The organism is Pseudonocardia sp. 73-21 (genome assembly GCF_001899645.1).
Taxonomy (GTDB): Bacteria; Actinomycetota; Actinomycetes; order Mycobacteriales; family Pseudonocardiaceae; genus Pseudonocardia.
On sequence record NZ_MKVV01000014.1, the window covers coordinates 57672 to 113716 of the forward strand.

Below are 56045 nucleotides of genomic sequence, written 5' to 3' on the forward strand. Positions count from 1 at the left end.
GTCGAGCCCGCGCCGTACGCGTGCGCGGCGGGCGTCACCAACGCGGCACTGGCCAACCTCGTGCGCCAGCTCGCCATCGCCTACGGGCCGCGCGGGATCACCACGCACCTGGTGGCCCCCGGGCCGGCCGACACCCCGCGGCTGCGCGGGCTGTCGGAGAAGACCGCCTTCGCCCGCGGGATCCCCGTGGAGCAGGTGCTGGCCGAGCGGGCCGCCGAGTCCCCGCTGGGCCGGCTCGTCACGCCCGAGGAGGTGGCGTGGGCCGTGGCGACGCTGCTGGCCCCGGAGGCCGACGCGCTGCTCGGCTCCACGCTCTCGCTCGACGTGGGCGCCCGGAAAGGGATCTTCTAGGCTCGGGCCGCGATCTCGGACCGGCGCGCCACGCTGGCCGGCGCGCCGCCGATGGCCCAGTCGTCGGGGTCCACCTGGATGATCCGGCCGCGCACGAGCCGCCGGTCGACGCCGAGCACGTCGACCAGGATGTCGGTGAACGCGCCGAGCAGCCGCCTGCGCTGCTCGGCGGGCCGGCCCTGCAGCACGATCGCGGTGAAGTACGGGGCGGGTGCACCCTGCTCCCCGCCGGTGGCCCAGTGCTCGGGGCGGTGCAGCGTGACGTACGCGCGGATCCGGTCCAGCGGCGACTCCAGCACCTCCGCGTAGCGGGCGCTCAGCGACGTGAGCAGCTCGCTGTGCTGCGCGGGGGTGTGCACCCCGTCGACGAGATGGACCTCCAGGATCGGCATGTCGTCACGGTAATGATCGAGTGCGCTCCCAGTCCAGGAAACGTTCGGTCTCGACGAGGAACGCCCCGCCCAGCCACAGCGCCACGACGGCGTCGTCGCCGAGACCGAGCACCCCCAGCACCAGTTCGGGGACCAGGTCCACGGGCGAGACGAGGTAGGCGACCGCCAGCACGACGAGCGCGAGCCGGCCGCGGCCGAGCTCCGGGTAGCGCCCCGACACGGCACCGGCGGCCATGCGGGGCAGCGCCCGGAGCCGGTCGCCGAGGGCGGGCGCGCCGGCGCGCCGGCTCCGGGTGACGGCGCGCCACACCGCGCGGAGCGCCGCCAGCCGCTGGGGTCCGAAGGTGGCCATACCGGGCACAACGCCCGTCCCGACCCGGCGGTTCCGATCCGGACACCACCCACGCTCCCCACACGCCGCCGCCGCTAGTCTGTCGATCTCCACCTGCTGATCCCGGGGAGTTCTCGATGGGGCCCGTGCCCGGCGTTCTGCGGTCGCTCGGCGCGGCCCCGGTCGTCGCGCTGGCCGTTGCGCTGCTCGGGGGGTGCGGCGGCTCGGTGGCCGACGCCGACACGGCCCGGCCCGCGCCCACCACGCGGCCCGTCTCCCCCCAGGCGGCGCCGTTCTGCGCGGCCGTGCAGGCCAACGCCGACGCGATCCGCCCGCTCAACGGGCTCTCCCTGAGCGGCTCGCTCAACGCGGCGGGCGACGGGCTCACCGCGGCCGTCACCAGGGCGCGGCTCTCCGGCGTCGCGCTGGTCAACGCCGCCCCCGACCAGCTCCGCGACGACGTGCAGCGCGTCGTCAACGCCCTGGACGTCGAGCGCAACGCGCTGGTCGCCGCCGGCGGGGACGCCGCCAGGGCGGCCCGCGACCCCGCGGTGACCGCGGCGAACAGCACGCCCGAGGTGATCGGCGCGGGCCAGCGCGTGAGCACCTACGTGCAGCAGAACTGTCAGGCCGGGTCGAGGTAGCCCTCCCAGGCCTCGATCGTGACGCCCAGGTCCGGGGCCGCGGCGTCGCCCCACAGCTCCCGGCCGGTGAACCGGACGGTGTAGAGCCACTGCGGCCGCTCGTCCGGGCCGTGGGCGCGGGCGTCGGGCAGGACGTGCGCGCCGTGCACGCGTTCGACGACACCGGCCTTCCCGCGGGCGTAGCGGGGCAGGCGGGTGTGGCCGGTGGGGTGCAGCACGCGGGTGCGCACGGCGTCGCCGGCGGCGAAGCGGGCCGGTGTGTCCACGGGCCGGTCGTACGGGACCACCGCCGCCATCGCGGCGGCGGCGTCGTCGGCGGTCCAGGCCCGCACCGGCTCACCGGGGCGCAGGACCCGGCGCTGCTCGAGCTCGTCGGCGCCGACCAGTCCCGCGGCCACCAGCAGGCGCTCGAGACCTTTGACCCAGATCGCGTAGTAGCTGGAGCCCAGGTACTCGGCCGGGGGCAGGCTCTCGCGGGCGTGGCGGCTCATGTCGATGTTCCAGCGGCCCGCGGCGGCGATCGCGAGGGTGAGCGCCAGCGCCCGGCGTTCCCAGTCGGCGTGGAAGTACTCGCCCTCCGGTTCCGGGACGACGCGGCCGAAGCCCATCATCCCGCCGAGATCGGCGGCCCCGTTCACAGCAGGGCCGTGCCGATCATGGCGTCGCGGGTGACGAGGGCGGCGAGCGCCTCCTCGTCGAGGTCCTCGGTGCCGGCCGGGCGCATCGGCACCACCAGGTAGCGGACCTCGGCGGTGGAGTCGTGCACCGTGATCCGGGTGCCCTCGGGGAGGGTGACGCCGAAGTCGGCGAGCACCGAACGCGGGTCGAGCACCACGCGCGAGCGGTAGGCCGGCGACTTGTACCAGGTGGGCGGCAGTCCCAGTACCGGCCACGGGTAACAGGAGCACAGCGTGCAGACCACGACGTGGTGCTCGTCGGGGGTGTTCTCCAACGCCACCATGTGCTCGCCCTGCCGCCCGCCGTAACCCAGCTCGGCGATGGCCGCGGTGGCGTCGGAGAGCAGCCGGTCGCGGTAGGCCGGGTCGGTCCAGGACCGGGCGACGACGCGGGCGCCGTTGCGCGGGCCGACGTCCTGCTCGTAGGTGGCGATGATCTCCTCGAGGGCGTCGGGCCGCACGTAGCCCTTCTCCACCAGGATCGACTCGAGCGCCTCGACCCGTTCCGCCATGTCCTCGGCCATACGGCGAGCCTAGGCAGCCGACGCCCCTGTGGATACGGCCGCCGCCGGAACCGCGGGGGCGGCTCCGGCGGGCAGGACCGTAGCAGCGACCGGACGGCACGTCACCATGTCGCTCCCTCTCCTCGGTCACCACGACCGTAGGAGCCCGGGCCGGGTCGTCGCGCCACGGTGCGCCCCACGGAATCCGTGGCTAGACCGGCATGCGGTCCGCGGACCGTTCGAGCGCCTCGAGCGTGTACCGGTAGGCGGGTTCGACCAGGCTCGGGCCCGCCGCGAAGTCGAGCAGACCCGATCGTCCGACGGGCGGGGTCAGCAGCTCGACCGAGTGGCTGCCGAGCCGGTCGCGCTGCAGCCGGGCGGTGGACAGCGACATGCTGCGCACCAGCACGTCGGCCAGCCGTGGCACCCGCATCCTCGGCGTGAACGGGTTGAGCCGCGAGGCCAGCACCCGCCAGCCCGACAGCGCGGGCTCGAACGCCTCGGGCGGTCGCCGTCTGCCTCCCGGGCCCTGCAGGTTGACCGCCACGATCGGCCCGTCACCGACCACCCCGGCCATGACGTCGATGGGCAGGTTGTTCATCACCCCGCCGTCGACGAGCAGCTGGGTGCCGTCGTGCACCGGTGGGTACACGCCGGGGATCGCGATGCTGGCGCGGATGGCCCGCCAGGTCGGTCCGGTCTCGTGAACCACCTCCTGGGCCCGGCTCAACGACGCCGACACGCAGAAGTACGGGAGCCAGAGATCCTCGATCGTGCCGGCGAACGACGGCTCCTCGCGCAGCAGCCGGGTCACCTTGCGACCCGAGGACACCGCCACCAGCGGCAGGGTGAACCCGACCATCGACCCCTGGTCCACCATCGCCCGGCGGGCCCGGTGCACCCGCTGCTCGTGCTCCAGGCCCGCCGCGTAGAAGCCGGCCATGATCGACCCGATGCTGGCGCCACCGACCGCGTCGATCGGGATGCCCACCTCGTCGAGGGCCTGCATCACGCCCAGGTGGGCGAACCCGCGCATCCCGCCGCCGGCGAGCACCAGGCCGCGCGCGGTACCGGAGAGGAACCGTGCCACCCGCGCCAGGTCCGCGGGGCTGCGGTCCCGGACGTGGTGGTGCCGGGTGACGGCGCGGCCGGCGAGCCACGCCGCCGTGCCCGTGGGCGCCGCGGTGCCCGCGGGATGCACCAGCACGAGATCGCAGCGCCGCTCACCGGGGACCTCGGCCAGCGCGCGCTCGGCCGGACCCTGGTCCGGGTCGTCCCCGGCCGTCGCGACGAGCACCACCCGGTCGGCCTGGCGCAGGCAGCGGCGGGTCCACGCGGTGTCGCCCTCGTCGGCGCGGTAGACGACGAACCGGTGGTCGGCCTCGACGCGCTGCAGCCAGGCCAGCAGCCGGCCGTTGCGCGGGTCGGCCCGCTCGGTGCCCGACGCGCCCGCACCGAGCGCCGCGTCCGTCGACACCGAACTCACCTCGACGGCCCCACCCAGCGCCGCGACCAGACCGGCGACCACCTCGTGGGGCACGTGGCCCGACCCCGCCGGGAGCAACGCGATCGTCGTGCACGCGGAGGCGGGCCCGGACGCCACTGTCGTCCCGCCGGCCTCGGCCCGGACCAGCGCCCGGCACAGCCCCAGCATCTGGGCGGGCTGCGCGCGGACGACCCGCTCGAACCCGGCCACGCCCAGTCGCAGCACCAGTGAGTCGCGCACCGCGCGCACCTCGGACCCGACGAGCGCATCGCCGAGCAGCGCCCCGGCTCCGACGACCTGCCCCGGGCCGATCTCCCGCGTCCCCGCCGCCGACGTCACGACGAGGCGGCCGTAGGCGAGCAGGTGCAGCGCGTCGGGGGTCCGGCCGGTGTCCTCGACCACCTCCCCGGCCGCCACGTGGACCGGGTCGAAGGCGACGAACAGCTCCCGCAGCGCCGCCCGGTCCAGCCCGCCGAACACCTCGGTGCCGGCGAGGAAATCCAGCACCTCGCTACCGGGCTCGGTGCCCGACCAGCTCTCCGTCAGCAGCAGCAGCGGCCGTCGTCGCCGGGTCGAGCCCTGCCCGGCCGCGATCCGCTCGCGGTCGAAGAACTCCGGGGCGTCGGCGGTCACGCCCGGACCGCCGAGCCCAGCAGCTGGTCGGCCAGCTGCCCGTAGAGCGCCGCCACCGGGTGGTCGGGGTGGTGCAGCACGAAGATCCCGCCGCTGGAGAGCACCATCAGCTCCTCGGAGTGCGGCACCACCGCGGCCACGGGCGTGTCGTACGCCGCGGCCACCCGCGCGGCCACCTCGGCGGGGTCGAACGACTCCGGGGTCTTGTTCACCACGAGCACCGTCCGCGGCACCGCGAGCTTGCGCGCCACGCTCACCGTGACGTGGGTGCCCTCGTAGTCCTGGTGGTCGGGGCGCAGCACGATCGCCAGCGCGTCGGACATGGCGATCGACAGCAGCGTCTCCTCGTTCAGCCCGGGATGGGTGTCGAGCAGCAGCACGTCGAGCTCCAGCTCGGCCGCCAGCGCCCGGACCCCGTCGCCGAGCAGCCCGACGTCGTAGCCCTCGGCCATGACCCGGGCGATGTCGTGCGGCGCGACGCTGGAGGGGACCAGCCAGATCCGGCCCGCGACGCCCGGCGGGGTCACCTCGCGCACCGCGTCGCGCAGCGGGTACCGGCCCCAGAGGAAGCCGTCCAGGTGGCGGTCCAGGCCGTCCTGGTCGACGCCGAACAGCACGTGGATGCCCGGGGAGAGGATGTCGAGATCGACCACCCCCACCCGCAGCCCGCGGCCGGCGAACACCGCCGCGACGTTCGCGGTGGTGTTGGACTTGCCGGTGCCCCCACGGAAGGAGTGCACGGACACGATGGCGGTCATCTGTTCTCCTGGTCCTGCCGGCCCGGTCCCGAGCGCAGTTCCGCGGCTCGGCGTTGCAGGTCGGCGAAGTAGTCGGTCTCGGTGATGGCGGCGACGGTGCGCGCCGCGCGGGCCTCGTCGATCTCGATACGCAGGGCCCCGACCTGCGCGCGCAGCCGCTGCTCGCGCACGGCGACCTCGCGGGTCATCCGCGCGAAGACCCGCGCGAGCACGCCCAGCGCGTCGGGCCGCTCGGCCACGGCGTCGAGGGAGCCGGGCTCGAACTCACCGCGCTCCACGGCCGCCGCCGCGTCGACGACGTACCCGACCTGCTCGCGGTACTCCCGTTCGAGATCGGCGAGGCGCTTGCGGGCCAGCCCGGAGGTGAGCCTGGCCCGCAGCAGGGCCGGGTCGAACGGCTTGGGCAGCACGTCGTCGGCGCCCAGGCCGATGGCGCGCACCACGTCCGCGGAGGAGTCGGAGCCGGAGATCACCACCACCGGCAGTGCGGCCGTCGCGGGATCGGCGCGCATCCGGGCGAGCACCTCGAACCCGTCCAGCACCGGCATGACGATGTCGAGCAGCACGATGTCGAAGCCGGCGCCACGGGCGAGCGCGACCAGCGCCTCCCCGCCGTCCACGGCCACCTCGACGGTGAGCCCCTCCCGCTCCAGGGCCCGCCGCAGCAGCAGCCGGTTCACCGGATCGTCGTCGACCACGAGCACGTGCCCGTGGAGCCGGTCGCTCATCGGCTCACCGCGTCGGGTGAGCGCGGTTCCAGCAGCCGCAACAGGTCCATCCATCCGGAGAAGCTGACGACCTCCCCGGTGCCGGGCCGGGCCACCGTGCCGACCACCCGGCCGTTCCTGGTCGGTCTGATCGCGACCACGAACTGCTCGTGGTGCCCGTTGTCGATCTCCACTGCGTCGATCTCCATGGTCATCCCTTCACCCCACCGACTCACCGGCCGTGAGCTCCCGCAGCACCGCCGTGGCGGCCGCCTCGACCGCACCGACCTCCTCGAGGTGTCCCACCTCCACCGCGCGGCACAGCTCTGCGAGGTCAGCCGCGCCGAGCATCGCGGCGTTGGACTTGAGGGTGTGGGCCGCGGTGCGCACGTCCGCGAGGTCCGGACCACGCATCCGCACGACGAGCCGGGGGATCTCCTGCGCGGCAGCGGCCACCAGTTCGGCCACGACGGCGTCGCCGTCTGATCCGAGCGACCGGGCCAGCTCGGCCAGGACCGACGGGTCCAGCGCCGACGGTCCCAGCACTGCCGGGGCGGGCCGCGGGACCCGCGACAGGACCTCGGCGAGGCCGTCGAGCCGGATCGGCTTGGCGAGGTAGTCGTCCATGCCCGCGGCCAGGCACATCTCCCGGTCGCCGGCCATCGCGTTGGCGGTGACGGCGACGAGCCACGGGTCCCGCCCGTGCTGCGCGCGGATTCGTCTCGCCGCCTCCAGGCCGTCCAGCACCGGCATCTGGACGTCCATCAGCACGGCGTCGTAGGGGCGGGCGGCGACGGCGTCGAGCACCGCCGGGCCGTCGACGGCCACGTCGGCGGTGTGCCCGAGCCGCTCCAGGAGGGCCAGCGCGAGCGTGCGGTTGACGGGGTTGTCCTCGGCGAGCAGCAGCCGCAGCGGCCGCGCCGGGACCGGGACCGGGACCGGGACCGGGACCACCGGGGTCACGGGGGTGGCGTCGGGAGCCGCGGTGGGCTCCGCGCCGAGCAGGCCGGCCAGTTCGGCGGCGAGCCGGGCCCGCTTGACGGGCTTGGCCAGCCAGGCCGCCACGGCGTCACCCTGCCGCGCGGAGCCCAGCGACGACAGGCAGAGCACGGGCGGCCCGCCGAGGTCGCGCAACCGCCCGGCCAGGGTGACCCCGTCCATCTCCGGCATGTCCAGATCGAGCACCGCGACGTCGAAGACCTCGCCCCCGTCGACCCAGCCGATCGCCTCGGCAGGTGAGCCGGTGTCGCGGGTGACCATGTCCCAGTGCCCGCACTGCGCGGTGAGGATCCGCCGGTTGGTCGCGTTGTCGTCGACGATCAGCACGCGACGCCCGACCAGCGCGACCGGAGGGGCTGGAACCGGGGCCGCGGTGGCCGGCGCGGCCACCGCGAAGCCGAACGTCGTGCCCCGACCGACCTCGCTGCGCACCCACACCCGGCCGCCCATGAGCTCGGCGAGACGCCTGCTGATCGCGAGACCCAGCCCGGTGCCGCCGTGGCGGCGCGTGGTGGACACGTCGAGCTGGCTGAAGGAGTGGAAGAGCCGGTCGAGCCGGTCGGGCGGGATCCCGGGACCGGTGTCGGTGACCTCGGCGGACAGCCCGTCGGGGGTGGCCTCCACCGCCACCACCACCTCGCCGTGCGCGGTGAACTTGACCGCGTTGCCCACGAGGTTGAGCAGGATCTGCCGCAGCCGGGTCGGATCGCCGAGCACGGCCACGGGCACGTCCGGCGCCACGGTGTACGCGAGCTCGACGCCGTTGCCGGCCGCGCGGGGCGCGAGCACGTCCAGGGCGCCCTCGACGAGGTCCCGCACGTCCACCGGCACGCTCTCCAGCTCCAGCCGGCCGGCCTCGATCTTGGAGAAGTCCAGGATGTCGTCGATGATCGTGAGCAGGCCGTCGCCGCTCTGCTCGACGACGGTCGCGAACTCCCGCTGTTCCGCGGTGAGCTCGGTGGTGAGCAGCAGCTCGGTCATCCCGATCACGGCGTTCATCGGGGTCCGGATCTCGTGGCTCATGTTCGCCAGGAACGCGCTCTTGGCCTCGTTCGCCGCGTCGGCGGCGGCCCGGGCCTCCTGCGCCTGCTCGTGCAGCCGGACGCTCTCGATGGCCCCCGCGAGCTGCCCGGCCACCGTCTCGGCCAGCGCCAGCTCCGCCGGGGAGAACACCCGGCGGCGGTCCGTGCCCTCCGCCAGTACCAGCCCGATGATGCGCCCGCTCGCCTCCAGCGGCGCGGCCACGACACCGGGCCCGCCGCGGGCGGCGAACACCGCGCGCCGCAGCTGCACCGCCCTCTCCGCGGGCCCGCCCGCGGTCACCGGCACCTCCGTGCCCACCTCCGCCGGATGGGCGTGGGAGGCCCTCACCACCAGCCGGTCCTCGTCGTCGAACAGGGCGATGGTGGTCGTCGCCACCCGGAACAGCGTCGCGAGCCGGTGCGTCGCACCGTCCAGGACGTCCTGCAGCGACGCCGCCGTCGCCACGGTGCGGGTGATCGCGCTGAGCGCAGCGAGCTGCTCCCGGTCGCGTGTGAGGCTCTGCGTGATCACGCCGGCGACCACAGCGATGATCAGCCCGATCCCCATCCGGAAGGTGACGGACACGACCAGGAACGGGTTGCCGTACACGAGGGCCCCGAACACCTCGCGCACGGTGTAGCCGACGGTGAGCAGACCGATCGACAGCAGCGCTCCGCGCAGCTGGAACCGGATCGCCGCCTCCATCGGCAGCACGTAGAGCACCGCCCAGATCGCCGTCTCGACGTCGAAGGTGAAGACGAACACGAGGCCCAGGAACACGACGCCGTTGAGCACGAGCGCGGCGACGGCGAGGCTGCGGGCGCTGCCGACCGTGGTGATCCTCGGGATCAGCGGCCAGATCACGAGGTTACCGGCGGCCAGCAGACCCAGCAGGCCGAGCGCCAGCTCGAACATCCCGGGCGGATAGGGCAGGTAGTAGGTCAGCACCTGGGCCAGCCCGAACACGACCCCGCCCCAGCGCACCCGCAGCATCACGCGCTCCGCGCGCACCAGTCTGGCGAGCTCGGCGGTGGCGAGCGTCTCGAACTCGACGGCGGTGTCCACCGGGTGGCCGGCGGCCGGTGGACCCGACAGGCCCCAGCTCATCGCCACGTCCCCGCCCTCCCCGCCCACCGGTGCCCGGCCGAGGCGAAAGTAGGGCGCGGCCAGGGCCGGGGGCACCACCGCCGCCCCGTGGGATCGGGAGGGCCCGCCCCACGGAGCGGCCCACGGCCTACTGGTCGCTGTCCGCCAGGTGGGGCGCGAGCTCGGCCCGGGAGTGGATGCCGAGCTTCGCGTAGACGTTGCGCAGGTGGAACTCGACGGTGTTGACGCTGACGACCAGCTCCGCCGCCACCTCGGGGTTGCTGATCCCGGAGGCGGCGAGCCGGGCCACGGCCAGCTCGCGTGGGGTGAGCCCACCGGGGAGGGTGCGCCGGACCGGGGACAAGCCGCACGCGGCGAGCTCGCCGTCGCACCGGGCGAGCGCCGGACGCGCCCCGAGCCGGACCAGCACGGCACGGGCGGCGCCCAGCTGGGTCGCGGCATCCCGGCGCCGACCCGCCCGCCGCGCGACGGCACCGTGGGCCAGCGCCACGAGCGCCCCGTCGATCTCCGAGCCGCCGGCGCGGGCGTAGCAGGCCGCCTCGGAGAAGGCCCGGTCCGCGGCGTCGAGATCACCCCGCGCCGCTTCCAGCCATCCCCGGACGCGGCCCGCGGCCGCCCGCGCGAGGTTGCGGCCGAGCTCCGTCGCGCGTCGCTCGTAGGGGGCGAGCACCTCGTCGGCGTCGCTGATCCGGCCGAGGCGGATCAGCGCGTCGGCGAGCAGGCAGGGCCAGTTCGAGACGCCCGGCTCCCCCGCCACCCCGGACCGGGCCTGCGCGGCCATCGGCCCAAGCAGCTCGACGACCACGGCGTGCCGGCCGCGCGCGTCGGCGACGTTCGCCGCCGCGACGGTGGACCCGACGCGGTCCAGGGACAGTCCGGTGGCCGCGGCCGCCGCGGCCGCCGCGGCGACATGCGCCTCGGCCAGCTCCCACTCCCCCTGCGCCGCGAGGGGCATCGCGGCGTAGGAGTGCAGCCGCGCGAGCGTCCAGTCCTGCTCCGTGTCCTCCGCGAGCGCGACCGCCTCATCGGTGTGGGCCACGGCGTCCTCCCATGCGCCCATGCGGTGCTCGGCCAGCGCCAGGTAGCCCTGGGCGTGCAGGCTCGCCATGAACATCCCGGAGCGGCGCAGGGCCGTCACCGCGGTCGTGAGCTCGGCCCGCGCACCGGCGAGGTCCTCGGTCCACAACAGCTGCGCTCCCCGGGCGACGGCCGCGGCCGGGTCGTCGGATCCCGCCCCCCGGAGCGGCCTCGTGTCCGGCCGGCCGGCCAGCGCGAGGCTCGTGACGAGCAGGCCGGAGCTCCACGGCGCGGCGAGAGCGGCCCGGTTCCCCCACTCGACGGCGTCGTCGGGACGCAGCTGCAGGTAGTAGAGGTGGCACAGCCGCTCGCAGATCTTCGTGCGCAGTGCCGTCTCGGTGTCGGCGGCCGACGCCCAGGCCTCGAGCAGGAGGTGCTCGGCCTCCGCCATCCGGCCGGCCGCGAACGCCAGCTGCCCGCGCACGTGGCTCTCCCCCGCCGCCACGGCGCCCGGCGCGGGCGGCAGCCCGGCGAGCAGCTCCTCGGCACGCGCCCGCTCCCCGGTCCGGACGAGCAGCTCGACGGCATCGAGCACGCACCGCCTGCGGTCGGCCGGGTCGGGGTGCAGGCCGGCGGCCGAGACGAGGCTCGACGCCGCACGGGCCAGCTCACCCCGGGCGACCTGGCCGGCCGCCAACCGGTCGAGCTCGACGGCGAGGAGCGGATCGCTGCCCGTGCTCGCGGCCAGCCGGTGGCGCAGCGCCTCCTCCGTGGTCGCGACGATCCCGGCCGCCCGGATGTGCAGGGCGCTGCGGGTGGCCAGGTCCAGATCGTGGTAGACCGCGGCGCGGATCAACGCGTGCGGGAACCGGAGCCGCGCACCGTCCGGACCCGGACCCGTCGTCAGGAGCCGGGCCGCGACAGCGGGCGCCACCTCGTCGACGCCGGACACCCCGGCCAGGTCGAGCGCGTCCTGCAGCCGACACGGCTCGCCCAGCACCGCGGCGGCCGCCACCACCTCCCGGGTGGCCGGTGGGCACTGCGAGAGCCGGCCCATCACCAGCACGGCGTAGGACATCGGCGACGGCAGCGGCACCTGCACCGATCGCAGGACCGCGGTATCGACCTCGTCGAACAGGGCACGCGCGTGCAGCGGGACGCCGCCGGTGTGGTCCCGCAGCCGCTGGGCGGCCGGAACGGGGAGCGCGCCCTTGCCCAGCGCCCGGCCGAGCGCCACCAGCTCGTCGACGTCGAGCCCGCCGAGCCGCAGCCGCGCTCCCCGCTCGCCCGTCGCCAGAACGCGCAGCCGCTCGATGCGTCCCCCGTCGCGCGGGCGGGAGGCGACCATGGTCAGGACGGGCGCGGTGCCGAGCCTGCGCAGGGCGAACACCAGGGCCTGCACGGATCGGACGTCCGCCCAGTGGGCGTCGTCGACCGCCAGCACGACCGGGCCGCCTCGCGATCGCAACCGGCCCAGCAGCGCGACGAGCGCGGCGCCGACGGTCGGCGGCTCGTCCGCGGCGCGCGCCACGACCGCATCGCCCGGCTCCCCCGCCCCCAGGGCGATCTGCTCGACGACGCCGTACGGGACCAGCTCCTCGATCTCCTCGCCGCCGGCCTGCAGCACCGTGACGTCGGCGTCCAGGCCCGCGAGGAAGGTCTGGACGAGTGCCGTCTTCCCGGTGCCCGGCTCGCCCTCGACCACCACCACCTGTGGGCGGCCGGCCCGGGCGCACCCGAGATGCGCGGCGAGGGCGGTGAGCTCGCGCGTACGGCCGACGAACTCCCCCATGGAGCGATCATGGCACCACATCGGACACTCGGCCAGACGCCTGACCGGCCACGACCGAACGGGCTACTGCCTGATCGCCATCACCACGGCCTTCGGTTCGGTGAAGAACTCGCGGCTGAAGGTGCCGCCCTCGCGCCCCCAGCCGGAGTCGGCGAAGCCGCCGAAGGGGGCACGGAGGTCGCGGATGAAGAAGCAGTTGGTCCAGATCGTGCCCGCGCGCAGCCGCGCCGCGACCCGATGGGCCCGCGACAGGTTCTCCGTGAAGATCATCGCGTTGAGGCCGTAGGGCGAGTCGTTGGCCTCCCGGACCGCCTCGGCCTCGGTGTCGAACGGGGTGACCGTGACGACCGGGCCGAAGATCTCTTCGCACTGGATCGGCGAGTCCTTCGGGGCGTCGACCACGACGGTCGGCCTCACCACCCAGCCCTCGCCCGGGCCGCCGGTGAGCACCTTGCCCGCCGGGTTGTCGAGGTAGCCCGTGACCTTCCTCCAGTGCTCCTCCGACGCCAGCGGGCCGAGCTGCGTGCCCGGGTCCTTCGGGTCACCGATCACGAGCCTCTCCGCCGCCGCGACGAACCGCGACAGGAACTCGTCCAGGACCGGCCGCTCGACGTAGAGCCGCGAGCCGGCGAGGCAGACCTGCCCGGCGTTGGTGAAGATCGCCTTGATCGACCAGTCGACGGCGTCGTCCAGGTTCGCGTCGGCGAACACCAGGTTGGCACCCTTACCGCCCAGCTCCAGACTGACGGGCGTGAGATTCCGGGCGGCCGCGGCCGTGATCACGCGACCGGTGCCCGACTCGCCGGTGAACGTGATCCGGTCGACGCGGGGGTCCTCGGTGAGCGCGGAGCCCGCCGAGTCCGGCCCGTATCCGTGCAGGACGTTGAGCACGCCCGGCGGGATGCCGGCCTCCAGCGCGAGCCGGGCCATGATCGTCGCGGAGGCGGGCGTGTCCTCGGCGGGCTTGAGGACGACGGTGTTGCCCCACGCCAGGGCCGGGGCGACCTTCCAGCTCTCCAGCATCAGCGGGAAGTTCCACGGCGCGACGGCCGCGACGACACCCGCGGGCTCGTAACGGGTGTAGGCGTGGTGGCCGGTGTCCATGGGCAGCGTCTCGGCCATGGCGAGGCGGGCGTGGTCGGCGAAGAAGCGGAAGTTCTGCGCTGCGCGCGGCACGTCCTTGCCGCGGGCGTCGCTGATCGGCTTGCCCATGTCGCGGGTGTCGGCCATCGCGAGCTCGTCGATGTGGGATTCCAGCAGGTCGGCGAACCGGAGGATCAGCGCGCCGCGCTCGGCGAAGCCCATCCGCGGCCACGGGCCCTCGTCGAACGCCCTGCGCGCCGCGGTGACGGCGAGGTCGGCCTCGGCCGCGCCGCCCAGCGCGACCGTCGCCCAGGTCTCCTGCGTGTAGGGGTCGACGGAGTCGAACGTCGCGCCCGACTCCCGCTCCTCGCCGTCGATCACGTGCCCGAACGTCTCCATGCGGGCAGCCTCCCCCGGACCCGACCCGGGGGACACCCTCCCGTTCGCGTCCGGGAAACGCCTAGCGTTCCCCCTCGGCGGCCAGCTGCAGCGCCACGTCGATGATCATGTCCTCCTGGCCGCCGACCAGGCCGATCTCGCCGCAGCGGCGCAGGATCGCGTGCGCGGGCACCTTGTAGCGCTCGGCCGCGGCCTCCGCGTGCAGCAGGAAGCTCGAGTACACCCCGGCCCAGCCCTGCACGATCGCGTTGCGGTCCATCTTCGGCCAGCGGTTGAGGTAGGGGCGCACGACGTCCTCGGCCGCGTCGAGCAGCGCCATGACGTCCACGCCGGTGTCGACGCCGAGCCGGTCGAACACCGCCGCGAGCACCTCGGTGGGCGAGTTGCCCGAACCCGCGCCGAGCGCGCACAGCGAGCCGTCGATGTACCGGACGCCCACCTCCTGCGCGATCACGGAGTTGGCCACGCCGAAGCTCAGGTTCTGGTGGCCGTGGTAGCCGACCCACGCCTCGTCGCCGACCTCGGCGACCAGCGCCTCGAACCGCGCCTTCGCCTCGTGCATGAGCAGCGCGCCCGCGGAGTCGGTGCAGTACGGCGCCTGACAGCCGGCGTCGACCATGATCCGGGCCTGCTTCGCGAGGTCCTCGGGCGGCGTGCGGTGGGCCATCATGAGGAACCCGGCGGTCTCCATGCCGAGGTCGCGCGCGGCCTGGAAGTGCTGCGGCGAGACGTCGGCCTCGGTGCAGTGGGTGGCCACGCGCACCATGTCGGCGCCGGCGTCGCGGGCCCGTTTGAGGTCGTCGACCGTGCCGATGCCGGGCACCAGCAGCACGGCGATCCTGGCCTGGCGGGCCTCTTCGCGGGCGGCGGCGATGAGCGTCATCTCGTCGGTGTGGGAGAAGCCGTAGTTGAAGCTCGACCCGCCGAGCCCGTCGCCGTGGGTCACCTCGATGACCTCGACGCCGGCCCGGTCCAGCGCGCGCACGGTGTCGCGCACCTGCTGCTCGGTGAACTGGTGCGCCATGGCGTGGGAGCCGTCACGCAGGGTGGTGTCGATCAGGCGGATGTCGTGCTTCAGCTCGGGCCTCATCGGGCTGCCTCCAGCTTCTCCGCCGCCATCAGCTCGCCCACCCGGGCGGCCGCGGCGGTCATGATGTCGAGGTTCCCGGCGTACTCCGGGAGGTAGTCGCCGTTGCCCTTGACCTCGAGGAACACCGCGACGCGGCCGTTGCCCTGCCAGCTGTCGCGCGGGTCGTCGAACTGCGGTTCGGCGCGCAGCGTGTACCCGGGCACGTACTGCTGCACCTCGAGCGCCATCTCGTGGATGGACGCGCTGATCGCGTCGTGGTCGGCGTCGGGGCCGATCATGCAGAAGACGGTGTCCCGCATGATCATCGGCGGCTCGACGGGGTTGAGGATGATGATCGCCTTGCCGCGCTCCGCTCCCCCGACCTCCGACACCGCGCCGGACGTGGTGTGGGTGAACTCGTCGATGTTCGCGCGGGTGCCGGGACCGGCCCCGCGCGAGGCCACCGACGCGACGATCTCGGCGTACGGCACGCGCGTGACGCGCGAGACCGCGTGCACCATCGGGATCGTGGCCTGGCCGCCGCAGGTGATCATCGAGACGTTGGGGGCGTCGATGTGGTCGCGCAGGTTCACCGGCGGGCACACCATCGGGCCGAGGTGCGCCGGGGTGAGGTCGACGGCCTGGATGCCGGCCTCGGCGTAGCGCGGCGCGTTGGCCTGGTGCGCCTTGGCCGACGTGGCCTCGAAGACGATCTGCGGGAGCGGGTCCTGGCGCAGCAGCCAGTCCACCCCCTCCGCGGACGCGGCGATGCCCTTGTCGCGGGCGCGTTTCAGGCCGTCGGACTCGACCACGCCCACCATGTAGGCGACCTCGATGGCCGGACTGCGCTGCAGCTTCGCCAGCAGGTCGGTGCCGATGTTCCCCGGCCCGACGATCGCGGCCGGCACTCTGTCGGTGCTCATGGGCACGAGGATGTCCGCTCCGACGTGCGGAGGGAACGCCATCGTTCCGGTGAACGAAACGTCTGTCGCAAACCTCGGTGGCGATGAGGGGCAGGAGCCCGCCATGACCGAGGCCGACCTGACCACCACCGCTGCGCTCGCCGGGCACGGCTACAACCTCAGCGTCGACGGCGTGGCCCGCACGGCCGGGGTCCACAGGACCACCGGCTACCGCCGCCGGGAGACCGAGGCCGTGCTACACGCGGCGCACGCCGGATGACGCCCTCCGCAGCCCGACGAGCGGCACTGTCGTCGGATAGGTTCCGACGAGTGCCGTTCGTCGGAAGGGGGACGTGCGTGGAACCACCCAACTCCGTGCTCGGGCGCGCGCTCACCCTCCTCACGGCGTTCCGGCCGGGTGACACCGAGCTCACCCTCGCCGAGCTGACCCGCCGTACCGGCATCCCGAAACCCACCGCGCACCGGCTGCTCGCGGAACTGGCCGGGTGGAACATCGTCGAGCGCACCCCGGACGGCATCCGGCTGGGCATGGCACTGTTCGAGCTGGGCCAGCTCGCCCCGCTCCAACGCGGACTGCGCGAGGCGGCCGCCCCCTTCCTCGCCGACCTGTTCGAGGCCACCCACGAGACCGTCCACCTCGCCGTCCCCGACGGTGTCGACGTGGTCTACGTCCACAAGATGGCGGGACGGCGCGGACCCCCGGTCCGGTCCCGGGTCGGAGGACGGATGCCGGCCTACTGCACGGGCGTCGGCAAGGCCCTGCTCGCGTTCGCCCCGCCGGAGCGCCTCGCGGCGGTGGTCGAGGCCGGGCTGACCCGCCGCACGCCCCGCACCGTGATCGCCCCCGGGCTGCTGGACGCCGATCTCGCCCGCATCCGCGAGCGCGGGGTGGCCGAGGAGCACGAGGAGTCGACGGTGGGCATCGCCTGCGTCGCCGCCCCGGTCCTCGACGGCACCGGTCAGGCGGTGGCCGCCATCTCGATCACGGGCTGGGCCAACCGCCTCGACACCGCGCGCCTCGCCCCCGCGGTACGCACCGCGGCGCTGGGCCTCTCCCGCGTCCTGCGCGGAACCTAGGACCGGCGACGTACGGCACCCTCGTCGCCCAGGTTCCGACGAAAGTGCCGTTCGTCGGCCGGGGGCGGGGATTAGGGTCGGGGCGTGGCAGAAGTCAGTGTGGCTCGGTCGGTTCTGGATGCCGTGGCGGTGCACGGGGCCTCCACCGTGTTCGGGCTGCCGGGGGTGCACAACCTGGCGTTCTGGAAGGGCGCCGGGAAGACCCCGCTCGTCGTGCGCCACGAGCAGGCCGCCGTCTACGCCGCCGACGGGTGGGCGCGCACCACCGGCCGTCTCGGCGCCGCCGTCGTCACCACCGGACCCGGTGCCGCCAACGCGCTGGCCGCGTTCGGGGAGGCCGCCTCGGTGGGGTCGCCCGTGCTGCTCGTGGCGTCCGAGATCCCGCAGCGGCTGCGCCGCGAGGGGCGGGTGCGCGGGGTGCTGCACGAGTCGCGCGACCAGGCCGCGCTGTTCGCCCCGCTGGCCAAGGCGGTGTTCAGCCCGCGGACGGCCGCCGAGGTCGCCGAGGTGCTCGACCTGGCGCTGGCCACGGCGATGACCCACCCGCGTGGGCCGGTGTACATGGACATCCCGGCCGACGTGCTCGGGGAGCCCGCCGTCACGGGGACCGCCGCGCACTGGCACGAGATCGAGCCCGCCGACGCGGACGTCGACGCCGCCGCCGCCGTGCTCGACGGGGCCCGCGTCGTGATCTGGGCCGGTGGCGGTGCGGTCGACGTCGAGCCGTCGCTCGCGGTGCTGGCCGAGCACCTGGGTGCGCCGGTGGTGGCCGGCTACCAGGGCCGCGGCTGCCCGCCCACCGACCACCCGGCGTCCGTGGGGCTGCCGCCGCACGAGCCCGAGGTGGCCGCGCTGATCGGCGCGGCCGACGTGCTGCTGGCCGTCGGTGGCGACCTCGACGGCATGAACACCCGCAACTGGACGATGCCGCGCCCGCCGAAGCTCGTCACGCTCGACCCGGCCCTGCCCCGCGACGCCCCGGAGTGGCCGGCCGACGCCGCCGTCACCGGCCGGCTCGGCGACGCGCTGCGCGGGCTGCGCGACCGGCTGTCCCCCCACCCCGCCTGGGCCCCGGACGGCCTGCGCAAGGAGGTCCTCGCGCGGCTGGCCGCCGACCCGCGGACGAGCGAGGCGGTCACGTTGGTGGAGGCGGTCGAGTCCGCGCGCACCGCGGAGACGGTGCTGGTCTGCGACATGGCGGTCGCCGGGTACTGGGTGGGCGGTTACGCGTCGGCCCCCGGTCCGCGGCGCCTCGCCTATCCCGTCGGCTGGGGCACGCTCGGGTTCGGGCTGCCCGCCGCGATCGGCGCCGCGGCCGCCGGCCGTCCGGTGATCGCGGTCTGCGGCGACGGCGGGCTGATGATGGGGGTCGGCGAGCTCGCCACCCTCGTCCAGGAACAGCTGCCCGTCACCGTCCTCGTCGTGGACGACGGCGGGTACGGGATGCTGCGCTACGACCAGATCCACGCCGGCGACGACGAGGTGGGCGTCGACCTCGTCACGCCCGACTTCCCCGCGCTCGCCGCGGCGTTCGGGATCCCGGCGCGGCAGGTGACGATCAGGGACCTGGCCGGAGCGCTCGCCCCGGCCGAGGGCCCGCGCCTGGTGCACCTGCGGGCCCGGCTCACCCCACCCCGGACCACGTCGCCGCGCTGGCACGAGGACTGACACCTGATGTGACCCACGTCATATCGCTATCCACGCTATCGCGATATATCGTGATGGCACACGAGCTACTCAGTGCTATCGGAGCAGGAGGCTCGCAACGTCTGAGGAGACATCAACCATGAACGCCATGCACCCCCATCAGGGACCGTTCCGCCGCCGGCACGGCCGGCCGGACATGACCGCCACCCCGCCCTTCGCCGGGCCGGTGGAGGACGAGAACGAAGGACCCCGCGGTCGCCGCGGTGGTCCGGGACGGGCCGCCCGACGCGGCCCGTTCGGTCCGGGCTTCGGCCCGGGCCCCGGAATGCCGCCCGGCCGGGGCTTCCCCGGCCCACGTGGCCGCGGCCGCGGCCGCCGCACGGCCCGCGGTGACATCCGCGCCGCCGTCCTGGCGCTGGTCGCGGAGCAGCCACGGCACGGCTACGAGATTATCCAGGAGATCGCCGAGCGCTCCGGTGGCGCCTGGCGCCCCAGCCCCGGCTCGGTCTACCCGACGCTGTCGCAACTGGAGGACGAGGGCCTGGTCCGCGTCGAGCAGACCGACGGCCGCAAGGTCGTCCAGCTCACCGAGGCCGGCACCACCTACGTGGCCGAGCACCGCGAGGAGCTCGACGCCGTCTGGGCGTCGGTCGGCCGCGACGCCGACGACGAGGCCTCCGGCCTGTGGGAGCAGCTGGGCCAGCTGCACGCCGCGGCCCAGCAGGTGATGGGCGCCGGCACGCCGGAGCAGATCACCGCGGCCACGGCGGCCCTCACCGAGGCCCGCAAGACGATCTACCGCCTGCTCGCCGAGTAGGCGGCTACGCCACCCGTGCGCGGATATCAGGGCTGGAGCACTGTTTTCCGCGCACGGGGCACGACGTGCTCGTCCGACCTGCGCGGCGAGGTACCGCGCGACCACCGCCGCCGACGTCGTGAGCCGTGGGGTCAGCGGCGGCGGCGCGCCAGCACCTCGCGCAGGGGCGGCACCACGACGCCCGCGGCGGCGAGGCCGCGGCGCGCCCGGCGCCGCGCGATCAGCACGCCGGTCAGGGCCACGGCCCAGATCACGTACTGGACGGTCCACGCCAGGCGGAAGCCCGCGGGCGTGTAGCCGGTGGGGCCCAGCAGCACCCCGACCCCGAGCGCCACGAGCAGCGACGCGAGGAACCCGCCCACGTTGACGATCCCGATCGCCGTGCCCTGGCGGTGGCCCGGGTTGAACGTGCGGGCGTAGTCGAACCCGATCATCGAGCCGGGCCCGCCCGTCGCCAGCACGACGACCAGCAGCACGAGCAGCCAGGTGGGAGCGGGCGGCGGGACCAGCAGCACGATCGTCCACATCGCGGCGGTCGTGCCGATCACCGCGAGCACCAGCCACGAGCGGCGCAGCGGGTGGCGGGCGGTGAACTCGCCGAACAGCGGGCCGGCCAGGATCCCGACACCGACGAACAGCGTGAGCAGCGCGCTCGCCCCGCCCGTGGTGAAACCCTGCCCGGCCACGAGGTACGGCACGCCCCACAGCAGCGCGAACACGGTGCCGGAGAACTGGGTGCCCATGTGGGTCCACAGGCCCAGCCGGGTGCCCGGTTCGCGCCAGGAGCGCTTGAGGCCGTCGACGATCTCCCGCGGGCTCTGGGCCGGCGGAGGCGGCGGCGCGCCGGGCGGCCGGTTGCGCAGCACCGCCGCCACTGCGATCGCGACGGCGACGCCGAGCGCCGCAGCGGAGACGAACGCCGTGGTCCAGCCCGGACCGTTCAGCAAGGCGGCGAGCGGGATCGCCGAGAGCACCTGGCCGAGCTGCCCGAGCAGGCCGGTCAGCTGCGTCATGAGCGGGACGCGCCGCGCCGGGAACCAGGCCGACACCACCGACAGGACCGAGATGAACGTCAGCGCGTCGCCGGTGCCGACGAGCACGCGCGCCGCGATGGCCAGCGGCACCCCGTCGGCCACGGCCAGCACGAGCTGCCCGGCCGCCATCGTCAACGCCCCGACGACGACCAGCCGCTTGGCCCCGAACCGGTCGAGCAGCACCCCCGCCGGCACCTGCAGCACGGCGTAGACCAGCAGCTGCAGGACCACGAACCCCGACAGGACGGCCGGTGCGGCGTCGAAGCGTGCGGCCGCGTCGAGGCCCGCGACCCCGAACGACGTGCGCTGCATGACGCCCACGAGGTAGGCGGAGAGTCCGACGGCCCACACGGCCCACACACGACGTTGCTTGTTCATCTCGACCCCAATGGTGCGGTATACCCGCCCGGAAAGGGATGCTGTGCGGGGAGTTTCACGTTGCAGTGGGTACGCGATCTTCAGGAGGAACACGGTGCTGGACCCAGCGGAGCTGTACGAGGTGGCGCCGGACGCCCCGGATCTCGAGGAGCCGGTGCTGCTGGTGGCGCTCGACGGCTTCGTCGACGCCGGGAACGCCGCGCGTCTCGCGGTGGCGGCGCTGCTGGCCGACCGGGAGCCCGTGCCGGTGGCGACGTTCGACATCGACCAGCTCATCGACTACCGGTCGCGGCGTCCCCCGCTGCGGTTCGAGAGCGACCGCTGGGCCGCCTACAACCCGCCGAAGCTGGAGCTGGTCACGCTCACCGACACCGGCGACACCTCCTACCTGCTGCTCTCGGGCCCCGAACCGGACACGCAGTGGGAGCGCTTCTCCGCCGCCGTCGCGCAGCTCGTGGAGCAGCTGGGGGTGCGGTTGGTGATCAACCTGACGGCCATCCCCATGGCGGTGCCGCACACCCGTCCGATCGGCGTGACGGCGCACGGCACGCGGCCCGAGCTCACCGAGGGCCACGAGGCGTGGTTCGCCACCGCCGAGGTGCCCGGCAGCGCCGTCGCACTGATGGAGTTCCGCCTCGGCGAGGCCGGGCACGACGCGATGGGCTTCGCCGTGCACGTGCCCCACTACCTGGCCCGCGCCGAGTACCCGCAGGCCGCGCGCGTGCTGCTCGACCACGTCGGACTCTCGGCGGGTCTCTACCTGCCCACCGAGGCCCTCTCCAAGGCCGCCGAGCGGGCGGAGGAGGAGATCGGCGAGCAGGTGGCCGCGTCCGACGAGGTCAAGCAGGTCGTCGAGGCACTGGAGCAGCAGTACGACACCGTGACCTCGGGCCGGGGCGAACGGTCGTCGCTCGGCCTGGCCGGTGAGCTCCCGAGCGCCGACGAGCTGGGCGCCGAGGTGGAGAAGTTCCTCGCCGCCCAGGGGGACGACGAGGACGACGGCCCGGGCGGTCCTAGCTGAACCGCTCCCGCAGGGCTGCGATCCCGCCCCCGTAGACGCCGCCGGCGAACAGCTCGTCGAGCTTCGCCTCGTCGGCGGCCTCGGCGTCGTACTCCGACCACCACTCCACGAACGCGTGCCCGGTGTCGGTGACGGGGGCGATCCGCACCGTCGAGACGTAGCGGCGCACGCCGAACGGGTTGGAGTCGGGGCCGTCGAAGGCGTAGGTGTAGCTGCGGTCGACGTCGTCGAGCGTGAGCAGGCGTTCGACGACCACCCCGCCGTCGCCCAGCGTCAGGCGGCGCACGGCACCGACCTGGCCCTCCGCGCCGCTGACCACCTCGCTCGTGGCGATGGCGGGGTGCCAGGACGGCAGCCCGTCGAACGCGCGGACCACCTCCCAGACGGCGTCGGCGGAGGCGGGGACCACACCGCTGGCGTAGGGACGGGGCATCACGTGCTCCTTCTCGTGAGGGTGTTCTTGAACGCGCGGGTCTGTTCGGTCAACGCGGTCTCGACAGGCAGCCGTTCCATGGACGACGCGCCGTAGAAACCGTGGCAGTGCTGCGTGGCTGCCACCACGTGCGCGGCGTCGTCGGGCATCGCGATCGGGCCGCCGTGGCAGAGCACGAGCACATCGTCGCGCACCTCCAGCGCGGCCGCCGACCACTCGTCCACGAGCGCCACGCAGTCGTCGAGGGTCTTCGCCGTCTCCGCGCCGATGGAGCCCCCGGTGGTCAGGCCCATGTGGCAGACGATGATGTCCGCCCCGGCCTCGGTCATCGCGCGGGCGTCGGCGGCGGAGAAGACGTACGGCGTGGTCAGCAGGTCGTGCTCACGGGCGGCCCGCACCAGGTCGACCTCCAGGCCGAACCCCATCCCCGTCTCCTCGAGGTTGGCGCGGAACGTGCCGTCGATGAGGCCGACGGTGGGGAAGTTCTGGATCCCCGCGAACCCGAGATCGGCCAGCTCGCGCAGGAAACGGTCGGTGATCATGAACGGGTCCGTGCCGTTGACGCCGGCCAGCACGGGCGTGTGGTCGACCACGGGCAGCACCTCGGCGGCCATCTCGACCACGATGTCGTTGGCGTTGCCGTAGGCCAGCAGGCCGGCGAGCGACCCACGGCCGGCCATCCGGTAGCGGCCCGAGTTGTAGATGACGATGAGGTCGATGCCGCCGGCCTCCTCGCACTTGGCCGACAGGCCGGTGCCGGCCCCGCCCCCGACGATCGGCTCGCCGCGCCGGGCCATGTCCTGGAACCGCTCGACGAGCTCGGCCCGCTGGAACCTCATGTGAGCACCTCCCGCCACGCGGCCACGACCGCGTCGGCGAACTCGGGATCGTTGACGTGGTGCGGAACCCGGACGACCACGCCCGGGCGGGTGTCCTGCTCCAGCGCGGCGAACAGCGCCTCGTCGGCGTCGGGGTCGTGGAACGGCTGACCGGGCGCGTCCAGCGCGGAGACGCCGCCGACGGGCAGCAGGAACCGCACCGACCCGGTGCAGGCGTTGAGCTTGGCCGCGAGGAACCGGCCGGCGGCCGCGTTCTCCTCCACCGTCGTGCGCATGAGCGTGACCTGCGCGTTGTGCTCGTAGAACAGCCGGCCGGCGAACGCGGCCGGCACGGTGTCGCGGGCCCCGAAGTTGACCATGTCCAGCGCCCCGCAGGAGCCGACGTAGGGCACGCCGGTGCGGGCGATCGCGCCGAGCCGGTCCTGCCCCGCCGCCATCACGCCGCCGACGAGCAGGTCCGCGACCTCGGTGGTGGTCAGGTCGAGCACCGAGCCGATCAGGCCGTCGTCCACCAGCTTCTCCATGGACCGCCCGCCCGTACCGGTGGCGTGGAAGACGAGCGGGTCGACACCGTCGCCGAGCCGCTCCAGCACCGCCGTGACGCACGCCGTGGTGACGCCGAACATCGTCACCCCGACCGCCGGGCGGTCGTCGGCGGCCGGCACCGCGTGCGTGAGCGCACCGGCCAGCATGTGGGCGGCGTTGCCCAGCACCTGCCGCGAGATCCGGTTGAGCCCGGCGACGTCGGTGACCGAGTGCAGCATCGCGATGTCGGACGCTCCGACGTACGGGGCGACATCGCCCGACGCCACCGTCGAGACCATGATCTTCACGAGCCCGACGGGCAGGGCACGCATCGCGGGCGTGACGATGGCGGTGCCACCGGAGCCGCCCAGCCCGAGCACGCCGCGGACGTCGGGCCGCGTGAGCAGGAAACGTTCCAGGGCTACGGCCATCGCCCCCACCGCGGAGCCCCGGTCGCCGGTGAACACGGCGCCGGCGCCCCCGGGATGGTGCGCGGCGACCTCGGCGGCCCCGACATCGGCGCCCCTCTCGTCGGGCCCCGACGTCGACACGTCGACCGTCACGACGTCCGCGCCGGCCGAGCGGGCCAGGTCCGCGACGTGGCGCACCTCGGCGCCCTTCGTGTCGAACGTCCCCACCACGTACCCCGTGCGCGCTACAACTCCGTCGTTGCCCACGACGGAGTTGTAGCGCACCGCACCGGTTCGCACCGGACGGAAGGTGGGTCAGCTGCGGGTGACGTTCTCGCAGTTGCGCAGGACGTCGGTGCGGTCGGCGACCACGGTGTCGACGCCGGCGCCGCAGTCGACCGTGTCGACCTCGCCGTCCGCGACGTTCACGGTGTCGTTGCCGGCGCCCGCAGTGAGCACGTCCCTGCCGGCACCGCCGGTGGTGATGTCATCGCCCGCGCCGCCGTCGATCACGTCGTTGCCCGCGCCGCCCGAGATCTCGTCGGCCCCGGTCCCGCCGCGCAGCACGTCGTTGCCGTCGCCGCCGAGGATGCAGTCGTCGCCGCCGGCGCCGTCCACCACGTCGTCGCCGCCGAGCGTGGAGATCCGCTCGGTCACGGCCGTGCCCGGCACGACGTCGCCGCCGGCGGTACCGACGCGCCCCGGCGTGGGCAGCACGCGGCACGGGGTCGGCGGCAGCGGCTCGAAGTCGTAGGTCGTCGTGCCGGTGGCGCCGGTGACCGCGACGGTGTCGAACGCGCCCTTGATGCCGGCGTCGTTCGCGGAGGTGTCACCGGCGTTGAGGGCCACGAGGAAGACCGTGCCGCCGGTCAGGCCGCCGAACGTGGTGCCGCAGGTGGCCCCGTTGCGGGAGGTGACCGTGGTGGGCGCCGTGGAGCCCGTGGCCGAGACGGTGTGCCACCCGTCACCGGTCGCCGTGCCCGCGAAGTCGTAGCGGCAGTCGTAGAACGACGCCGTGGAGCCGGCCGTCCGCGTGTAGACGTTCGCGTAGTACTGCTGCGGGTTCTTGTTCGTGGCGTCCGGGGCGATGTAGTAGTCGAAGGAGAGGCCGAAGGACGCCGTCGGGATGGTCTCCGCGCGCTGCACGATCATCTTCTGGTTCGGGTTCGCCGCACCGATCGGCCCGAACCGCAGGCTCCCGACGCCGGAGGTGTGCGGGCCCGCCGCGAAGGCGTAGGCCGGGGCCGGGGTGGTCGGGTCGGGGTCCACGACCCAGCCGTTCAGCGCCTCGGGCGTGACCGTGACGGCCGTTCCCGCGGTCATGGCGAAGGCGGAGGGGGCGGCGAGGGCGGTCAACGCCACCGCGGCGGCGGCCGCGATTCCGGTGCGGATCAGCTTCACGGTGGACGGGCTCCAGTGTGTCGAGGGCGTCGGACGCATCGGCGAGTCCGGCGAGAGCCGTGCACTGGTTGTGCGCAACCGACCTCGCAGGGTCACGCCCGGCTCTTCGCCGCGGACACGTCCGCCATGACGACTCTCGGCACTGGTTCGCCCGGATCAGTAGAAATAGACCATTTGCCGTAGTGAGCGGAGCTGCTCGACCGGGAGCTCGGAGGCGGTGCGGCCGGGCGTCGCCACGATCAGTCTGCGAGCAGGCCGTCCCGCACGGCGCGCGCCATACCCGGGGCCAGCGGGAGCCGGGGCACCAGGGTGGCCTGCACCGCGTGGTAGAGGTCGGGCTTGCCCGGCCACACCGACGTCGCGTGCCGGTTGTGCCGGTCGAGCTGGTGGACCCAGGAGCCCTCGACGCGGTCGATGTGGTGGGACTCGACGAACGCCCAGAACCGGTCCTGGTCGGCGACGTAGCGGGCCTCGCCGGTGACGGTGTGCAGCGCCGCCGCCGCCGCGACGGCCTCGGCCACCACCCACCACATGCGGTCGTGCGTGACGGGGGCGCCGGACCAGTCGGTGGTGTAGACGAACCCGTCCTCGCCGTCGGCGGCCCAGCCGTCGGCCACGGCGCGGTCGTAGAGGGCGGCGGAGGCGTCGACGAGCGGCGGGTCCAGGTGCAGCAGCAGGCGCGACCACTCCAGCCCGTGCCCGACGGTGGCCCCGTAGGGCTGGAACGGGTGGTCGGGCTGGTCGCGGTGGTAGGACGGCATCGGCTCCCACGCGGGCGTGAAGTGCTCGGGCAGCCGCCAGCCGAACTCCCGGCCGCGGGCGACCGCGAAGGTGGCGATCCGCCGGGCCCGCTGCCGCCACCGCGGGTCGCCCGTGGCGTCGGACGCGGCGAGCAGGGCCTCGACGGTGTGCATGTTGGCGTTGAGGCCGCGATAGGTGTCACGGCGGGCCCAGGTGCGGTCGAACAGGTCGCACACCATGCCGTGCTCGGGCTCCCAGAACCGCTCGTGCGTCGCCAGCGCCTCGGCCATCAGGTCGGACGCGCCGGGGCGACCGGCCACCGTCGCCGTCGACGCGGCGAGCAGGACGAACGCGTGGTCGTAGGCGTTCTTGTCGCTGGACTCCGCCGAGGTCGGCCAGCCGCCGTGCTCGTCGTCGTGCAGCGGGCCGGCCAGCGCGGCGAGCATCGCGTCGGCGACGGGGCCGGAGCTCTCGATCCCCGCCAGCACCGCGAGGCCGTGCACGTGCGCCATCCGGGCGGTGGAGTAGGGCTGCACGGGTCGGTCGAGCCAGGGCTCCCCCCGGTCCCCCAGCCAGGCGGCGCCCCCGCAGGGATGCACGACCCCGGCTCCCCCGAACCCCACGAGCCGCCGGAACTCCGCATCGAGATCGACCACGGTGCCACCCTAGGTGCACCTCGCAGCCCGTGAGGCACGTCGCAGCGCGCCGGCGGGCTGCGACGTGACCAGCGGGCTGCGACGTGACCAGCGGGCTGCGACGTGACCGGCGGGCTGCGACGTCGGGGTCAGTCGGTCAGGTCCAGGGCCGCCCGCACCAGGCTGTCGGCGTCGAGGCCGTGGTGGCGGTAGACCGCGTCCAGGTCGCCGGACTGACCGAACGCGCTCACACCCAGGTGGGCGGCGCGCACCTGGTTGATCCCGGCCAGGAACGCCAGGGTGTGCGGGTGCCCGTCCAGCACCGTCACCATCGGCGCGGCCCGGCGGGCGGGGAAGGCCGCGTCGAGCACCCACGTCTCCGCCGAGCCCCGGCCCGAGCGGGCCTGCAGCGCCTCGAAGACCAGTCCGGCGCTGGTCACGCACACGACGTCGGCCTCGACGCCCTGCCCGGCCAGCCGCTCGGCGGCCGCGAGCGCCTCCGGCACCACGGCGCCCATCGCGGCGATCGTCACCGCGGGGGTGCCGCTCGCGCGCCGCAGCGGGTACGCGCCCGCCACCACCTGCCGGCGACGGCGCTCACGTGCGGCCGGGTCGGTGGGCACCGCGGCCAGCGTCTGGTCCACCGGGCGGGTCGACAGGCGCAGGTAGGCCGAGCTGCCGTCCGGCCGGCCGAGCTGCGCCAGCGACGCGAGCAGCGTCCACTCGACGTCGATCGCGAACGCCGGGTCGTAGGACACGCAGCCGGGCTGCTCCAGCCCCACCGACGGCGTGGTGATCGACTGGTGCGCCCCGCCCTCGGGCGCCAGCGACACCCCCGACGGCGTGCCGACCAGGATCGACTGCCCGCCCGCGTAGATCCCGAACGACCACGGCTCGAGCGCCCGCTCGACGAACGGGTCGTACATGACGCCGATGGGCAGCAGTGGCTCGCCCCACCGCGACCAGGTGGCGCCGAGCTCACCCAGCAGCCCGACGAGGTTGGTCTCGGCGATGCCCAGCTCGAGGTGCTGGCCGGTGGGCCGCTCGCGCCAGTGCAGGATCGTCTCGGGGTCGTCGGCGAACCAGTCCACGCGCTCGGCCGCCGACCACACGCCCACCTTGTTGACCCAGCCACCGAGGTTCGTCGACGACGAGACGTCGGGGCACAGCGTCACGATCCGGCGCGCGGCCTCGGGCGACTCGCGGGTGAGGTCGAGCAGCGCGCGCCCCAGCGCGGCCTGGGTGGTGGCCGTGCCCGCGGGGGTGCGGCCGATGTCGGTGGGCAGCGCCGGGACCGTCGTGTACGGCTCGGGGGTGCGCCGCAGCCGCTCGCCCACCTCGGCGCACAGCTCGGCCGCGGCGGACCCCTCCGGGAACGGGCGCCACGGGTCGTCCACCGAACACCCGACGCGCTTCCCCAGCTCCGCCATCTGCTCCACGGTCAGCAGGGACGAGTGGTTCTGCGGGTGGCCCTCGCTGGCCAGGCCGTAGCCCTTCACGGTGTAGGCGAAGATCACCGTGGGGCGGGTGTCGTCGATGGCGTCGAGTGCGTCGCCGAGCGCGGACAGGTCGTGGCCGCCGAGGTTGCGGACGGCGGCGTGCAGCGTCTCGTCGTCCAGGCCCGCCACGAGCTCGACCAGCTTGTCGTCCCCGTCCGGGAGCCGCTCGCGCTGCTGGGCCGGGGTGCAGCGCAGCAGCCGCTGGTACTCCGGGTTGGGCATCTCGTCGATGCGCCGGCGCAGGGCGTCACCGCCGGGGCGGGTGAACAGCTCCTCGAGGATCCGCCCGTACTTGACGGTGAGCACCTGCCAGCCCGCCGCCTCGAACATGCCCTGCAACCGGGTGGCGCCGATGTTGGGCACGACGCGGTCGAGGCTCTGCCGGTTGAGGTCGACGATCCACACGACCTCGCCGAGCTCGCCGACCATCGGGTCGAGGACCGCCTCCCAGCACGCGCCCTCGTCCAGCTCGGCGTCACCGACCAGCGAGTACTGCCGTCCGACGCCCACCTCCGGGCGGATCGAGGACACGTATCGGCGCGCCAGCGCACCCCAGATCGGGGCGGTGGCGCCGATGCCGACCGAGCCCGTCGAGTAGTCGACCGGGTCGGGATCCTTCGACCGCGAGGGGTAGCTCTGCAGCCCCTTGTACTCGCGCAGCGTCTCCAGGTAGCGGGTGTCGAGCTCGCCGAGCAGGTGGTTGATGGCGTGCAGCACCGGCGAGGCGTGCGGCTTCACCGACACGCGGTCCTCGGGGCGCAGGTGCTCGAACCACAGCTCCGTCATGATCGACACGAGCGACGCCGACGACGCCTGGTGGCCGCCCACCTTGAGCCCGCCGGCGTTGGGCCGCACGCGGTTCGCGTGGTGCACGATCGCGGTGCTCAGCCACAGCACCCGCTCCTCGATCTCCTGCAGCGTGCTCGCCACCGTCGCCTCCTCAATCATGTTGACCCCTAACTGGACCACCGCCACGATGACTGCACAACCGAAGGGCCTTCGACTGAGCAGAGTGCCCAGCCATGGCCCGCCAGACGACCGGAAGGGCGGGCAGAGTGCGCAACGACGAGGTGGACGCCACCGACGCCCGGCTGCTGCTCGCTCTCGCCGAGAGCCCGCGGGCGTCGGTGCTCGCACTCGCCGAGCGCCTCGGCCTCTCGCGCAACACCGTGCAGGCGCGCCTGGCCGGGCTCGACGCACGCGGGGTGCTGGGCTCGTTCGAGCGCCGGATCGACCCCACCGCGCTCGGCTACCCGCTCACCGCGTTCGTCACGGTGCAGCTGGTGCAGCGCCGGCTCGCGGAGGTGGCCGCGGCGCTGGCCGACGTGCCCGAGGTGGTGGAGGTGCTCGGCATCTCCGGCCAGACCGACCTGCTCGTGCAGCTCGTCGCCCGCGACGCCGACGACCTCTACCGCATCGCGGGCCAGCTCCTGGGCATCGACGGGGTGGAGCGCACGTCCACGTCGATGGTGATGCGGAGGCTGGTGCGGCACCGGCTGGCCCCGCTGCTGGAGCGCATCGCGGATCGGTCCAGCGGCAGGGACGCCGGGCCGCCCGCGGAGTCGTAGAGGGTCACGGTCACCGCGCCGGAGCCCGGCCGGCCGCAGAGCACGAGGCCCGGGTCGTCGGCCCGGCCGAACTCGACGTACCGCACGGGCGCGGTCGACGCCGGGAGGACGCTGCCGTCGAACACCGTGACGGCCAGGCGCGAGGGTCGGGCACCACCCCGTGCTCGGACCTACGGATGATCGGCACACCCGTTCCCGTTGCACCGGACCCCGATCATGGCCGATACCGTCGCGGGCGTGACCGAACTGCTCCCCGCAACCGCCCGCACCCTGCTCGCCCGCGTCGCCCGCGCCCAGCGCGACGGACGCGTCCCGTCGCTGGTGGCAGGCGTGGTCCGGGACGGGTCGCTCGTGTGGTCCGCGGGCCGTGGCGCCGTCGGCGCACCACACACCGACGTCCAGTACCGGCTCGGGTCGATCTCCAAGACCGTCACCGCGATCACCGTGCTGCGGCTGCGCGACGAGGGCCTCGTCGACCTCGACGACGCCCTCGAGCAGCACCTGCCCGGCACCCCGCTCGGCGACCGCACGCTCGGCCAGCTCCTCTCGCACCTGGCCGGGGCCGGGTCGGAGAGCCCGGGCGGCTGGTGGGAGCGCACGCCCGGCACCACGCTGGAGGGGCTCGCGCTCACCGACGCCGACGTCGTGCTGCCCGCGGCGCGGCGCTTCCACTACTCCAACCTCGGGTTCGGGCTGCTGGGCGAGGTGGTCGCCCGGCTCCGCGGGCGCTCCTGGGCCGACGTCGCCCGCGACGAGGTGCTGCTGCCCCTGGGCATGACCCGCACCACGCCCCGGCCGTCAGGTGCGGCCGCACCGGGGCTGGCCGTCCACCCCTGGGCGGACGAGGTGCTGGCCGAACCCGAGCACGACGCCGTCACAATGGCCCCGGCCGGGCAGCTCTGGGCCACCGCCACCGATCTCGGACGCCTCGGCGCGTTCCTGCTCGGCGACTCCGGTGACGTGCTCTCCCCCGCCACCGTCGAGGAGATGACGCTCCCCGCGGGCATCGACTTCTCCAGCCCGGGCTGGTCGTCCTACGGGCTGGGGGTGCAGGTCCAGCGCATCGACGGCGCCACGTTCGTCGGGCACGGCGGTTCGATGCCCGGGTTCCTCGCCGGCCTGTGGGCCGACCGCGAGGAGGGCACGGCCGCGCTCGCCCTGGGCAACACCACCACCGGCCTGGACGGCGCGCTGCCCACCACCCTGCTCGCCGACGTCCGCGCGGCCGAACCCCGCATCGTCGACGCGTGGACGCCGAGCGCGTCACCGGTGCCGCTGGAGCTGCTCGGGCCGTGGTTCTGGGGCCCGTCGCCGTACGCGCTGCGGGCGATCGCGGGAGGCCTGCTGCACCTCGGCGGGCTGGGCCGGCCCGGCCGCACGTCGCGGTTCCGGCCGGGCCCCGACGGCACCTGGGTCGGCCTGGACGGCTACTTCGCGGGCGAGAAGCTGCGCCTGGACCCGGTGGCACTGAACCTCGCGACCTTCGTGTTCACCCGCACGCCCTACGACCCGGCCGCCCCCGTACCGGGGGATGTCGACCAGGCCGGATGGCACGCTCCGTAGCGGGCACCGGCCCAGCTGGAGAGCATCATCGCCCGGCTCACCCGGCAGGACCTGCTCGTCTCCGGTGAGCGGGTCCGGATGACACCGTCGGGCCCCGCACGGACTGTCCGGGCGCGCCTGGGGGTGTTCGCCGACGGTTTCACCCCGATCGCCGGCACGAACACGTTCGGACTGGAGCCCGTCCGGCGCCGACCGGCCCGGCGCGACGCCGCTGCGGGCGGCGTTCTCCCCACCGCCATCGGCGACTACTTCGGCAACCTCTCCCGGACGGCCGCCCGCACCGCCGCCAGCGGCGGGGACGCCACGGCCGAGTGGCTCAGGGCTGGACCGTCTCCTACCGGGCCTGGTGGATCTCCTGGACGCCGTTCGTCGGCAGGTTCATCGCCCGCATCAGCCGGGGCCGCTCGATCAAGCAGTTCGTCACCGGCGTCACCCTCATCCCGAGCGCCGTGAGCCTCGCCCGGTTCATCGTCGCGATGGTCCTGGTGGCGATCTTCTTCGTCTCCGGCGCCGACGCCGCGTCGATCGTGATGGGCACGCTCTCGCAGCGCGGCACGATCGAGCCGTCGCGCTGGGTCGTGGTGTTCCGGGGCGTGGTGATGGGCGCGATCGCGATCATCATGCTGATCGTCAGCCCCGGCGACGAGGCGCTGCAGGGCCTCCAGAACATCTGGATCATCATGGCGGCGCCGTTCGCGGTCGTGAGGGTGGCGCTGTGCGTGGCCCTGACCCAGGACCTGCGCAGCGACCCGCCGGTGCACCGCGACGACCGTGCCGCGGCCGCCGTCGAGCAGGCGGTGGAGTACGGCACGCAGGCCCACGGCGACGAGTTCGTGATCGCGGTGAGGCCCAGGCCGGAGGACCAGGTACTCCCCGGCCGTATGGGGCGCGATCCGCTCGTGCCCGGCATGATGGCGCCATGACGCTCTCCGTAGGTGACCCCATCCCCGATGTGACACTGACGACGATGACCGGCGACGGCCCGGCCCCGATCGCCAGCAAGGCAGCGCTGGGCACCGGCACGGTCGTGCTGTTCGCCGTGCCCGGCGCCTTCACGCCGGCCTGCTCGGACCACCACCTGCCCGGCTACGTGCTGCGGGCCGACGAGCTGCGGGCCAAGGGCGTCGACACGATCGCCTGCATCGCGGTCAACGACGCGTTCGTGCTCAACGCCTGGGGCGAGTCGGCCGGGGTCGACGACAAGATCGTGATGCTGGGCGACGGCAACGCCTCCTTCGCCGCCGCCGCGGGCCTGGAACTCGACGGCACCGCGTTCGGGCTCGGCACCCGCTCGCAGCGCTACGCCGCGATCATCAAGGACGGGGTGGTCACGCACCTGCAGGTGGAGCCCGACCCGCTCGCCGTCACCGTCAGCTCCGTCGAGACGGTGCTCGACGCCCTCTGACGGTCACCTCCGCGCCGGCCGGGCGCACCATCGAGATGATCATCAGCGAGGGTCGTCGACCTCCAGCACCACCTTGCCGGTGACCTGACGCTCGTCGATCCGGCTCAGCGCCTCGGCCGCCCGCTCCAGCGGGAACGAGGCGCTGATCACCGGGTCGACGGCGCCACTGCGCAGGTGCGGCTCCAGCTCGGCCCACTGACCGGCGACGTAGCCGGGGCGGCCGAGCGCGTAGCCACCCCACCCGACGCCCACGACGTCGATGTTGTTGAGCAGCAGCCGGTTGACCTTCACCGTCGGGATGTCGCCTCCGGTGAAGCCGATCACCAGCAGCCGACCCTCGGGGGCGAGGCAGCGCAGGGAGTCGGTGAAGCGGTCGCCGCCCACCGGGTCGACCACGACGTCGACGGCACCGAGCGCCTTGACCGCGTCGCGGAAGCCCTCGACCAGCACGGTGTCGTGCGCGCCCGCGGCCTTCGCGACCGCGGCCTTGGCGTCGGTGGACACGACGGCGACGACGTGTGCGCCGAGCGCCGCGGCGAGCTGCACGCACGCGGTGCCGACCCCGCCGGCCGCGCCCTGCACCAGCACCCGCTGACCGGACCGCAGGTGCCCGCGCACCAGCAGCGCGAAGTGGGCGGTGAGGTAGTTCATGGGCAGGCAGGCACCCGCGGCGAAGCCGACCTCGTCGGGCAGGGGCAGCACGTGGTCGGCGTGGGCGGCCACCACCTCGGCGAACGCGCCGGTGCCGGGGAAGGCCGCCACCCGGTCCCCCGGCTTCAGCGGCGACCCGTCCGGCACCTCGCGCACCACACCCGCCACCTCGGAACCGAGCGTGAACGGCGGGTCCGGCTTGTACTGGTAGAGCCCCTTGCTCTGCAGCACGTCCGGGAAGTTGACCCCGGCCGCCCGGACGTCGATCAGCACCTGCTCGGGCTGCCGTACCGGCTCGGGCACCTCCCGCACCTGCACCGCCGACGGCCCGTCCAACGTCACCACCTGTACTGCGCGCATGGGGGTGACCGTATTACGCGGGCACCCCGTCGCCGTAGTGCGCGTGGCGCACCGACGTGCGTCCCAGCTCCTCGACGAGACCCGCCAGCCAACCGTCGACGCGCTGCTGGACGCGCTCCAGGCCGTCGAGCTCGCAGGCCAGGTCGAGCGCGCGATCGCCGGCCGGGCCGTCGCCGCCCTCGAGCACCTCGTGCAGCTCACCGCGCACCCGCTCGATGCGCAGCCGGCAGCTCTCGGCCGTCTGGACGTGGGCGAGCAGCCGGGCGCGCTGGTCGGCGTCGACGGTGTCGGGCACTCCTGCGACGAGCTGACGAAGGCGGTGTGGATGCACGAGATCCCCCCTGGAGTGATCGTGGTCACCTCGAACCGTAGGTCGAGATGCCGTCGGGGGGAAGCCCCCCGTTCACCTGGACGGCCTACCGTCGGCGGACATGTCGGACACCGGCCGGTTCCTCCGCGAGTTCGCCCGCGACCCGCTGCACACGGCCGCCATCGCACCCAGCTCACCCGCGCTGGCCGCCGCGATGACGGCGTCGCTGCCCGACACCGGCGACCCCGTGGTGGTCGAGCTGGGGCCCGGCACGGGCGCGTTCACCGGCGCCGTCCAGGAGCGGCTCGGCGGGCGCGGCCGCCACGTCGCCATCGAGCGGCACCGGGAGTGGGCGGGGCTGCTGCGCCGCCGTTTCCCGCGTGTCGACGTCGTGTACGCCGACGTCGCCACGCTGCCCACCGTGCTCGCCGACCGGGGCATCACGTCGGTGGACGCCGTGGTCAGCGGCCTGCCGTGGGCGGCGTACGCCCCCGGTCGCGGCCTGCACGCCATGATCACCGATGCGATGACCCCCACCGGGGTGTTCACCCAGTTCGCCTACTCGTGGACCCGCTGGGCGCCCCCGGCGCAGCGCCAGCTCGCCGACCTGCGGGCCCATTTCGGCGACGTCGTGACGAGCCCCACGGTGTGGCGGAACCTGCCACCCGCGGTGGTCCACCGGGCCCGTCAGCCACTCACACGGCCCCCGCGCGGGGTGATCCACCCCCCTCCCCGATGACGCCGGGTGTGCTGGGAAGGTGGGCCCGGTGCGACTCGTGTTCGGCCCCGACGACATGGAGGGGTACCCGTCTGTCCGCGACCGGCTCCGCCTGCACATCGTGGCGTGGGCGCGGCGCAGCGGCCTCGAGGTGGAACCGTCGCTGGTCGCGGCGGCCCTGGACCACAAGCACGGCGTCGACGGGCGGCTGGGCCACTGGACCCGCGCCCACGTCGCCGACGCGCTGGCCGTGTGGTTCCCCCGCACCGTCGCCCTGCTGGAGGACGACCGCGACGCCGTCCCCGCCGCGCTGCACGCCCTGATCGGGTTCCTCGCCGAGCAGGACTGGCTCGACTCGCGATCCGACCGGCCCGAGGATCTGCACGCCCAGGTCGTCGACTCCACGCCGGCCCTGCACGACGCGCTCGACGACGAGCGCAACCACGACCTCGGCACGTTCTGGGCCGTGCAGATGCTGCGCCACGGCGTGGCCACCGCCGACCCGGCCGCCGTAGCGGACTTCCTCAACCGCGTCGACGCCGGCGACGTGCAGGTCGACCGCGCGGCGCTGGAGGAGATCGTGCGGCGGCAGCGGGTCGAGGTGCCCGAGCCCACCGCGGTCCCGCTGCCACCGGTGCTCCTGCCCGGCGCCGCCACGATGCTGGCCGCCGCCGACTCGTCGGTGGCGCTGGCCCGGCTGCGCGCGTTCACCCGCTGGATCCGGGCGGGCCGGGCCCTGACCCGCGACGGCCGGCTGCTGCTCGGCGACGCCCGGGCCGTGGCCGACGCCCTGGATCTCGACCACTTCTCCCGCGACCGCGCCCGCACCGCCGACGACCTGCCCGAGATCACGCTGCTGCTGGCGTGGGCCCGCCAGGCGCGGCTGGTGCGGGTCGTACACGGCCGGCTCGTGCAGGTCCGGTCGTCGGCGGCGCTGCTAAGCCGGCCCATCGAGATGTGGCGACGCGCGTTCGAGGCCGTCGGCGGCATCGGGGAGCACTTCGGCGGCTCGAACGTCTTCGGCGCACCGTCGCTGTTCGGGATGAGCCTCGGCGAGGCGTTCCCGATCCTCCTGCAGCAGCTCTACGCCGCGGGCGGCGACCCGCTGCCCGTGGAGCGGTTCCACCGCACGGTGCGCGACTCGGTGAACCAGCGGATGGGCTGCGTCGTCGACGACCTCGCCGGCGACGTCGAGCAGCGGCTGTGGCGCCGCGACGTCACGGCGCTGCTCGACGCCCTGGAGCTGCTCGGCGCCGTGCACCTCGAGGAGAGCCTCGACGGCGACAACCACGACGAGCTCGCCGAGCTGGCCGGCCGTGACGACCCCGACCCCACGCTCGTCTCGCTCACCCCGATCGGGCTGTGGGCCGTGCACGAGATGCTCACCGAGGCCGGCGTGCACGCGCCGCTGGTCGGGGAGTTCGCCGACGAGGACATCGAGTACGTCGTCGTGCAGTGCAGCCGGTTGCGCACCGACGTGGCCGAGGCCGAGCTGGCGGCGTGGGTCACGAACCGGGGGCGCCGCGCCGCGGCCCAGGAGGTGCTGCGCTACCTGCAGCGCGCCGAGGTCCCGGCCCACCGCGAGCTCGCGCTGTACGCGCTCTCGCGCACCGGCACTCCCGCCCGCGAGGCCGCCCGGCAGCGGCGGTCGGTGGGCCACCGCGCCCGCGTCGACTGCGACGTACGGGTCCGCCGACCCTGACGGGGTACGAACTTCACCATTTCTGATGATCCGCGGCCGTTGCGGCTCACGAATCGGGCCCCCGCGACGACTACCACTGTGGACGGCGAGCGCCGCCCATGATCGTCGTGAGGAAGTGCCCGTGTACGAGCCCGGTGGAGCACCCAGGCAGTGGTGGGTCCCGGCGCAGCGGGTCGCCTCCCCCACGACCTTCCCCGAGTCCCTTCCCCCGCCGCTCGTGGCGGCCCGGGACGGCCACCATGACTGGGGAGCCGTGGTGGCCGTCCTCGCGGCTCTGCTCGCCCTCGCGACCCTGCTGGGCCCCGGCGCCTCGGTGGCCGACGCGGACAGCTCCACCACCTACAGCGTGAGCTGACACCGAGCACCTACGCGCGCGGCAGCTGATCGCCCGGGTCTCGGCCGCATGATCGGCGATTCGGTGCGTTTCCGGCCACATCCGGCCGACAGCGCGCCCATCCGCTGATCATGGCCGCGAGTGGCGGGCCAGCCACTACGCCTCGCGGGCGTGCTCCAGCATCTCCGCCATCGTCGCCACCTTCACGCGCTCGGCGTCGCGCACCCCGCCGCGGCGGACCTCCTCGGCGTCCAGCCGCAGCCAACCCGTCCAGTCCACGGGCTGGACGCCGTACTCGGCCAGCGCCTTGCGCAGCGACTCAGGCTCCGGGTGCGGGGGCACCGGCAGTTCGGGGAGGTCCTCCAGCAGCGCGGCCACGGTCTCCGTCGCGTCACCCTTGTTGGTGCCGATGACGCCCGTGGGGCCCCGCTTGATCCACCCCGTGACGTAGGAGCCCGCGACCGGCACGCCGCCCTGCACCACCCGGCCGCCCTCGTTGGGCACGGTGCCCGTCGCCGCGTCGAACGGCAGGCCGGGGATGGGCTCGGCGTCGTAGCCGATGGCGCGCACGACGAGGCCGACGTCGAGGGTCTCCTCCTCGCCGGTGCCGACGACGCGCCCGGCGTCGATCCGGTTGCGCTCGACGACCACCCCCGACACCCGGCCGTTCTCGCCGACCAGCCGGACGGGGCTGCGCAGGAACCGCAGGTGGATGCGCCGGGGGCGGCCGGTGGGCTCGTTCGCGGCCCACTCGGTGAGCATGGCCAGGTTCTGCTTCTGACGCTTGTCCTCCGGCTCGTCGACCCCCGCCGCGAGCAGCCCGTCGTCGTGGACGAGCACGTCGGCGTTGCCCACGTCGCCGATCTGGCGCAGCTCGGCCGGGGTGAACCGGACGTGCTGCGGGCCGCGGCGGATCAGGACGTGGATGTCGGTGACGGCGCTGCCGCGCAGGATCTCCAGCACGGGCGCGGGGATGTCGGTGAGCGCCATCTCGTCCGCGGTCTTGGCCAGCACGCGGGCCACGTCGAGCGCCACGTTGCCCGCACCGACCACGGCGACGCCGGGGTGCTCGAGCACCGGGGCCAGGCCGTGGAAGTCGGGATGGCCGGAGTACCAGCTGACGAACGCGCCGGAGCCCAGCGACCCCGCCAGCTCCTCACCGGGCACGCCGAGATCACGGTCGACGGAGCTGCCGGTGGCGTGCACGACGGCGTGGAAGTGCTTGCGCAGCTCCTCCAGGGGAATGCCACCCTCGCCCACCCGGACGCCGCCCAGGAACTCCACCTGGGCGGGGTCGAACGGCTTCTGCAGGACCCGGATGACCGACTTCATCTTCACGTGGTCGGGGGCCACGCCGTAGCGGACCAGACCGTAGGGAGCGGGCAGCCGGTCCAGCACCTCGACGCTCACCGGCTGCTTCGACGCGAGCAGCGCCGCCGCCGCGTAGAGGCCGGACGGGCCGGCACCGATCACTGCGATCCGGTACTGGTCCATGCGTCGCTCCTGCCGTGGTGGTTGACGGAGATCTTGCCCGAGATTCAGGTGAGCGGCGGGAACCTCGGCGGCCGCTTCTCCAGGAACGAGGCGAGCCCCTCGCGCAGGTCCGGGCCGCCGATGAAGCGGTTGACGTCGGCGTGGGACCGCGCGAACGCCTCGTCGAACGAGCCGTCGATGTCCTCGAAGACCTGACGCGCGATCACCGCCATCGCGGACGGGCTGCAGTTGCGGGCGAGGTCGCGGGCGTAGTCCTGCGCCGCGGCGAGCACGTCGTCGCGCGGCACGACCCGGCTGACCACCCCCAGCTCCTTGGCCTCCGCCGCGTCGAACGTGCGTCCCGACAGCATGAGGTCCAGCGCGTTCTCCAGCCCGATCATCCGGGGCAGCGTCCACGAGATGCCGTACTCGGCGACGAGGCCGCGCCGGCTGAAGGAGGTGGCGAACTTCGCGGTGTCGGCGGCGAAGCGCACGTGGCAGAACAGCGCGTGCACGAGCCCCACGCCGGCGCAGGCGCCGTTGATGGCGGCGATGATCGGCTTCGGGAAGTTCCGCGGCACGGACACGTCGGTCTCCGGCAGCTGCGCGCCCTCCCGGGCCAGGTCGCCGAGGTGGGCGGTGTCGGCGCCCGGGCAGAACGTGGTGCCGGCGCCGGTGACCACCACCGCGCGCACCGCAGGATCCGTGTCGGCCTCGGTGAGCCGGGCGTAGTAGGCGTCGCGGAGCTCGGCGCTCCAGCCGTTGCGGCGTTCCGGGCGGTTGAGGGTCAGGGTCAGCACGCCGTCCCCGTCGGTCGCGGCGAGCACGAGATCCGTGGCTACCTGCGTCATGCGTCGGCTCCATCCGTGAACGTCGGTGTCCGCTGTTCCAGCGCCGCCGCGGCGGCCTCCCGCTGGTTCGGGCTGCCCATGATCGCCCGCAGGGACGCGCGTTCCGCGGCGAGTCCCTCCTCGGGGGTGCCGGTGTACGAGAGCTCGATCAGGCGTTTCGCGGTGCGGATCGCGGCGGGGTTGCGCCCGGCGATCGTGGCGGCCATCTCGTGCGCCGCGGCGTACGGGTCGTCGGCGGTCCGCGTGGCCAGCCCGATCCGCACGGCCTCCTCGGCGCCGACGCTGCGGCCGGTCCAGCTCAGCTCGGCGGCCACGTCCGGCCCGACGAGCCGCGGCAGCAGCTGGGTGCCACCCATGTCGGGGGTCAGCCCCCAGCGGATCTCCAGCACCGAGAGCACGGCGTCGGGCGCGACGATGCGGATGTCGGCGCCCAGCGCGAGCTGCAGGCCCCCGCCGAGGGCGTGCCCGCGGACGGCGGCGATCACCGGCACGGCGAGCGTGTGCCACACCCAGACCGCGCGCTGCCCCCGCGAGAGACCCTCCGGGGACGGGGCGTCGGCCCCGGTCGGGCGCCAGTTGCGGCCGTCGGCCATCGCCCGGAACGCCGTACGGTCCAGGCCCGAGCAGAACGAGCGGCCCTCCCCCGACAGCACCACCGCACGCAGTCCCGGCGTGTCGTGCAGCGACTCACCGGTCTCGGCGATGGCCGTGAACATGGCGTCGTCGAGGGCGTTCAGCTTCTCCGGACGGCTGAGCCGGACGTCGGCCACCCCGTCGTTGATCTCGCACCGCACCCGATCCGCCACACGCTCGACACTAGTGCGCTGGACGCCACCCTGCGCCCCCCGAACAGACCAGCACGTCGTGACCGTGGGTGACCCGTTGCGGCAGGTCAGGCCGCCAGCTCGTCCGAATGATGCGCCCGTCCGGTACCGATACTGTGCCGCGCCATGACCCACGAGGGCGAGACGCTGTTCGGCAAGCGGGTTCTGGTCGAGATCTCGCACGCCATCGAGAGGTTCGCCCTCGCCGCCGTGCCGTCCGGCTCGACGACCACCGACCCGATGATCGTCATCGCGATGTTCCAGAAGCTGTCGTACTTCCAGCGGGAGACCGACGTCTACCGCGAGATCGCGGCCTCCGGGGCCGTCACGCTGGTCGGCCTGGTCGAGGACTTCCCGCCCCAGCTGCCCGCCGGCGTCCGCCACACGCTGCTCGACATCGACGACCCCCTGGCCCGGGAGTGGAGCGTCACCGTGCTCAGCCCCCGCGGCGGCGCCACGCTCGTCGCGGTCGACCAGGAGAGGATCACCTCGCACGCCCGCACCATCGAGGAGGGCCGCCGGTTCCGGGGGCACTGGTCGTTCCGCCGCGAGGACGCCTACCGCGAGATCCTGCGGCTGAGGTCGGCACTGCGGCTGCCGCCCGGCACGGTCGAGGAGATCGACCACGTCCTGCGGGCCGTGCTCGACGTGCCCGAGCCCGTCGAGCAGGACTGGTGGGAGGTGCCGCTGCGGTTCCTCACCGAACGGATGGACCTCGCCGACCGACGTCGGGCCGCCGCCCGGGCCGCCCTGGACGCCGCCACCGACGACGCCGCGATGCGCGACCGGCGCACCGGCGTCTACACCGCGAAGTTCCTGGAGCGCTGGACCTCCGGTCTCGGCGCCGGCACGCTCCCGATCGGGCTGGTGCTGCTACGCGTGTTCGGGGTGGCGCAGCTGCGCTCGCAGTACGGGCTGCGCGCCGAGCTGGCCGCGATCGCCGGGGTGACCCAGTGCGTGCAGGACCTGCTCTCCCCCACCGACCGGCTGATCCGGATCGGGCGCGAGGACTTCCTCGTGGTGCTGCCCTCGTGGTCGACCGACGACGTGCTGCGCCTGTGCGACGACGTGTGCGACCGCGTGGCCCGGCTCGACCAGGTCTACCCGTTCGTCGCCCTGCCCGCGGCCGCCGCCGTCACCGTCACCCGGGAACGGCCGCTGCCGCTGGCCCGGCTCGCCCGCGAGGTCGAGAACCAGTTCCAACCGGCATGACACAAGTCAGGTGCCGGCCCTGACGGCCACCACTGCCCGTCCCGTGCCCGTTCCGGCAGGGTTCTCCGCATGGACGAGGTACCTGACGAGGTGTTGCGGGTCGCGGGGGTCTCCCACCGCTACAGGCACGTGGACGCGCTCGTCGGCGTCGAGCTGGACGTCACGCCCGGGGAGTGCCTGGCGCTGCTCGGGCCCAACGGCGCCGGCAAGACGACGCTGATCGGGCTGGCCACCGGGCTGCTGGCCGTGCAGTCCGGCGAGGTCCGGGTGTGCGGGCGGGACCCGCGGAAGGCCGTGACGCGGCGGCACCTCGGGGTGGTGCAGCAGTCGATGGGCTTCCCCCGCACCGAGCGGGTCGCCGAGCTGGTGCGGGGGGCGGCGGTGCGGGCCGGGCGGCCCGCCTCCGCGGCGGGCCCGGTGCTCACCGAGGTGGGCATCACCGACCTGGCCCGGCGGCGCGCGGGGAAGCTCTCGGGCGGCCAGCAGCAGCGGGTGGCCCTGGCGATGGCGCTGGTCGGCGACCCCGACCTGCTGCTGCTCGACGAGCCGACCGTCGGCCTCGACATCACCGCACGGCGTGCCTTCTGGCAGACGATCGCCGCCCGCCGCGACGCCGGCGTCGGGATCGTGCTGACCACCCACATCGTCGAGGAGGCCGCCGCGGTGGCCGACCGCGTCGTGGTGCTGCACGGCGGCCGGGTGGTGGCCGCCGACACCCCGGCCGGGCTCAGCGCGCTGCTGCCCGACCGCACGATCACCGCCCGCACCGGGCTCGACGACGCGGCGCTGCGGGCCCTCCCGGCGGTGCTGTCGGTGCAGCGTGACGACGGCGGGGACGGCAACCGCGTCCGGGTCACCTCCAACGCGCCGGAGACGGTGCTGCGCACCTGGCTCGCCGACGACCCGGCGCTGGCGGACCTGCGCGTCGAGGGCGCCGGGCTGGAGCAGGCGCTGATCGCGCTGACCGGGAACGACGAGAAGATCGGGGTGACGGCATGAGCACGGCCGTGGTGGACGGGAAGGTGCTGGGCGGAGGGGTTCTGGGCGTCGAGGTCGCCGAGGGACTGCGCGCGATCCTGCGGGAGCCGACCGCGCTGTTCTTCACCGTCCTGTTCCCGGTGGGGATGTTCGCGCTGTTCGCCTCGCTGTTCGGCAACCGGCCCGGCCCGGCCGGCATCCCCTACGCCGCGACGATGGTGGCCACCTACGGCACCTACGGCGTGGTCTCGGTGATGCTGACCAACCCCGGCATCCGCACCGCGGAGGACCGGACCACCGGCTGGCTGCGGGTGAAGAAGGTCTCCGGCGCGCCGGTCGGGGCGACGGTCGCCGCGAAGGTGATCAGCGCTCTGCCCTACGCCGTGCTGGTGGTGCTCGCGCTGGCGGCGGTGTCGCTCGCGGTGGTCGGGCCGGTGCTCGGGATCGGCACGGCACTGCGGCTCACCGCGGTGCTGCTGCTCGGCTCACTGCCGTTCGCGCTGCTCAGCCTGGCCATCGGGTTCGTGGCCTCGCCGAACGCGACGGCCGCGATCCTCAGCGCCGTGCTGTTCCCGATGGTGATCGCCTCGGGACTGTGGTTCCCGCCGGAGATGCTGCCGCCGTTCGTCGACGGCATCGCGCCGGTACTTCCGACCTACCAGCTGGCCCAGGTGGCGCTCGGCCAGCTGACCGGCGCGGACGTGACGGGCAATGGGCTGGTCCTGCTGCTCATGACCGCTGTCGCGGGGGCTCTCGCGGGGTGGGCCTACCGTAATCTGCGGGTGTGAGCGGCGTGACCGACGGCGGGGAGCGGCCCACCCGACGGTGGTCCGCTCCGACGCTGTGGAACCTGGCCTGGCTGCTCAACCTGCTCTACCAGCCGCTGCTCGATTCCCGGAACCCGCTGTTGCAGTGGGCGGTGGTCGTCGGGGTGGTCGCGGTGTTCCTCCCGATCTACCTCGGTGCCACCGGCGGCTCCGAGCGGCTGCGGCCGCTCGCACCGGTGCTGTTCGCCGGGCTGGCGGTGGTCGCCCTGCCGTTCAACGCGGGGGCGAGCGTCCTGCTCGTCTACGCCGCGGCCATCGTCGGGGCCGACCGCAGCCGGGTCGTCGCGATCCGGTGGTTCTCCGGGATGTCGGCGCTCCTGCTCCTCGCCGCGGTGGTCGCCGCCGTCCGGCAGCCGTGGGAGCTGCTGGCGCTCGGCCCGTCGCTGGTGCTGGTGTGGGCCATCGGGCTGATCACGGCGGAGGGGTCCGCCCGCGACCGCGCCGACCGCTTCCGCAACGCGCAGGTCGAGCACCTGGCCACGCTGTCGGAGCGTGAGCGGATCTCCCGGGACCTGCACGACCTGCTCGGCCAGACCCTCACCGGCATCGTCGTGCGCGCCCAGCTCGCGCAGCGGCTGGCCCGCGCGGACGTCGACGCCGGCGTCGCGGAGATGGCGGAGGTCGAGCGCGCCGCCCGCGCCGCGCTGGGCGAGGTGCGCGCCACCGTCTCCGGATGGCGGCACGTCGACCTCGACCACGAGATCGGCGTGGCCCGCGACGCCCTGACCGCGGCCGGGGTGGACCTGACGGTGGTCCGCGACCCCGGCCTGACGCTCACCCCGTCCACCGAGACGGCGCTCGGGCTCGCACTGCGCGAGTCGGTCACCAACGTGGTGCGCCACGCCCGCGCCACCCGCTGCGCCGTCGCGCTCCGCCGCGTCGGGGAGCGGGTGGTCCTGGAGGTCAGCGACGACGGGGTGGGCGGCGAGCTGCGCGACGGCAACGGCCTCACGGGCATGCGGGAACGGATCGCAGCGCTGGGCGGGGACGTCGACCGGCGGATCGGCGGCGGCACGTCGCTGACGGTGGCGATACCGGTATGACCACGCCGACCACCGCCACGGCTCCCATCCCGGCCGCGCCACCGGCCGAGGAGAGCTCGGTATGACCATAAGGCTCGTGCTGGCCGAGGACCAGGCGATGGTGCTCGGGGCGTTCGCGCAGCTGCTGGCCCTGGAACCCGATCTGGAGGTGGCCGCCACCGCCGTCGACGGTCCGGCGGCACTGGCCGCCGTGCGGGAGCACGATCCGGACGTGCTGGTCACCGACGTGGAGATGCCCGGCATGACCGGCCTGGACGTGGCCGCCGCGCTGCAGGGCGGACGCACCCGGGTGGTGATCGTGACGACGTTCGCGCGCTCGGGCTACCTGCGCAGGGCCCTGGAGTCCGGGGTGTCGGGCTACGTGCTCAAGGACGCCCCCGTCGACCAGCTCGTGGACACCGTCCGCCGGGTGCACGCCGGCCAGCGCGTGGTGGACCCGGCGTTGGCCGTCGCGGCGTGGGACGGGGCCGATCCCCTGACCGACCGCGAACGCGACGTCCTGCGCCTCGCCGCCGACGGCCTGCCCAACGGCGAGATCGCCACCCGCCTGTTCCTGGCCGAGGGCACCGTCCGCAACTACCTGTCCACGGCCATCACCAAGCTCGGCGTCCGCAACCGCATCGAGGCCGCCCACGTAGCCCGCGACCGCGGCTGGCTGTAGCACGGGGCGGCTCCGCCGCCCCGTGCGCGGATATCAGGGTCCTGACCCTGATATCCGCGCACGACCCCTCAGCCGGTGGCGCGGGTCTCGTGGGCCACCTCGGGGCGGGCCAGACCCAGGTGGTCGCGGAGGGTGGGGCCGGTGTACTCCGTGCGGTAGCTGCCCAGGTCCTGCAGCTCCGGGATCACCTTCTCCACGAACTCGTCCAGCCCGCCGGGCACCAGGTGCGGCACCAGGATGAAGCCGTCGCTGGCGTCGCCCTGCACGTAGGCGTCCATCTGCCGCGCCACCTGTTTCGGCGTGCCGACGAACGACTGCCGCGCGGTGGTCTCGACGATCAGCTCGCGGATCGACAGGCCGCCCTTGGCCTCGGCCAGCTCCCGCCAGGAGTTCGCGACGGCCATCGGGTCCTTCTCGTGCCGGACGCGTCCGCGGGTGATCTCCGCACCCGGGTCGGGGTCGATGTCGGGCAGCGGGCCGTCGGGGTCGTAGGCGGAGAGGTCACGACCCCAGACCTGCTCGAGGAACGCGATGGCCGTCTGCGGGCTGACCTGTGCCGTGCGGATGCGGTGCCCGTTCTCCTGGGCCTCCGCCTCGGTGTCGCCCAGCGCGAACGTGGTGGCCGGCAGGATCGAGAGGTCCTCGCGGCGACGGCCGTACTTCGGCATGCGGCCCTTGAGGTCGGCGTAGAACGCCTGCCCGGACTCCAGCGTGCCGTGCCGGGAGAAGATCGCGTCGGCGGTCTTGGCGCCGAACTCGCGGCCGGCGTCGGAGTCGCCGGACTGGATGAGCACCGGGTGCCCCTGGGGTGTCGACGGGAGCGTGAGACGTCCGGAGAACGAGAACTGCTCGCCGCGGTGCTCCACCGGCTGGCGGTCGCTGAGCCACAGCTCGCGGGCCGCATCGAGGATCTCCTGCGCGCGGTCGTAGCGCTGCTCGGGCTTCAGGAACCCGCCGCGCCGGAAGTTCTCGCCGGTGAACGCGTCGGAGCTGGTGACGAGGTTCCAGGCCGCGCGGCCGCCGGAGAGGTGGTCGAGCGAGGCGAACTGTCGCGCCAGCTCGTAGGGCTCGTTGAACGTGGTGTTGATCGTGCCGCCGAGGCCGAGGTGGGTGGTGACCGCGGCGATCGCGTTCAGGACCGTGAGCGTGTCCGGGCGTCCGACGACGTCGAGGTCGTGGATCTTCCCGCGGTGCTCGCGCAGCCGCAGGCCCTCGGCGAGGAACAGGAAGTCGAACAGCCCGCGCTCGGCGGTCTGCGCGAAGTGCACGAACGAGCCGAAGTCGGTCTGGCTGCCGGCCTGCGGGTCGCTCCAGACGGTGGTGTTGTTGACGCCCGGGAAGTGGGCGGCGAGGTGGATCTGCTTCGTGGCCATGTGGTTCAGACCCCGCTGATCGTCGTGGCTGTGAAGAAGTTGGCCGGGCGGGCGAGGCCGAAGCGCTCGCGCAGCGTGAACCCCGGCGGCATCGTCGTGCGCAGCTCGCGGTCCACGAGGGCCGGAGCGACCTCGTCGGCGATGGGGTGGAGCCCGCCGGGCAGCACGAGCGGCACCAGCGTGACGCCGTCGGCCGCCCCACCCCGCACGGCCTCCTCGATCACGTCCACGAGCGCGGTGGCGGAACCGGCCACCCGCAGCGACGACGGCTCCAGCGGGCCCAGCGCGTCGAGCTCCCGGGCGGCGTCGGCGCCCAGGTGCGTCTCGATGTCGAGCAGGACCGCGACGCTCTCCGGATCCCGACCGGCGGCGGCGACGGCGGCGCGCACCCGGTCGCGAGCCGCGTGCGCGGCGGCCAGGTCCGGCGCAGCCACGCGCACGACGTCGGCCCACGCCGCGATGACCGGCAGCGAGTCGGGCTCCTCCCGGACCACGACGAGCGGGTGCGCCTGGGGGCTGCGCGGCGTGATCGACGGACCCTTGACGGAGAAGAACTCGCCGGTGAAGTCGATGTAGTGCAGCTTGTCGCGGTCGATGTAGCGGCCGGTGGCGGCGTCGCGGATGACGGCGTCGTCCTCCCACGAGTCCCACAGCCGCACCACCACCTCGGCGGCCTCGGCGGCCTCCCGCCACAGGTCGGCGGCGGGCGCGGCGGCCTTGCGCCCGAACAGCTCCGCCTCCGCGGCGGTGCGCGACACCGCGACCTCCCAGCCCGCCCGCCCCGACGAGACCAGGTCGAGCGTGGCGATCGCCTTGGAGATGTGGAACGGCTCGGTGTGGGTGACCGTGACGGTGGGGACCAGCCCGATCTCCGGCACGACCGGCGCCACCCGGGCGGCGATCGCGACGGCGTCGAGCGTGGGGCCCTCCTGCCCGGCGAACGAGTCGCCCAGGGCCAGGAAGTCCACCCCCGCCCGCGCGGCCGTCGCGGCCAGCTCGACATGGTAGCCGGGGGTCAACACCGGCCCGGCCCGTCGCCATGCACCGGGATGCCGACCGGCCCCGGACACCTCCACCGCCAGGTACGCCATGTCCTGTCCGAACCGACCCGCGCCGCGCCCCATTCCCACCCGACCCGGATCATTGGCCCCGTGCTCGACTGGTCGCTGCTGCACGGGGCGTTCCCCGTGGTCGCCGGCGTGGCCGGGGCGCTCGCCCTGGTCGCGCTGCTGTGGCCGCGCGGGCGGGCCCGGCGCTGGTGGCTGCGGTCGGTGCCGCTGGCGCTGGCGGCCGCGGTGCTGGCGGCCGCGCTGGTGGCCGCGGTCTTCCGGACGGTGCTCGCCGAGCCGCTCCCGCGCACCGTCACGGCCTGGTCCGCGGGCGCGCTGGCCGGGATCACGCTCGCCGTGGCCGCCGGCCGGGCCGGGGCCCGGTGGCTGCCGGTGAGCGCGGCGGCGCTCGTGGTGGCACTGTCCGCGGCGTCGGGGGTCAACCGCTACTACGGCGAGGTGCCGACCGTCCGCACGGCACTCGGCCTGGGCTACGCCGACGAGCTCGAGACGGTGCCCGCGCGGACGGCACAGCTCGTCACCCCGCCCGACTGGACCCCGCCGCCCGGCATGCCCGCCACCGGACGCGTCGTCGACGTGGACATCCCCGGCCTCGTCTCCGGTTTCGACGCCCGGCCCGGCTGGGTCTACCTGCCCCCGGCCTACCTCGGATCCGTCCGCGCCGAGCTGCCCGTGCTGGTGCTGCTGGCCGGCCAGCCCGGTGGCCCCAGCGACTGGCTCGACGGCGGGCAGCTCGCCACCCGCATGGACCGCTACGCCGCCGCGCACCGGGGCCTCGCCCCCGTCGTCGTCATGCCCGACGACCTGGGTTCGGAGCTCGCCGACCCGCAGTGCCTGGACCCGGCGCCGGCCGCCGCGGCCACCTACCTGTCCGTCGACGTGCCGAACTGGATCAGCCACCACCTGCAGGTCGGGGCGGGCCGTGCGGTGGGCGGGCTGTCCTACGGCGGCACGTGCGCGGTGCAGCTCGCGCTGACCGCACCGTCGGTCTACCCGACGTTCGTCGACATCTCCGGCGAGACCGCCCCCGCACTGGGCCTGCTCGCCACCCGCCACTACCCCGCGACGGCGGGGGCGATCGTCGTGGGCGCGCAGGACCGCGAGTTCCGGCCCGACGCCGAGACGGTACTGGCCGCGCTGCGCTCCGCGAACGTGCCGGTGACCTTCACGGAGATGCCCGGCTCGCACACCTGGGGTGTGTGGGGGCCGGGGCTGGAGGCCACCCTGCCGTGGCTCGGAACGCGGCTGGGGCTCACCCGCTGACCGAGTAGCCCCGCCCGGCGTAGGGGAACCCGTCGAGCTCGGTGGTCTCCGGACGCTGCTGGTAGTAGGAGCGGATCTCGCTGATCAGTCCGTCGGTCGAGAACGTGAACCACTCCGCGCCGCGGGTGGCCACCCGCGCCCCGTCGGCGGTCCAGTACATCGTCCACTCGATGACGGCCTCGCCGTCACCGGCCAGGCAGTGGTCCACCACCCAGCGGGCGTCGATCATCGCCTGGACCTTGCGCCAGTACCGGGCCAGGTGCTCGCCCCCGCGCACGGCCGCGGAGCCGGGGTTGGGGGCGAGGAACCAGTGGACGACGTCGGCGTCGAGGGTGCTGACCATGAGCTCGACGTCGCCCGTGGAGCAGCCGTCGTAGTAGCGGGTGATGGTGTCGAGGGCCGTCATGACCCGATTCTGCCCAGGTCGGCCTCGATCGCCGCGGCGCAGACCCGCAGATCGGGGAGCACGTCGTGCACCAGGTCGACCGAACCCGCCCGGCTGCTGACGTTGGCGGCCGCGACGACCGCACCGGCCGCGTCGCGGATCGGGACGGCGATCGAGCGCAGCCCCAGCTCCAGCTCCTCGTCGACGACGCAGAAACCGTTGTCGCGCACCGCGTCCAGCTCCCGGTCGAGCACCGCCGGGTCGGTGACGGTGCGGTCGGTGAGCGCGCGCAGCTCCACCGTGGGCCGGGGCGACTGCGCCGCCAGCAGCACCCGGCCCATCGACGTGGCGTGGGCCGGGAACCGGGTGCCGATCGTGATGGCGAGCGTCATGATCCGCGAGGTCGGCACGCGGGCGACGTAGACGACGTCGGCGCCGTCGAGCACCGACACGGACGCCGACTCGTGCACCCGCTCCACCAGCGCCTCCAGGTGCGGGGCGGCGATCTCGGGCAGCGACAGGCTCGACAGGTAGGCGAACCCCAGCTCCAGCACGCGCGGGGTGAGCGTGAACAACCTGCCGTCGGTGCGGACGTAGCCCAGCTCGACCAGCGTGAGCAGGAACCGGCGCGCCGCGGCGCGGGTGAGCCCGGTGCGGCGGGCCACATCGCTCAGGCTGAGAGCGGGCGCGTCGGCGTCGAAGGCGCGGATGACGGCCAGCCCCCGTGCGAGCGACTGGACGTACACCCCCTGTGCGCGGGTATCGGTGCCCTGGCCCTGATTTCCGCTCACGAGCGTTCGGCCAGCAGCCGGTCCACCAGCTCCCCCGCGTGGCCGGCACCGGTGTCCGCGCTGGTCAGCGCGAGGTTGGCCGCCATCCGGTCCGGGTGCACGCCGAGCCCTTCCAGCGACGTCCGCAGCCGGGACGCCGCCCCGCCCGTCGCGCGCAGGAGGTCGTCGAGGGTCTGCCACTCGGTGTGCCAGGCCCCGGCCGCGCGCTGGTGCTCGTGGTCGGCGGCGGCCAGCAGCACCGCGGCCAGGCCGGGTGCCCGGCGGGCGGCGGCCCGGGCCGTGACCGCGGCGATGGGGTTGCGCTTGTGCGGCATCGACGACGAGTCGCCCGGCGCCGCCTCCGACACCTCGCCGGTCTCGGTACCGGCCAGCAGCACGACGTCGGTGGCCGGTTTCGCACACGCCCCCGCCGCGACGGCCAGCACGCCGGCGAGCTCCCCGACCCGCGTGCGCTCGGTGTGCCACGGCGCGGCGTCGGCGAGGCGCAGGTCGCGGGCCAGCGACGCGGCGACGGCCGGGCCGTGCGGGTGCAGCGCGGCGAGGGTGCCGGCGGCCCCGCCGAGCTGGACGGGCAGCGTGGCCAGCACCCGGGCCAGCGCGGTGCGGGCGCGGTCCAGCCCCGTGCACCAGCCGGCGGCCACCAGCCCGAACGTCGTCGGCAGCGCCTGCTGGCCCAGCGTCCGCGCGATCATCGGGGTGTCGCGGTGGGCCGCGGCGAGGCGGGCGGCGGCGTCGGCGGCGCCGCGGAGGTCGTCGAGCAGGATCTCCCCCGCCCACCCGACGAGCAGCGCGGCGGCGGTGTCCATGACGTCCTGGCTGGTGGCGCCCGGGTGCACCGACGGCCCGACCTCGGGCCCGACGGCCGCGCGCAGCAGCCGCACCAGCGGGATCACCGGGTTGCCACCCTCGACCGCGGCGCGCCCCAGTTCCGCCACGTCGACGTCCAGCGTCGAGGCCGCCGAGGCGATGGCGCTCGCGTGCCCGGCCGGGATCACCCCGTGCTCGGCGGCGGCCTGCGCCAGAGTCACCTCGACGGCCACGAGCGCCGCCACCCAGGACGCGTCGTCGAGCCGGGCCGCGACGCGATCGGCACCGAACAGGGGGTCGAAGAGCGCACTCATGGTGGCGAACCCTACACGGTTGTTCGCTGTGCGAACGCTTGTGCGTCCACCGAACGGAATCGTAGGGTGGGTCCCGTGATGGACAAGGTGGTCGCATCGGCGGCCGAAGCGGTGGCCGACATCGCGGACGGATCGTCGCTCGCGGTCGGCGGGTTCGGGATGTCCGGGGTGCCCGCGGTGCTGATCGCGGCGCTCATCGAGCAGGGGGCCACCGACCTCGAGACGGTGAGCAACAACCTCGGCATCGACGGTTACGGGCTGGGCAACCTGCTCGCCGCGGGCCGGATCCGGCGCACCATCGGCTCGTACGTCGGCAACAACAAGGAGTTCGCGCGCCAGTACCTGGCCGGCGAGCTGGAGCTGGAGCTCACCCCGCAGGGCACGCTGGCCGAGCGGCTGCGCGCGGGCGGCGCGGGCGTGCCGGCGTTCTTCACCCCCGCCGGCGTCGGCACGATGGTGGCCGACGGCGGCCTGCCGTGGCGCTATCACCCCGACGGCACGGTGGCCGTCGCGTCGCCGCCGAAGGAGACGCGCGAGTTCGACGGCGTCACCTACGTGCTGGAACGCTCGATCGTCACCGATTTCGCGCTCGTGCACGCCTGGAAGGGCGACCGGCACGGCAACCTCGTCTACCGCCGCAGCTCGCCAACTTCAGCCCCAACTGCGCCGCGGCCGGGCGGATCACCATCGCCGAGGTGGAGCACCTCGTGGAGCCCGGCGAGATCGACCCCGACGCCGTGCACACCCCCGGAATCCACGTCCAGCGGGTGGTACACGTGCCGGACGCCGAGAAGCCCGTGGAAATCAGAACAGTGAGCAGGACGGTGCGATCGTGAGCCTGACCCGTGACGAGCTGGCCGCCCGCGTGGCCGCCGAGCTCCCCGACGGCTCCTACGTCAACCTCGGCATCGGCATGCCCACGCTGGTGCCCGGCCACATCCCGGCCGACCGCACGGTGGTGCTGCACTCCGAGAACGGCATCCTCGGCGTCGGGCCGTACCCCACCGAGGACGAGGTGGATCCCGACCTCATCAACGCGGGCAAGGAGACGGTGACGACCCTGCCCGGCGCGAGCTACTTCGACTCCGCCGCGAGCTTCGGCATGATCCGCGGCGGCCACGTCGACGTCGCGGTGCTGGGCGCGATGCAGGTCGACGTCCACGGCGACCTGGCCAACTGGGCCGTCCCGGGGAAGATGATCAAGGGGATGGGCGGCGCGATGGACCTCGTCCACGGCGCCGCGCGGGTGATCGTGATGATGGAGCACACCGCCCGCGACGGCTCCCCCAAGATCGTGGAGAGGTGCACGCTGCCCCTGACGGGCGCCGCCTGCGTCGACCGGATCATCACCGATCTCGCCGTGATCGACGTGACCGACGACGGCCTGGTGCTGGTGGAGACGGCGCCGGGCGTGACGGCGGACGAGGTGCAGGCGGCGACCGGAGCCCCCCTCGTGCGCGGATAACGGTGTTCCCGCACCGATATCCGCGCACGGGCGGCGTCAGCCGCTCGCCGCACCCAGCTCCACCGGCAGGGTCTTGAGGCCGCGGACGAGCGTGCTGCGGCGGTAGATCAGGTCCTCGGCGTCCACGGCCAGGGCCAGATCGGGGCGCCGGGAGAACAGCAGGCCGATGGCCTCCTGCCCCTCGATGCGGGCCAGCTGGGCGCCGAGGCAGTGGTGCAGCCCGTGCCCGAACGCGACGTGGCCGGCGGCCTCGCGGTCGATCTTCAACTCCTCCGGCTCCTCGAACCGCTCGGGGTCACGGTTGGCCGCGGCCAGCGAGAGCAGCACGATCGAGCGCGCCGGGATCGTGACGCCCGAGTACTCGACGTCCTCGGCGGCGAACCGGGCCGGCGTGGTGTGGACGGGTGAGTCCCAGCGCAGGAACTCCTCCACCGCCGACGCCATCAGCTCGGGCTTCTCCTTGACCAGCGCGAGCTGCTCGGGGTGGGTGAGCAGCGCGAGCACGCCGTTGCCGATGAGGTTGACGGTGGTCTCGTGGCCGGCGATCAGCAGGATCATCGCCATCGCGACGAGCTCCTCCTGCGAGAACCGGTCGCCGTCGTCGACCTCCTGGATCAGCGCGCTGATCAGGGCGTCGTCGGGGGTCTCCCGTTTGGTCTCGATCAGGGCCGTCAGGTAGGCGTGCAGCTTGGCGCCCGCCTCCATCGCCTGGTCGCGGGTGGACTCGTCGACCATGACGTTGGACCAGGCCGCGAAGTCGTCGCGGTCCTCGGCGGGCACACCGAGCAGCTCGCAGATCACGTAGACCGGCAGCAGGAACGCGTAGGAGGCCATGATGTCGACGGTGCCGGTGGCGGGCAGGTCGTCGAGCAGCTGCGCGGCGATCTCCTCGACACGGGGGCGCAGCGCCTCCATCCGGCGCAGCGTGAACGAGCGTGAGACGAGCTTGCGCAGCCGGGTGTGGCCGGGCGGGTCCATCAGCAGCATCATCGGGAGGAACTGCCCGGGGGCCGCGGCCCGCTCCTCGGGCGGCAGCGTGTAGCGCCAGTCCTTGCTGAGCCGCTGGTCGGCGAGTGCGGCGCGGACGTCGGCGTGTCGGAACATGATCCACGCCGGGCCGTCGGGCATGTCGACCTTGCGGACCGGTTCGTCGGTGCGCACGGCGTCGTAGGCCGGGTAGGGATCGTTCCAGAATCGGCCGTCGAACAGATCGAGGGTGGCGGTCACCGTTCTCCTTCAGCGCACGAAATCAGATGTAAGCGAAAGCTTACAGTCGGGTCGGAAGTAGCGTCGCCGGATCGAGCGGGATGTCGGGCGGCACCGGTGCCCCCGTCAGGACGGCCGCGGCGAACGCCGACAGGGCGGGCGCGGTCTCGATGCCGGATCCTCCCTGACCGGCGACGAACGCGAAACCCGGGTGGTCGGGCCACTCCCCCACCACCGGACGGCGGTCCGGCACGAAGGAGCGCAGCCCGGCCCAGCTGGTGCGCACCGAGCGCAGGCCCAGCCGCGTGACGGCCTCGACGCGTTCCAGGGCGAGGGCGACGTCGAGCTCGTCGGGCCGCGCGTCGCCGGGTTCGGCGGGTGTCTCGTCCCCGGGGGAGATCAGGAGATCGTCGCCTTCCCCCTTGAAGTAGAACGTGTCGTCGGCCTCGCAGACCATGGGCGACCGGACGGGCCCGCGCAGCCGCGACGGGTCCGGGACGCGCGCCATCGCGATCGTGCGGCGGTAGGGCTGCAGTCCGATCCGCGGCACGCCGGCCATGTCGGCGACGACGTCCGCCCACGCCCCCGCCGCGTCCACGACGAGGGCGGTGTCCACCCTCTCGCCGCCCGCCTCGACGCGCCATCCGTTGCCGCGCTTGGCGATCGCGGTGGTCCGGACCCCGGTGCGGACCGTGCCACCCCGGGCCCGCAGGCCCCGGACGTAGGCCTGGTGCAGCGCGTCGGTGTCGACGTCGGCCGCGCTGCCGGTGCTGGCGGCCGCACGGACGACGCCGGGGGCGAGTGCGCGGCAGCGCCGTTCCGCCTCCGCGCCGCTGATCGGCACGGGCGCACCCGGTTCTCCCGCCCGTTCGGTGAGCACCGCGGCCAGCGACCGTTCCCCCCGGTCGTCGACGGCGACCCACAGCACCTCCCGCGGCAGCAGCAGGGGCGGGGTGCCCAGCTCGGCGGACAGCGCCGCGAAACGCGGACCGCTCGCCGTGGTCAGGACCCGCATCACGTCGGTGCCGTGGCCGGGGATGTACGTCGCCGCGGAGCGGGCCGTGGCGTGCTTCGCCAGCTCGGGCTCGGCCTCCAGCAGCAGCACCGAGCGCGTGGCGGCCAGCTCGCGGGCCACCGAGGCGCCCGCGATGCCACCACCGATCACGACGACGTCCGGGGAGCTCACGGACCGACGGTAATTCGGTGGCGGGCCGGGGGCGAGGCGACCTACGGTTCGTCACATGTTCTTCCTGTGACAGGCCCGGGCATCTCGCCCGCTGCGCCCCCGGTACCCGTATCCGTCGGACCCGTCACCACCAGGAGACACCCGTGCCTGCACCGAACCCGCCCCAGCCTGCCCCCATGAACCGCGCCGAGCGGCGGGGGAAGAAGAAGCCCGACCCCGCAACCGTCAGCTACCGCGGTTCCGGAGGTCCCGCGAGGCCCGCCCGCTCGTCGGCGCAGGGCCGCCGGGTCAACCCGGTACGCCGCACGGGTTGAGCCGATGAACGCCGGTGCCGCCGGCCCCCGCGTCCACGGGGGCCGGCGGCCCTGCGCATCTCGACCGGGGCAGGATGGACGGGTGACGACCCCGTGCCAGGTGTGGTGGGCCGCGCCCGTCGCCCCCGTGGACGCCCCGCACCTGCTCCCCCTCCTCGACGACCACGAGCAGGACCGTCTCCAGCGCTTCCGCCGCCCCGCCGACACCGCCCGCTACCTCGCCGCGCACGCCCTGACGCGCCTGGTGCTCGCCGAGCTGCTCGGGGCGTCGGCGTCCGGACTGGTGTTCGACCGGACGTGCAGGTGCGGGCAGCCGCACGGCAAGCCGACGCTCCCCGGCGGGCCCCACTTCTCCCTCACCCACGCGGGCGAGATCGTCGGGCTCGCCGTGCACGCCGGCGGCCCGGTCGGGCTCGACGTGGAGCAGGTCCGCGCGATGAAGGACCTGCCGTCGATGGCGCGGCACGTGTGCTCCCCCGCCGAGCTCCACGCCGCCGGACCGCCCGCACCGGCGGAGTTCTTCCGGGCGTGGACGCGCAAGGAGGCGCTGCTCAAGGCCACCGGCGAGGGGCTGTCCAGCCCGATGAACGCGATCACCCTCGGCCCGGAGGGAGTCCGCGACTGGACGGGCGGGAGTGCCCCGGCCGACCCGGTGTGGCTGCACGACCTCCGCCCGGCCTCCGACTACCCCGCCGCGGTCGCCGGGCTCGGCCCCGTCGTTCCCGACGTCGTCGAGAACGACGGCGACGCCGTACTCCGCTGAACCTGTCGGTGGTGTCGGCGACAATGCCCGGGTGAGCGCCGCGGCAGCGTCAACGGGGGGGAGGTGGGTCCTGCACCTCGACATGGACGCGTTCTTCGCCTCCGCCGAGCAGCTCACCCGCCCCACCCTGCGCGACCGGCCCGTGCTGGTCGGCGGGCTCGGGCCGCGCAGCGTCGTGGCCGGGGCGAGCTACCAGGCGCGCGTGTTCGGGGCGCGGTCGGCGATGCCGATGGGGCAGGCCCGGCGGCTGTGCCGCGGCGCCACCGTCGTGCCGCCG

General features: G+C 74.3%; 56 protein-coding genes and 1 pseudogene (2 of these 57 cut by a window edge). 25 read left to right on the plus strand and 32 right to left on the minus strand.

All coding sequences use genetic code 11. The features are described from left to right. Nucleotides 1-351, plus strand: the final stretch of a protein-coding gene (locus BGP03_RS02160; protein ID WP_296370670.1) for an SDR family oxidoreductase. The gene continues 387 nt to the left of window position 1, outside the view; 351 of the gene's 738 nt are visible here — the last part of the coding sequence; its start codon lies off the left edge, out of view; it ends in the stop codon at nucleotides 349-351. On the opposite strand, the gene BGP03_RS02165 is transcribed toward BGP03_RS02160, so the two are convergent. Together BGP03_RS02165 and BGP03_RS02170 are read right to left on the minus strand one after the other, a co-directional pair. Continuing rightward, nucleotides 348-743 (minus strand): tautomerase family protein, encoded by a 396-nt coding sequence (locus tag BGP03_RS02165; RefSeq protein ID WP_298799709.1) that lies wholly within the window; start codon nucleotides 741-743, stop codon nucleotides 348-350. The genes BGP03_RS02160 and BGP03_RS02165 overlap by 4 nt on opposite strands. Nucleotides 744-747: 4 nt before the next feature. Further along, nucleotides 748-1095 carry a YkvA family protein gene (locus tag BGP03_RS02170; protein WP_298799708.1) on the minus strand — a complete coding sequence of 116 codons (348 nt, stop codon included), beginning with the start codon at nucleotides 1093-1095 and terminating at the stop codon, nucleotides 748-750. 125 nt (nucleotides 1096-1220) lie between these two features. Here BGP03_RS02170 and BGP03_RS02175 point away from each other — a divergent pair, with 125 nt between their 5' ends. Further along, entirely contained in the window at nucleotides 1221-1718 is a 498-nt protein-coding gene (locus BGP03_RS02175; RefSeq protein ID WP_299735218.1) for a hypothetical protein, read from the plus strand. Here BGP03_RS02175 and nthB read toward each other — a convergent pair. The 11 genes from nthB to BGP03_RS02230 all read right to left on the minus strand — a co-directional run bounded on the left by nthB (nucleotide 1700) and on the right by BGP03_RS02230 (nucleotide 15894). Next, the gene (gene nthB / locus BGP03_RS02180; protein WP_298799705.1) at nucleotides 1700-2356 is read right to left on the minus strand and encodes a nitrile hydratase subunit beta; all 657 of its coding nucleotides are present in this window, start codon (nucleotides 2354-2356) and stop codon (nucleotides 1700-1702) included. The two genes, BGP03_RS02175 and nthB, sit on opposite strands and share 19 nt — an antisense overlap. Then, nucleotides 2353-2919, minus strand: a complete 567-nt coding sequence (gene nthA, locus BGP03_RS02185; RefSeq protein WP_296370675.1) for a nitrile hydratase subunit alpha — start codon at nucleotides 2917-2919, stop codon at nucleotides 2353-2355. The genes nthB and nthA overlap by 4 nt, the downstream gene beginning before the upstream one ends. 190 nt (nucleotides 2920-3109) lie before the next feature. Continuing rightward, entirely contained in the window at nucleotides 3110-5017 is a 1908-nt protein-coding gene (locus tag BGP03_RS02190) for a cyclic nucleotide-binding and patatin-like phospholipase domain-containing protein (protein WP_298799704.1), read from the minus strand. Continuing rightward, nucleotides 5014-5775 (minus strand): MinD/ParA family protein, encoded by a 762-nt coding sequence (locus tag BGP03_RS02195; protein ID WP_298799702.1) that lies wholly within the window; start codon nucleotides 5773-5775, stop codon nucleotides 5014-5016. The genes BGP03_RS02190 and BGP03_RS02195 overlap by 4 nt, the downstream gene beginning before the upstream one ends. Beyond that, nucleotides 5772-6503 (minus strand): response regulator, encoded by a 732-nt coding sequence (locus tag BGP03_RS02200; RefSeq protein ID WP_298799701.1) that lies wholly within the window; start codon nucleotides 6501-6503, stop codon nucleotides 5772-5774. The genes BGP03_RS02195 and BGP03_RS02200 overlap by 4 nt, the downstream gene beginning before the upstream one ends. Further along, a complete protein-coding gene (locus tag BGP03_RS02205) occupies nucleotides 6500-6691 on the minus strand; it encodes a hypothetical protein (RefSeq protein ID WP_299735224.1) in 192 nt (63 codons plus the stop codon). The genes BGP03_RS02200 and BGP03_RS02205 overlap by 4 nt, the downstream gene beginning before the upstream one ends. Nucleotides 6692-6701: 10 nt before the next feature. Further along, nucleotides 6702-9689, minus strand: coding sequence for a response regulator (locus BGP03_RS02210; protein WP_299735226.1), 2988 nt, complete (start codon nucleotides 9687-9689; stop codon nucleotides 6702-6704). A 49-nt stretch (nucleotides 9690-9738) separates the two neighbouring features. Next, a complete protein-coding gene (locus BGP03_RS02215; protein WP_298799698.1) occupies nucleotides 9739-12420 on the minus strand; it encodes a LuxR family transcriptional regulator in 2682 nt (893 codons plus the stop codon). A gap of 63 nt (nucleotides 12421-12483) precedes the next feature. Then, on the minus strand, nucleotides 12484-13902 hold the full coding sequence (locus BGP03_RS02220) for an aldehyde dehydrogenase (RefSeq protein WP_298799697.1): 1419 nt from the start codon (nucleotides 13900-13902) through the stop codon (nucleotides 12484-12486). Between the two features lie 61 nt (nucleotides 13903-13963). Then, nucleotides 13964-14992, minus strand: a complete 1029-nt coding sequence (gene dmpG / locus BGP03_RS02225; protein ID WP_296370683.1) for a 4-hydroxy-2-oxovalerate aldolase — start codon at nucleotides 14990-14992, stop codon at nucleotides 13964-13966. Continuing rightward, nucleotides 14989-15894: an acetaldehyde dehydrogenase (acetylating) gene (locus BGP03_RS02230; RefSeq protein ID WP_296370684.1), complete on the minus strand. Its 906-nt coding sequence runs from the start codon at nucleotides 15892-15894 to the stop codon at nucleotides 14989-14991. Before BGP03_RS02230 ends, dmpG begins: the two co-directional genes overlap by 4 nt. A gap of 103 nt (nucleotides 15895-15997) precedes the next feature. On the opposite strand from BGP03_RS02230, the gene BGP03_RS02235 reads away from it, so the two are divergent. The 4 genes from BGP03_RS02235 to BGP03_RS02250 all read left to right on the plus strand — a co-directional run bounded on the left by BGP03_RS02235 (nucleotide 15998) and on the right by BGP03_RS02250 (nucleotide 19435). Next, entirely contained in the window at nucleotides 15998-16153 is a 156-nt protein-coding gene (locus tag BGP03_RS02235) for a hypothetical protein (protein WP_296370685.1), read from the plus strand. Between the two features lie 77 nt (nucleotides 16154-16230). Continuing rightward, nucleotides 16231-16971, plus strand: a complete 741-nt coding sequence (locus tag BGP03_RS02240; protein WP_296370686.1) for an IclR family transcriptional regulator — start codon at nucleotides 16231-16233, stop codon at nucleotides 16969-16971. A gap of 84 nt (nucleotides 16972-17055) precedes the next feature. Continuing rightward, nucleotides 17056-18639: a thiamine pyrophosphate-binding protein gene (locus BGP03_RS02245; RefSeq protein ID WP_298799696.1), complete on the plus strand. Its 1584-nt coding sequence runs from the start codon at nucleotides 17056-17058 to the stop codon at nucleotides 18637-18639. 127 nt (nucleotides 18640-18766) lie between these two features. Next, nucleotides 18767-19435, plus strand: a complete 669-nt coding sequence (locus tag BGP03_RS02250) for a PadR family transcriptional regulator (RefSeq protein ID WP_296370688.1) — start codon at nucleotides 18767-18769, stop codon at nucleotides 19433-19435. Between the two features lie 131 nt (nucleotides 19436-19566). Here BGP03_RS02250 and BGP03_RS02255 read toward each other — a convergent pair whose 3' ends face one another. Next, entirely contained in the window at nucleotides 19567-20847 is a 1281-nt protein-coding gene (locus BGP03_RS02255; protein ID WP_296370689.1) for an MFS transporter, read from the minus strand. A gap of 94 nt (nucleotides 20848-20941) precedes the next feature. Here BGP03_RS02255 and BGP03_RS02260 point away from each other — a divergent pair, with 94 nt between their 5' ends. Further along, nucleotides 20942-21868, plus strand: coding sequence for a PAC2 family protein (locus BGP03_RS02260; RefSeq protein ID WP_296370690.1), 927 nt, complete (start codon nucleotides 20942-20944; stop codon nucleotides 21866-21868). Here BGP03_RS02260 and BGP03_RS02265 read toward each other — a convergent pair. The 6 genes from BGP03_RS02265 to BGP03_RS02290 all read right to left on the minus strand — a co-directional run bounded on the left by BGP03_RS02265 (nucleotide 21861) and on the right by BGP03_RS02290 (nucleotide 29299). Next, the gene (locus BGP03_RS02265; RefSeq protein WP_298799693.1) at nucleotides 21861-22301 is read right to left on the minus strand and encodes an SRPBCC family protein; all 441 of its coding nucleotides are present in this window, start codon (nucleotides 22299-22301) and stop codon (nucleotides 21861-21863) included. The genes BGP03_RS02260 and BGP03_RS02265 overlap by 8 nt on opposite strands. Further along, nucleotides 22301-23140 (minus strand): phosphoenolpyruvate hydrolase family protein, encoded by an 840-nt coding sequence (locus BGP03_RS02270; protein ID WP_298799692.1) that lies wholly within the window; start codon nucleotides 23138-23140, stop codon nucleotides 22301-22303. The genes BGP03_RS02265 and BGP03_RS02270 overlap by 1 nt, the downstream gene beginning before the upstream one ends. Beyond that, complete coding sequence (locus tag BGP03_RS02275; RefSeq protein WP_298799731.1) at nucleotides 23137-24342, minus strand: Tm-1-like ATP-binding domain-containing protein; 1206 nt, start codon at nucleotides 24340-24342, stop codon at nucleotides 23137-23139. Before BGP03_RS02275 ends, BGP03_RS02270 begins: the two co-directional genes overlap by 4 nt. A 48-nt stretch (nucleotides 24343-24390) precedes the next feature. Beyond that, nucleotides 24391-25476, minus strand: coding sequence for a hypothetical protein (locus BGP03_RS02280; protein ID WP_298799691.1), 1086 nt, complete (start codon nucleotides 25474-25476; stop codon nucleotides 24391-24393). Between the two features lie 239 nt (nucleotides 25477-25715). Then, nucleotides 25716-26873 carry an AGE family epimerase/isomerase gene (locus tag BGP03_RS02285; protein ID WP_298799690.1) on the minus strand — a complete coding sequence of 386 codons (1158 nt, stop codon included), beginning with the start codon at nucleotides 26871-26873 and terminating at the stop codon, nucleotides 25716-25718. Between the two features lie 128 nt (nucleotides 26874-27001). Continuing rightward, nucleotides 27002-29299, minus strand: a complete 2298-nt coding sequence (locus tag BGP03_RS02290) for a pyruvate dehydrogenase (protein WP_298799689.1) — start codon at nucleotides 29297-29299, stop codon at nucleotides 27002-27004. Between the two features lie 74 nt (nucleotides 29300-29373). Between BGP03_RS02290 and BGP03_RS02295 the strand changes: the two genes are divergently transcribed. The 4 genes from BGP03_RS02295 to BGP03_RS02310 all read left to right on the plus strand — a co-directional run bounded on the left by BGP03_RS02295 (nucleotide 29374) and on the right by BGP03_RS02310 (nucleotide 32887). Next, a complete protein-coding gene (locus tag BGP03_RS02295) occupies nucleotides 29374-29919 on the plus strand; it encodes an Lrp/AsnC family transcriptional regulator (RefSeq protein ID WP_296370696.1) in 546 nt (181 codons plus the stop codon). A gap of 237 nt (nucleotides 29920-30156) precedes the next feature. Next, nucleotides 30157-31482, plus strand: a complete 1326-nt coding sequence (locus BGP03_RS02300; protein ID WP_298799688.1) for a serine hydrolase domain-containing protein — start codon at nucleotides 30157-30159, stop codon at nucleotides 31480-31482. 311 nt (nucleotides 31483-31793) lie between these two features. Then, on the plus strand, nucleotides 31794-32405 hold the full coding sequence (locus BGP03_RS02305) for a BCCT family transporter (protein WP_363093129.1): 612 nt from the start codon (nucleotides 31794-31796) through the stop codon (nucleotides 32403-32405). Further along, nucleotides 32402-32887, plus strand: a complete 486-nt coding sequence (locus BGP03_RS02310) for a peroxiredoxin (RefSeq protein WP_298799687.1) — start codon at nucleotides 32402-32404, stop codon at nucleotides 32885-32887. The genes BGP03_RS02305 and BGP03_RS02310 overlap by 4 nt, the downstream gene beginning before the upstream one ends. A 42-nt stretch (nucleotides 32888-32929) precedes the next feature. On the opposite strand, the gene BGP03_RS02315 is transcribed toward BGP03_RS02310, so the two are convergent. Next, nucleotides 32930-33898, minus strand: a complete 969-nt coding sequence (locus BGP03_RS02315) for an NADPH:quinone oxidoreductase family protein (protein WP_298799686.1) — start codon at nucleotides 33896-33898, stop codon at nucleotides 32930-32932. Between the two features lie 13 nt (nucleotides 33899-33911). After that, on the minus strand, nucleotides 33912-34229 hold the full coding sequence (locus BGP03_RS02320) for a hypothetical protein (RefSeq protein ID WP_298799685.1): 318 nt from the start codon (nucleotides 34227-34229) through the stop codon (nucleotides 33912-33914). A 100-nt stretch (nucleotides 34230-34329) separates the two neighbouring features. Here BGP03_RS02320 and BGP03_RS02325 point away from each other — a divergent pair, with 100 nt between their 5' ends. The 3 genes from BGP03_RS02325 to BGP03_RS02335 all read left to right on the plus strand — a co-directional run bounded on the left by BGP03_RS02325 (nucleotide 34330) and on the right by BGP03_RS02335 (nucleotide 36983). Further along, complete coding sequence (locus BGP03_RS02325) at nucleotides 34330-34947, plus strand: SAM-dependent methyltransferase (RefSeq protein ID WP_298799684.1); 618 nt, start codon at nucleotides 34330-34332, stop codon at nucleotides 34945-34947. Nucleotides 34948-34975: 28 nt separating this feature from the next. After that, a complete protein-coding gene (locus BGP03_RS02330; protein WP_298799683.1) occupies nucleotides 34976-36628 on the plus strand; it encodes a hypothetical protein in 1653 nt (550 codons plus the stop codon). Between the two features lie 121 nt (nucleotides 36629-36749). Then, nucleotides 36750-36983 carry a hypothetical protein gene (locus BGP03_RS02335; RefSeq protein WP_296370703.1) on the plus strand — a complete coding sequence of 78 codons (234 nt, stop codon included), beginning with the start codon at nucleotides 36750-36752 and terminating at the stop codon, nucleotides 36981-36983. 135 nt (nucleotides 36984-37118) lie between these two features. Here the strand turns inward: BGP03_RS02335 and BGP03_RS02340 are convergent, their stop codons facing one another. The 3 genes from BGP03_RS02340 to BGP03_RS02350 are packed head-to-tail and all read right to left on the minus strand — an operon-like array spanning nucleotide 37119 to nucleotide 40092. Beyond that, on the minus strand, nucleotides 37119-38456 hold the full coding sequence (locus BGP03_RS02340) for an FAD-dependent oxidoreductase (RefSeq protein WP_298799682.1): 1338 nt from the start codon (nucleotides 38454-38456) through the stop codon (nucleotides 37119-37121). 44 nt (nucleotides 38457-38500) lie between these two features. Further along, nucleotides 38501-39286, minus strand: a complete 786-nt coding sequence (locus BGP03_RS02345; protein ID WP_296370705.1) for an enoyl-CoA hydratase-related protein — start codon at nucleotides 39284-39286, stop codon at nucleotides 38501-38503. Continuing rightward, nucleotides 39283-40092 (minus strand): crotonase/enoyl-CoA hydratase family protein, encoded by an 810-nt coding sequence (locus BGP03_RS02350; RefSeq protein ID WP_298799680.1) that lies wholly within the window; start codon nucleotides 40090-40092, stop codon nucleotides 39283-39285. Before BGP03_RS02350 ends, BGP03_RS02345 begins: the two co-directional genes overlap by 4 nt. Nucleotides 40093-40236: 144 nt before the next feature. On the opposite strand from BGP03_RS02350, the gene BGP03_RS02355 reads away from it, so the two are divergent. The 5 genes from BGP03_RS02355 (at nucleotide 40237) to BGP03_RS02375 (ending at nucleotide 44831) form a co-directional block, all read left to right on the plus strand. Beyond that, on the plus strand, nucleotides 40237-41322 hold the full coding sequence (locus BGP03_RS02355) for a DICT sensory domain-containing protein (RefSeq protein WP_298799679.1): 1086 nt from the start codon (nucleotides 40237-40239) through the stop codon (nucleotides 41320-41322). Nucleotides 41323-41391: 69 nt separating this feature from the next. Further along, complete coding sequence (locus tag BGP03_RS02360) at nucleotides 41392-42321, plus strand: ABC transporter ATP-binding protein (protein WP_298799678.1); 930 nt, start codon at nucleotides 41392-41394, stop codon at nucleotides 42319-42321. Beyond that, entirely contained in the window at nucleotides 42318-43088 is a 771-nt protein-coding gene (locus BGP03_RS02365) for an ABC transporter permease (RefSeq protein ID WP_296370709.1), read from the plus strand. The genes BGP03_RS02360 and BGP03_RS02365 overlap by 4 nt, the downstream gene beginning before the upstream one ends. After that, nucleotides 43085-44170, plus strand: coding sequence for a sensor histidine kinase (locus tag BGP03_RS02370; RefSeq protein ID WP_298799677.1), 1086 nt, complete (start codon nucleotides 43085-43087; stop codon nucleotides 44168-44170). The genes BGP03_RS02365 and BGP03_RS02370 overlap by 4 nt, the downstream gene beginning before the upstream one ends. 61 nt (nucleotides 44171-44231) lie before the next feature. Continuing rightward, nucleotides 44232-44831, plus strand: coding sequence for a response regulator transcription factor (locus BGP03_RS02375; protein WP_298799676.1), 600 nt, complete (start codon nucleotides 44232-44234; stop codon nucleotides 44829-44831). Between the two features lie 68 nt (nucleotides 44832-44899). On the opposite strand, the gene BGP03_RS02380 is transcribed toward BGP03_RS02375, so the two are convergent. Together BGP03_RS02380 and BGP03_RS02385 are read right to left on the minus strand one after the other, a co-directional pair. Beyond that, nucleotides 44900-46204 (minus strand): LLM class flavin-dependent oxidoreductase, encoded by a 1305-nt coding sequence (locus BGP03_RS02380; RefSeq protein ID WP_296370712.1) that lies wholly within the window; start codon nucleotides 46202-46204, stop codon nucleotides 44900-44902. A gap of 5 nt (nucleotides 46205-46209) precedes the next feature. Next, nucleotides 46210-47295 carry an LLM class flavin-dependent oxidoreductase gene (locus tag BGP03_RS02385; RefSeq protein WP_298799675.1) on the minus strand — a complete coding sequence of 362 codons (1086 nt, stop codon included), beginning with the start codon at nucleotides 47293-47295 and terminating at the stop codon, nucleotides 46210-46212. A 60-nt stretch (nucleotides 47296-47355) separates the two neighbouring features. Here BGP03_RS02385 and BGP03_RS02390 point away from each other — a divergent pair, with 60 nt between their 5' ends. Further along, nucleotides 47356-48537: an alpha/beta hydrolase-fold protein gene (locus BGP03_RS02390; RefSeq protein WP_298799674.1), complete on the plus strand. Its 1182-nt coding sequence runs from the start codon at nucleotides 47356-47358 to the stop codon at nucleotides 48535-48537. Here BGP03_RS02390 and BGP03_RS02395 read toward each other — a convergent pair. Genes BGP03_RS02395 through pcaB form a run of 3 tightly spaced genes read right to left on the minus strand, consistent with a single transcriptional unit; the run spans nucleotide 48527 to nucleotide 50834 of the window. Next, nucleotides 48527-48943, minus strand: coding sequence for a nuclear transport factor 2 family protein (locus tag BGP03_RS02395; RefSeq protein ID WP_296370715.1), 417 nt, complete (start codon nucleotides 48941-48943; stop codon nucleotides 48527-48529). The two genes, BGP03_RS02390 and BGP03_RS02395, sit on opposite strands and share 11 nt — an antisense overlap. Continuing rightward, entirely contained in the window at nucleotides 48940-49713 is a 774-nt protein-coding gene (locus tag BGP03_RS02400; RefSeq protein ID WP_298799673.1) for an IclR family transcriptional regulator C-terminal domain-containing protein, read from the minus strand. The genes BGP03_RS02395 and BGP03_RS02400 overlap by 4 nt, the downstream gene beginning before the upstream one ends. Next, nucleotides 49710-50834: a 3-carboxy-cis,cis-muconate cycloisomerase gene (gene pcaB, locus BGP03_RS02405; RefSeq protein ID WP_298799671.1), complete on the minus strand. Its 1125-nt coding sequence runs from the start codon at nucleotides 50832-50834 to the stop codon at nucleotides 49710-49712. The genes BGP03_RS02400 and pcaB overlap by 4 nt, the downstream gene beginning before the upstream one ends. Nucleotides 50835-50912: 78 nt before the next feature. On the opposite strand from pcaB, the pseudogene BGP03_RS02410 reads away from it, so the two are divergent. Beyond that, nucleotides 50913-51670 (plus strand): annotated as a pseudogene (locus BGP03_RS02410) (CoA transferase subunit A). Next, nucleotides 51667-52299, plus strand: coding sequence for a CoA transferase subunit B (locus BGP03_RS02415; protein ID WP_296370718.1), 633 nt, complete (start codon nucleotides 51667-51669; stop codon nucleotides 52297-52299). Before BGP03_RS02410 ends, BGP03_RS02415 begins: the two are co-directional and overlap by 4 nt. Nucleotides 52300-52335: 36 nt before the next feature. Here BGP03_RS02415 and BGP03_RS02420 read toward each other — a convergent pair whose 3' ends face one another. After that, the gene (locus BGP03_RS02420) at nucleotides 52336-53526 is read right to left on the minus strand and encodes a cytochrome P450 (RefSeq protein WP_296370719.1); all 1191 of its coding nucleotides are present in this window, start codon (nucleotides 53524-53526) and stop codon (nucleotides 52336-52338) included. A gap of 40 nt (nucleotides 53527-53566) precedes the next feature. After that, a complete protein-coding gene (locus BGP03_RS02425) occupies nucleotides 53567-54691 on the minus strand; it encodes an FAD-dependent oxidoreductase (RefSeq protein ID WP_298799670.1) in 1125 nt (374 codons plus the stop codon). A 176-nt stretch (nucleotides 54692-54867) separates the two neighbouring features. Between BGP03_RS02425 and BGP03_RS02430 the strand changes: the two genes are divergently transcribed. From BGP03_RS02430 to BGP03_RS02440, 3 genes are all read left to right on the plus strand, one after another. Continuing rightward, nucleotides 54868-55005, plus strand: coding sequence for a hypothetical protein (locus BGP03_RS02430; RefSeq protein ID WP_296370721.1), 138 nt, complete (start codon nucleotides 54868-54870; stop codon nucleotides 55003-55005). Nucleotides 55006-55087: 82 nt separating this feature from the next. Next, nucleotides 55088-55768, plus strand: a complete 681-nt coding sequence (locus BGP03_RS02435) for a 4'-phosphopantetheinyl transferase superfamily protein (RefSeq protein WP_298799669.1) — start codon at nucleotides 55088-55090, stop codon at nucleotides 55766-55768. A gap of 31 nt (nucleotides 55769-55799) precedes the next feature. Then, on the plus strand, nucleotides 55800-56045 hold the 5' portion of the coding sequence (locus BGP03_RS02440) for a DNA polymerase IV (protein WP_296370723.1). Its footprint extends 1086 nt past the window's final position; 246 of the gene's 1332 nt are visible here — the first part of the coding sequence; its start codon is at nucleotides 55800-55802; the stop codon falls past the right edge of the window.

Coding starts and splice junctions, on each gene's coding strand:
- BGP03_RS02165 (WP_298799709.1), bottom strand. CDS start 743: ATGCCGATCCTGGAGGTCCATCTCGTCGACGGGGTGCACACCCCCGCG.
- BGP03_RS02170 (WP_298799708.1), bottom strand. CDS start 1,095: ATGGCCACCTTCGGACCCCAGCGGCTGGCGGCGCTCCGCGCGGTGTGG.
- nthA (WP_296370675.1), bottom strand. CDS start 2,919: ATGGCCGAGGACATGGCGGAACGGGTCGAGGCGCTCGAGTCGATCCTG.
- BGP03_RS02195 (WP_298799702.1), bottom strand. CDS start 5,775: ATGACCGCCATCGTGTCCGTGCACTCCTTCCGTGGGGGCACCGGCAAG.
- BGP03_RS02200 (WP_298799701.1), bottom strand. CDS start 6,503: ATGAGCGACCGGCTCCACGGGCACGTGCTCGTGGTCGACGACGATCCG.
- BGP03_RS02205 (WP_299735224.1), bottom strand. CDS start 6,691: ATGGAGATCGACGCAGTGGAGATCGACAACGGGCACCACGAGCAGTTC.
- BGP03_RS02215 (WP_298799698.1), bottom strand. CDS start 12,420: ATGGGGGAGTTCGTCGGCCGTACGCGCGAGCTCACCGCCCTCGCCGCG.
- BGP03_RS02220 (WP_298799697.1), bottom strand. CDS start 13,902: ATGGAGACGTTCGGGCACGTGATCGACGGCGAGGAGCGGGAGTCGGGC.
- dmpG (WP_296370683.1), bottom strand. CDS start 14,992: ATGAGGCCCGAGCTGAAGCACGACATCCGCCTGATCGACACCACCCTG.
- BGP03_RS02230 (WP_296370684.1), bottom strand. CDS start 15,894: ATGAGCACCGACAGAGTGCCGGCCGCGATCGTCGGGCCGGGGAACATC.
- BGP03_RS02235 (WP_296370685.1), top strand. CDS start 15,998: ATGACCGAGGCCGACCTGACCACCACCGCTGCGCTCGCCGGGCACGGC.
- BGP03_RS02250 (WP_296370688.1), top strand. CDS start 18,767: ATGCACCCCCATCAGGGACCGTTCCGCCGCCGGCACGGCCGGCCGGAC.
- BGP03_RS02255 (WP_296370689.1), bottom strand. CDS start 20,847: ATGAACAAGCAACGTCGTGTGTGGGCCGTGTGGGCCGTCGGACTCTCC.
- BGP03_RS02265 (WP_298799693.1), bottom strand. CDS start 22,301: ATGCCCCGTCCCTACGCCAGCGGTGTGGTCCCCGCCTCCGCCGACGCC.
- BGP03_RS02270 (WP_298799692.1), bottom strand. CDS start 23,140: ATGAGGTTCCAGCGGGCCGAGCTCGTCGAGCGGTTCCAGGACATGGCC.
- BGP03_RS02290 (WP_298799689.1), bottom strand. CDS start 29,299: ATGATTGAGGAGGCGACGGTGGCGAGCACGCTGCAGGAGATCGAGGAG.
- BGP03_RS02295 (WP_296370696.1), top strand. CDS start 29,374: ATGGCCCGCCAGACGACCGGAAGGGCGGGCAGAGTGCGCAACGACGAG.
- BGP03_RS02310 (WP_298799687.1), top strand. CDS start 32,402: ATGACGCTCTCCGTAGGTGACCCCATCCCCGATGTGACACTGACGACG.
- BGP03_RS02315 (WP_298799686.1), bottom strand. CDS start 33,898: ATGCGCGCAGTACAGGTGGTGACGTTGGACGGGCCGTCGGCGGTGCAG.
- BGP03_RS02325 (WP_298799684.1), top strand. CDS start 34,330: ATGTCGGACACCGGCCGGTTCCTCCGCGAGTTCGCCCGCGACCCGCTG.
- BGP03_RS02340 (WP_298799682.1), bottom strand. CDS start 38,456: ATGGACCAGTACCGGATCGCAGTGATCGGTGCCGGCCCGTCCGGCCTC.
- BGP03_RS02345 (WP_296370705.1), bottom strand. CDS start 39,286: ATGACGCAGGTAGCCACGGATCTCGTGCTCGCCGCGACCGACGGGGAC.
- BGP03_RS02355 (WP_298799679.1), top strand. CDS start 40,237: ATGACCCACGAGGGCGAGACGCTGTTCGGCAAGCGGGTTCTGGTCGAG.
- BGP03_RS02360 (WP_298799678.1), top strand. CDS start 41,392: ATGGACGAGGTACCTGACGAGGTGTTGCGGGTCGCGGGGGTCTCCCAC.
- BGP03_RS02365 (WP_296370709.1), top strand. CDS start 42,318: ATGAGCACGGCCGTGGTGGACGGGAAGGTGCTGGGCGGAGGGGTTCTG.
- BGP03_RS02375 (WP_298799676.1), top strand. CDS start 44,232: ATGACCATAAGGCTCGTGCTGGCCGAGGACCAGGCGATGGTGCTCGGG.
- BGP03_RS02380 (WP_296370712.1), bottom strand. CDS start 46,204: ATGGCCACGAAGCAGATCCACCTCGCCGCCCACTTCCCGGGCGTCAAC.
- BGP03_RS02385 (WP_298799675.1), bottom strand. CDS start 47,295: ATGGCGTACCTGGCGGTGGAGGTGTCCGGGGCCGGTCGGCATCCCGGT.
- BGP03_RS02395 (WP_296370715.1), bottom strand. CDS start 48,943: ATGACGGCCCTCGACACCATCACCCGCTACTACGACGGCTGCTCCACG.
- pcaB (WP_298799671.1), bottom strand. CDS start 50,834: ATGAGTGCGCTCTTCGACCCCCTGTTCGGTGCCGATCGCGTCGCGGCC.
- BGP03_RS02430 (WP_296370721.1), top strand. CDS start 54,868: ATGAACCGCGCCGAGCGGCGGGGGAAGAAGAAGCCCGACCCCGCAACC.